Origin of the sequence: Psychrobacter immobilis (assembly GCF_904846065.1) — a bacterium.
Taxonomy (GTDB): Bacteria; Pseudomonadota; Gammaproteobacteria; order Pseudomonadales; family Moraxellaceae; genus Psychrobacter; species Psychrobacter immobilis_H.
This window is the reverse complement of record NZ_CAJGZV010000001.1, coordinates 1,960,832-2,018,502: the sequence shown is the minus strand read 5'-3', so window position 1 is coordinate 2,018,502 and position 57,671 is coordinate 1,960,832. Positions and strand designations below refer to the sequence as shown.

Genomic DNA, 57,671 nt, shown 5'->3' with positions numbered 1-57,671 from the left:
GCTCACTACCAGAAAAATGACCCTTAAAAGTTTCTTGTAATAGTTGGCCTGCTGTACTTCCTTGAACACGACCTGACTGCCCACGAGTACCTAAGTATAGGTGGGTTTCAGAACCATCACAATCTAAGAATATAAATACAGAAAAACCAGCCGCACCTAGTGCGTTATAAGCTGCTGTCATATTCTCTAAAACTGATTGCTTATTTTCAAGGACGATGCGCTCAACTTTAAAGATTCTAACGTCAGAGCTCAAGTTAATTTTGTGATCAAATCGTGGCGCAATATCGCAATAGCGTAATTCCGATAGATAGCTTTTATTGATAAGATTACTAGCATCTTGCAGGGCATTGAATGCTTGTTGTCGTATAAGTTTAGCTTCTGTTTTAGTGGCAAGTGCTATCTGGTTAGTCATGTTTTATCCTATCTTTATAGTTATCTTATCTTCGCTATTAAAGCCCGTATGTGTTCTAGAACAGCACCACCTATTTTCATAGCTGTCTTTATAAAGCCATCTTCCTGCTTTCTCTGAGACGACTGCCCGCTATTTGAGCGACTGCGATCTGAACTTGAGTTAGTGTGTTCTGAGCTATTACTAGAAGTATGATTAGGCTGAGCCCTTGTCTTAGGTTTTGGCTTAGCTTGAGTTTGAGGTGTCGGCTGAACCTTAATATGCTCAAAGCCTTCCACACCTTTTTTTGCTAAGTCATCACGCACGTTAATGAGATGTATTAATCTTTTTATAGCGAAGTTATGATTAAGATAGCTTTGCTGCAAAAGAAAATAATCTTTATTCCAATTACCACTATTTTCATCTATGGCAAGACAAAATTTATCTTCTTCATATTCAAAAAAGGCTTCCGGCATACTTTGACTTACAAACATAACTTCTTGAATAATATCTTCAATTAGTAACCGATTATTTTTCAAGTCAAACTTGATGATGTTTTGTACAGCTCTTATATCTTTTTTTGAGATTGCTAGCTGTAAACTTTCTTTGGGTTTATATTCTCTGAGAATATCCTTTGAGACATCAGCATCAGGATTTTTAGATAGTAGACTGACATCAACTTCTTGAGATTTATGATTACTTTTTAGTGCCGACTTGGAGGTTTCGGTGACTGTAGGGGTATGTTGCTCGTCAGTAATACCAAAACCTGCTACTTCTTGATATTGCAAATAATGTTTTACAGCTACGATATGCTCACAACGCTCTTTGGAGAATTCCTTATGTTTTATCAGGCTCAGCTCTTCTCGAAAATAGTCTTCACTCCACATACTTTTATTTTTTCTAATGGGATATATTTCATCATTAAATTCTACGAAATCAGTTAAGGGTATACTATCAAGAATATTCTGAGATTTTTTAGCTGGTATCGAACCATCAGCAGATAGTTCAATAAATTCATTTTTACTATGTTTTGTGTTCATAACGTGCCTTAGGATATATAGATATTAAATAATTAGAGTTTTACGGTGTATAAATATTAGTTAAATATAGAATATACTTCTATTTATACCTATAAAAGATAATCGCCTATAAAGCTAAAATACTGGTAATTTTAGTGTTAAACGTACTAATATGACTAAGTTCTGCTTTAGCCGTATTAATAGCCTTCTCACGTTCGTTTTTATCATTAATCTTATTTTCTAGATCCGCCATTAGACTATTAAAGCGTTCGCCAAACTCTTCATTCATAAAATCAATGTATATATCTATAGTTTTATTACTGTTATCTTTAACTTTCTTTACTGCTTCTGCAAAAAGATTTTCAAACATAGCATCTATTTCTGGACCTCGTGTCGCCCATAAATCATCAAGACTAACAAACTCTTCTTCTTGAATCTCATAAACAGCTTCTTCTTTTGTACTAAACCAACTAAAAGGATTGTACCATGTTGAATTACTAACAGTTCTAGTACCCGTTTGTACTGTATGATGCTTAACCTGTACCTCATCCTGCTCTAAAGACATATTAAAAGATGCTATTTGGTTCTTTAAGCCTTCTAACATTGGTAGTTCTAATTCTGATACATCATTAAATAAGCTGGTTATATATTTATTGTAATCTGCCGCTAATTCTGTCTGGATTTCTAGTTGATCAGCCTCAATAATTTTTTCTAAATTGATAATGAGTAAATTAAACTCGCTTTGTAAATCTTGAGTTAATTTTTTAATTTTCTCTTGAGCTTGTCTTTTAGAGGCTTCGCCTTGAAATTTGTTTCCAAAGTCAAAGGTAGTCTCTCTTAGGTTTTTTTCTTTCTGCATAAAGGCTTGTGTTGTCTCCTGTCTTAGTCCTTTTTGCTGTTTCTTTAATTTAGTAATATAACCATCTGTTTTGAATGCTTGTTTTTCTTTTTTACGTAATATATTAATAGTCTCTTGTAGACTATCAAGGGCCTGCTGGTCGGCTTCAAGAGACTTTTGCAGTTCGGCAGCATTAGTACATTGTTGTATTATCTGACTGAGTGCTTGGTTGGCTCGTGTTACACGGTTAGGAAGACTGTATTTTTCGATATAGTCGTCTATCATCATCTCAACTGCGGGTAGGCCACTACGATATAATGCTGTTGGATATTTCTTACTATTGATTTTTTCTTGAGTTTTTTTAGATAAAGGCATGTATTGAACCAAATCCATCAGTGGTTCTTCATTGAATAAGTTTTCCATTGCTACCAATTGATTACGCTCTGCACGTGTTAATAAGTCAATACTCAACTCTCGTTTACGAAATAGGGAGGTTAAGTTGGCAGATACTGGATATACCAAAGGATTATCGATACCGTTATTTTCTAGATATTGTTTAGCACGTGTAACAACATCTTCGACATATTCGCCTTTTTCTGGGTCAAATACATCTGCTTTATTAATAACAAAGATGAAACGATCTTTGCTTTGCTTGCCTCCTTTACTCATAACATCAGCAATTTGTTTTAGTAGACTTTGATCATCGTTAATGCCAAGTTGTTGTCCATTTAGAATGTATAGAACTAAGGGGTTACGATCAGAATCACCAATGTATCGCATAGTTGTCAGGTTGTGTTCAATATCTTGACTGTTATTAGGCCCTGGAGTGTCTGTCAGAACTAAGCGAACACTCTCCCGTTCTTCTATTGCAGGTATTTTTCCTTCTACATTAATCCGAAATATCTCAGGCGATTTATTCCACTCGCTCATTAACTGAGATGCCGAGTCCGCGCCTATTTTTGTCGTAAGATCTAATTTTTGTTCCTCATTGATTATATAGTCTTCATTATCTGTGCAGCTTACTGTAAAGTGACCTTGTGGCATATTGTCGTTATCAGTGATCTTAGCAATCGTAGCCGTGGTTGCTTCGTTTAATGCTGGCAATAAATCGCAACCTAACATAGCATTAATCAGGGTAGACTTACCAGACGACATGGTTGCCACTACATAGACATCAAAGTTTTTGTCAAACGCTGTATCAAACTTCTTCTGTATATCGGGAGTATCAACATACTGTTTAAATAACGGATCTTGCTTTGCCTCTAATACAAGCTGTTGAATGTCTTCTAGACGCTCTTCTGAACCTGGTACTATGTCACACGACATCTTAACATTTAGTCCGTCTTTATTAGCTTGTTTAACGGCCTCTTCCACATCAATACAGTCTGCTTCGACCCCTTTAAAGTGGATTCTATATTCTTTTTCACCATTAAATATGTCATATAACTTCTGAAAAAATCCTTCAATCCATAGCTGCAGACGTTGATTTTCATACTCAGCGAACTGAGAATTACTCTCAGGTTTTTGTTCATCGATAAGAAAGAAAGTTTCAACTGTAAAAGGGTTGTGTGTGATAGCTACGTTAATCATGAAATACTCCGTTAATGTTATAAACTGAATTTTTTAAAGTTGTGATTAATAATATTTTCTAACAGTGGTATCCCGCTAAAATAGATTAGACTTTCGATTTTGCTTTTGGGTATTTCTAATCCGTCTTTTATTGTAATTTGTATGTCTTGTTTATCTAGATTAGGTGGCGATATTTTTTTAAAACTATTAGATATATTGTAAGAGGCTTTTATAAGTCTAGCGTTATCTAGGTTATTCAAATTTTGCTGTAGCATATTACGTTCAAACCGAGTAAGAGACTGTTGGCTTAAAGCTTTTCTAGCATGTAATGCAGAGATTGCTGACACTGGTATAATAGTAGGTTTTATGAACCCAATACTTTCTAAATACGAAACTGTAGTTTCTACAAATTTTTCAATATTCTCACCTTTTTCTTCATCCAAAATATCTGCTTTATTAAGAATAAATATAATTTTTTTGCTTTTATTTGTTTTTACAACTTGATTTACTTGTGATAAAAATAGCTGGTCATCATTAATACCGATTTGAGTAGCGTTCAATACATAAATGATCATGTTGTAATGACCATTAGCTAATAAATCAAAAGTAAGGCTTTCATGATTGTTGTCTTGACTGTTATTGGGGCCAGGCGAATCATATAAAATAATATCTCCATTAATATTGTTAATAGAAGAGATGTTACCTACTAAATTGATATAGTTTATATTAATATCTGCATTCCATTCTTTTAGAGTATTGCTATCTATTATATTTTGATAGTCTACAAGAGATCTTAATCTTACCTTTTTGTTGTTTCTATTAGACTTGAGTCTATATGCAGAACCGCGAAAATTACGCTGTTTATCTTTATTGTGTATTCTTGTTATAGTCGCTGTTGTGGCCTCATTTGCACAGTGAAGCAATTCTTGTCCTAGCATTGAGTTGATTAATGTTGATTTTCCTGAACTCATTGTTGCTATGACAATAATTTCAAAAAAATTGACTACTGACTGACTTATTTTATTTTGTACCATCATTCAAATTTCCATTAAGTACTTGCTTATAGCGGATTCTAAATCTTTCTTAACAACACTCGGGCTAATTACCCGAATATGCGGTATCCAGTACTGCACGATAGGGATGACTTCTCTTGGATGGATATTTTTACATGCCAGTAGCAAATCGCCATTACCAAGCTTGCGTATCAACTCTTGATTGGGTAGTAGGTTACGACGTTCAAAGTAGCCAGCAACTTTAGCATCAACTTGCATGACGATTTCACTGATCTGATTTCCGAAAAACAGACTATCTGTAGCCATAATTTCTGTTTTGACGTCTTCACAGCATTCAAAGATCTCAGTATTCACTTGCAAATTACTAATTTGAGTAAAGCAAAAGGTCCGTGTTTGTCCATGATAGCGACCGACTACGTACCAAATGCCGTTTTTATTTAGTAAATGATAAGGTTCTAATAGGTAACGTTTACTATTATTGTTGGTGGCATAGTCAACTACCTTGCGGTAATCAAATTCGATATATTGGCAGCTATTAATGGCTTGGTCTATATTTCTAAAGTCGTCTGAACGCTCGCTTATATTTTCATAAGCGAAGCCTTTAACGAAAATGCTTTGGTTGAGTTTTTTTTGGAAAAACTGACGATCAATTTTCGGTAATAAGCCTTGTACGCTAGCAAAGCTAGCAAAGCGCTGAATATCTGCTATATCTAGATATCCAATATTACTAGGGTGCAAGCAATAAAACTGTGGACCTTCTTCATAGAGCTCTAATAAGGTCAAACGATCCTGAAAATCTCTCTTTAAAGTACGGATAGAGACTTTATAGGTATCTGCTAATTCAAAAATATTCAGACGCTCGCCGGCGTTGAGTCTAACGATAATGTCAGATAGTCGATACGCAAGTTTCTCATGCTTTCCCAGTTTCATAATTACTCAATTTGCAAGGTAACTCTGCTCTCAGTTGCATTGAGTTACTAAAAAATAACAAAAATGTAATTATGCACTATAATCGGTACTTATCAATTACTTTTGAACTTTCTTTTACTGTATCCGTAGCAAGTGATTGATAACATTATTAATATATTTTCAGGATAGGACGTTATTTACTGAAAAGTAGGTTAGATTTAAGAAGTTCAACAGTTCAACAGTTCAACAGTTCAATAGTTCAATAGTTCAATAGTTCAATAGTTCAATAGTTCAATAGTTCAATAGTTCAATAGTTCAATAGTTCAATAGTTCAATAGTTCAGTTGCTAAGCTATACTTTGTTTCTCGATGTATTGTACTAAAAACTAGTTTAGCCAAAGTAAGTGACAGGTTGTGTCATAGAGCTTAATATTTTTTTGGCTATCAAATAAATTTAGAAAAACCAGTTCATACGTTTTTTTTTAGATAAAAAGGAGAGGGTTTAATTGCTATTAAACTTAGATTAGCATTTATCAATCAAGTAGGTAAAAATATCAATTTTAGTTTATTATTATTCATAACTGATATATTAAATACTATTTGCACAAGGACAGATGATGAATTTTGTGGCTATCGACGTAGAAACTGCCAACTCAGACGTTGGCTCTATTTGTCAAATAGGTATGGCGAAATACATAAAAGGTAAGCTGATAGATACCTACTGTAGCTTTATAAGACCACAGTCTAGTTTTAGCCGAACGAATATAGATATTCATGGTATTGATAATAACCAAGTAAAAGATGCACCTTCCATATTTGATATCTATGGCAATATTATTCAATTTATCGGTAAGAATGTTGTGGTCAGTTATACCGATTTTGATCAAAGAGCAATAACGAAGTGTTTATTAGATCATGATTTGCCACTACCGTCTTGGCAATGGGCAGATGCCTCTGTCATGGTACGCGATACCTGCCAGCGGTTTAGTACTTCAGGATATAATCTTGCTAATGTATGTAAGGAATGGCGGTACGCGTTTGATCATCATGATGCTCTAGAAGACGCCAAAGCGTGTGGGTTTGTGACGACAACCATTCTTAGAGAAAATAATGCTTCAATCACGAAATGGTTAAATGCTCAGCCATCTCATCCAAGAAATAGCAATAATAGTACGCAGCGCTTCACTCAAAAACGATCTATAGAAGGTAATGAGCAAGGTAGGTTTTTCGGATTAAACATTTGCTTTACAGGCGAGCTATCTATAAAACGCGCAGAAATTGCTGATATCGCAGCGAGGCAAGGTTTTCATGTTAAAACCGGTGTATCTAAAAACCTCAATTATTTAGTTGTAGGTACACCAGATTTAACATTATTAAATGGACATGATAAAAGCAGTAAACAACGTAAGTCAGAGACACTAATTGCAGAAGGTGTCGACATCAATATTCTTACAGAACATGATTTTCTTAAAATGCTTAAGCTTTAATCTTGCTGTACAGCTCTTTTAGCTAATTCTCTTGGAATGGGTTTTATAGGTAATGAAAAACTTTATCGAAAATGTATTGGCGCTATTCAGAGAGAAGTATGATGCCAAAGAAGATGAGGCGAAAACTCATTTTATAGATTTGCCGCCTGATATAAAGCCGTCTGAAACTATTGTAGAGACCGGAGTTGATTCAAACGTTGCAAATCACAATAACTCTACTAATCCTAGAGCCCAAAATGTTTATGCGAGACAAAGCCAGACGAATAGGTATCGTGATGAGCATTTAGATGATGTGGGTGAGCTGGCAACCTTTGTTATCTCATCAAACAAGCAAAAGCATGATGCTACTTCATCGAATCGCAGACTTGGACGCTGGGTATCAAGGTATGAATCTCTAAACATACAGGGACGTATCATTGATAAGGGCTTTTTTTATTTTGGTGGTAAGCTTGAAACTTTGATTGGTTACGGCACTGAGCCATCGTTGATAAATGATAGCTTATCGGTCGGTTCGCCAAAGGTTATTTATAACACCTCAAATATCTATAGTGATGAGTCACTTGGCTACTGGCCAAGTTATGAAGCTCTATCACCCTCGTGCCGCGGGGTTTATTTAGATTGGTTGGCATCAGATCGGGCGAATCCCAATACACCGATTGGATATGTTTTCATTTACTTTGGTGGGTTTGAACGTAGAGTGATTGAAGGTATTAGTGACGATAGCGTGTCTGATAATGAGTTTGTCAGTATTTATAATGAGGTGTTACGGCTGCATGATATTTATGGCAAACAGTCCTCATTCAGTAACTACTCAGCGAATTTTTTAGAGTTTATGACGCTAGTGCGCTCGCCACTATTTGAAGAAAAAATACAAACAGCACAGCTTTTACCGTCGCCTGCCAGTAGTCAAAACCTAACCTTTAAAATGCAGTTAGCAAAAAGGGTAACCTTAAAGTTACCTATTACTGCCACATTAGCATGGGAATGGCTCATTTTTTCTAATGAATATAACTTCAAAACACCTGCAAGGCGCTGTGAATCAGAGTTTAGAGATCTGTTTGAGATTTTATACCAAAAAGCCTATCCAAATGGATTTATCATCCCTCCTAATAAAACCAAATTAAAAATTAGCTATCATGCTGCGAGCCAATCAATTGTGAGTGTCGACCTTACCCTTGATGATTTGCAAGACCCAAGCGCCTTAAAATCACCCATCAAAAAGCTGATTGCTATGGCCGAACAGTGTAACGAGGCTTTGGATGCTTACAGTCGTTATCTGGGGAGAGAGGGTAACTCTGCAACAGGCATAGACGCTATTATGTTACTGCCCAAAGCACTGATTCAGCAGCAAGCGTACCGAGAAAAATATACAGTCATACAAAACTTTAAGGCATGGGCAGAATCTGTTACTCAAAATGATGAAGGGCTGACAACGGTTAAAGAGCTATGGGGGTATTTAGTTGAGCCGTCATCTCAGTCGTCACATACTATGCCTAAGTCATTTGCTAAAAAACATGGTGAGATGATTACTAATTTAGCTGAGTTGGCTGGCTTCGGTGTTGTACCAGATCAGCGTTATTATCAGACCAGTCTTAAACCGGATGGATATGTGGTTTTATTTGATAGTGGTCATGGTCAAGACTTTGAGCCGAGTACGTCATTTTACCAAATCAGTTTGGCGCTTAGATTGGGTGCCATGGTGGCAACCATTAATGGCTATGTCGATAAAAGAGAAGTAGATACGCTACTGACGATTATTGAGCAAGACCCTCAGCTTACTGCTATTGAAAAGGCGTCGCTAAAGGCTTATCTGTTATGGCGCTTAAATAGCCCTTCTAATATGGCGGGTCTAAAGGCAAAGCTAGCAGTACTTAATGAGGAGAACATTAGCTTTATCAGTCGTTTTATCATCTCAGTTGCCTTAGCTAACGGTAATGTAGAGCCAAGTCAAATCAAACAAATTGAAAAGCTGTACCAGGCTTTAGGTCTTGATAAAAACTCAGTGGTTAGTGATATTCACCATTTAACCAGTGCTAAAAAGATCACGTCAACATTTAACGATGCGACACAGCAAAAGACGACCAATGACAATAGTATTGGAGTTAATGCTAATATCTCAGATCGTAATAGTAAGCCGTTTATTTTTAATACGGAATTATTAGCTGCGTATGAAAGTGAGACAGGCGACGCTAAAGCAATGCTGGCAAGTATATTTGCAGCAGATGATGACGATATGGAAGCGGATAATGAATCCCTATCAGATGAGCAAGTAAATAATAATGCTGAAGCTGATAGGACCAAAGAATCTGTTGCTAAAGGTCTAGATACTATTCATAGTAAGCTGTATCAGCAGCTTATTAGTAAAGAGGTATGGCAACGAGAGGAAGCTGAAGTGTTATGTGAGTCCTTAAATTTAATGATAAATGGGGCGATCGAGACTATCAATGATTGGTCGTATGATAATGTCGATGCACCAGTATTGGAAGCTGAAGATGAGATAGTGATCGACTTTGAGATTGTCGAAGAGTTAAAGGTATTGGACTAAATATAAGAATCAGTAAGGATGAATAATGACCAGTAAAAAAATTAGAGCAAAAGAGCGCGATGCTATTATTCAGTCATTGAAGGCGGGAGTCACGCCCAAGGTAGGTATTCAGCATATCCAAGTGGGGCGTATGAATGAGCTCAAAGCGCTCATAAGCGATATTGAGCGCGTCGCTGATGGCGGTTCGGCCTTTCGTCTTATTATTGGTGAATATGGTTCAGGCAAGACTTTCTTTTTAAGTGTGGTAAGGGCCATTGCGCTTGAGCGTAAACTGGTCACTGTTAATGCTGATTTATCGCCTGATAGGCGTATCCAAGCATCGTCAGGACAAGCAAGAAACTTATATTCTGAGCTCATGCGTAATTTGTCTACTCGTAATAAACCAGATGGTAATGGTTTGGCCAGTGTAGTAGAGCGCTTCATTACAGAAGCACGCAAACAAGCAGATAGTACTGATGAGGCTATTGGTGAGGTTATCCAGCACAAACTGGCTGAATTAACAGAGTTGGTTGGTGGCTATGATTTTGCCAAGGTCATTGAAGCTTATTGGCAAGGACATGAAGAAGGTAATGATGAGCTGAAGGTCAATGCGATTCGATGGTTACGTGCAGAGTACTCAACAAAGACTGATGCTAGACGTCATCTAGGCGTGCGTACTATCATATCTGATACCTCTTTTTATGACGCGCTTAAAATAATGAGTTTATTCGTACGGCAGGCAGGCTATCAAGGATTGCTAGTCAATCTTGATGAAATGGTCAACTTGTATAAGCTTAATAGTACACAAGCACGCCAAGCCAATTATGAGCAGATTCTACGTATTCTAAATGACTGCTTACAAGGTACCGCTGAGCATCTAGGGTTTTTATTGGGCGGTACGCCAGAGTTTTTACTTGATCCGCGCAAAGGGTTATATAGCTATGACGCCTTGCAAACGCGATTAGCAGATAATAGCTTTGCCAAGCGGGCAGGTGTTATTGACTATTCTTCACCTGCATTGCATTTGGCGAGCCTCACACCAGAAGAGTTATATATCTTACTTAAAAACCTGCGTCATGTTTATGCAGGTGGTGATGAAGCTGAATATCTGGTACCTGATGAATCCTTACAAGCTTTTTTACAGCATTGTAGTCAAACGATAGGTGATGCTTACTTTAGAACGCCTCGTAATACTATTAAAGCGTTTTTGGATATGTTAGCTGTCATTGACCAAAACCCAGACATTTCATGGGATCAACTTATTGAATCAGTAACTATCGACCCTGAAATGCCATCCGATATGGACATTGATATGAGTGGTATGGATGAAGAAGACGAGCTTACTGATTTTAGGCTATAGGTCACCAATAATATTAATAAAAAACATGAGAAACTACCTTTGAGAGACGCTCATCTCCAGCTCGACTTCCGTATACAGCGTTGGATATTTAACCAAGGTTGGAGCGGATTGCGCGAAGTGCAAGCTAAGGCGATCGCGCCAATTTTGTCTGGAAAAACCGACGTACTTATTAGTGCAGCGACTGCTGCTGGCAAGACTGAAGCGTTCTTTTTGCCAGCATGTAGTGCCCTTGTTAAGTCAGACGAGGGTCAGAATGTAGATAGATATGAGAAAGAGGCTCAGGGCAACGGAGTAGGCATTCTATATATAAGCCCACTAAAAGCGCTCATTAATGATCAATATCGAAGGCTTGAGAGTTTAGCAGACCTGCTTGATATGCAAGTGACGCCATGGCATGGTGATAGTCCACAGAGTAAAAAGAATAAGCAAAAGAAGTCGCCATCCGGAATTATTTTGATTACGCCTGAGTCGCTTGAATCTTTACTGGTTCGGGATGCAGGTTGGGTCAAACAAGCTTTTAGTAATCTAAAATATATTGTGATTGATGAGTTTCATGCGTTCTTAGGTAGCGAGCGTGGTCAGCATTTACTATCACTTTTGACTCGGCTTGAGCATGTCACTGAACGTTTAAATTCACCTATCCCGAGAGTTGCATTGAGTGCAACGTTGGGAGAACTTAAAAGCGTACCGCAGTCACTAAGACCTAATCAGTCATTGCCTTGTGTTATTATTGAAGATGATGAGGTAATAGCTAGCATTAAGGTGCAAATAAAAGGTTATATAGAGCCCAGTCAATTAGCGCTCAGATCAAATGATGAAAACGTTAATTTTGAAAGTTTTGGCTCTAAATATTCTCTCTCTAAAGATACTGACTCTGAAAATATGGGTATTCAGCATCCCTATACTGCCGAAGCACAAGTCTGTGCTGACTTATACCGTTTATGCCGTGGCGGTAGCCATCTGGTATTTGCTAATAGCCGCAAGCGTACAGAAATGATTGCTACAGAGCTGAGTGAGCTATGTGAGCGTAACATTGTGCCCAATGAGTTTTTCCCTCATCATGGTTCACTCTCAAAAGAGCTTAGGGAAACCTTAGAAGCACGACTACAAAAAGAAGCGCTGCCAACCACCGCCATATGTACCATGACCTTAGAGCTAGGAATTGATATTGGTAAGGTTGATACGGTAGTACAAGTGACAGCGCCGCATTCTGTAGCCAGTCTTCGGCAACGGCTCGGACGCTCAGGTAGGCGTGGTGGTTCAGCCGTACTTAGAATGCTCATTACCGAAAAAGAAATCAGTAAAGATACCAGTCTCATTGATGATCTACGTCTTGAGTTAATACAGTCACTCGCGATGATAAGACTGTTGATTGTCGATAAATGGTTTGAGCCGGCGGACACTTCGTTATATCACTTCTCAACGCTATTGCATCAAGTACTAGCGACTATTGGTCAATGGGGCGGTATTCGTGCTGACCAGCTTTATATGCTGTTATGCAAACAAGGACCTTTTCAAAAAATACAACCAATTCACTTTAAATCGCTGCTTAGCCAGATGGGAAGTGCTCAACTGCTTACCCAACTCGGTAATAATCAGTTGGTGCTAGGTGTTGTCGGTGAGCGTATTGTTGGTCATTACACTTTTTATGCCGTGTTCAAAACCCCAGAAGAATATCGTATTGTGGCAGGTAATAGGACGCTTGGAACGCTACCAATTGAGACTATGTTATTACCTGAGCAGTACATCATTTTTGGCGGTAGACGCTGGCAAGTTAAAGATGTTGATATAGATAAAAAAGTAGTGGATGTTATCTCTGTCAAAGGCGGTGGTAAGCCTCCAGCTTTTGGTGACAGTAGCATGTCTATACATGACCGAGTACGCCGAGAAATGTATGAGATATTGAACAACGGTGATTATCGTATTGCAGTTGGCGAGAAACATCTAGATTTCGCTGATACGGTGGCCAGACACTTATTTTTAGAAAGTATTGATACTTTTAACAGGTACGATTTAAGTAATCGACCGGTTATAGATAAAGATGGTCATAGCTACATATTCATGTGGCGTGGCGATAAGATAGTGAACACTTTGAAAATGCTGCTTATACGAGATGACTTTGTCGTTGAAGATTATGCAGGTGTCATCCGTATTCATAAAGTAGATTCGACTCAGGTTTCTCGATTTTTAAAAAGACTTTCCAATCAGACTTTGCCCACCGCCACTGAGCTTGCAGAAACTGTACCTAACAAAATGATCGAAAAATTCGATGAATACTTACCTGATGATTTGCTCAATATTGGTTACGGTGCCCAAATGTTTGATATCGTTGGATTGAAAGAGTGGTTGGAGCATTTTAAAAATAAACTCAGCTTTTCAGTATGACTCAGAGGTTAAGCTAAAAACTAATCATTTAAAAAATGTTTGTCCTGAAGGGTCGAAGTATGGATATAAAGACTATAGAAAAAAAGCTACAGAAGTTTTCTCATGAAAGAGAGTGGGATAAGTTCCATTCGCCAAAGAACATCTCAATGGCGATGTCAGTAGAGGTTGCTGAGTTGGTTGAAATATTCCAGTGGCTTAGTGAAGAAGAGTCACGTAATCTAGATAGTGATCAAATTCGATGCGTAAAGGAAGAGATAGCTGATATCTCTATATACATACTCACAATGTGTATAAAGCTGGATATAGACTTGGAGGAAGCTGTTTTGAGTAAAATACAGCTGAATGAAAAAAAGCATCCTGCCTTTGGTAATAAAAAAAAGCGAGCTGAATAAATGTTTGACCATGCAATGAAAGATTTCCCATTCTCTATCGAAGACTTTCCATTTGATTACAGTACCATCAGCTCAATACGAAAAAAAGCACCAGTCAGTTATGACTATCCTGTGGTCTATATCATTTACAGTAAAAAATCTAAAAAAGCTTATGTCGGTGAGACGACTAATATTACGAGTCGAATTAGTCAGCACTTAGCGAATGAAGAAAAAAGAGAGCTACAGAATATCAGGGTAGTATTTAGTGGTTATTTTAATAAGTCTACCGTATTAGATATTGAGTCCAATCTTATACAGTATATGCAAGCAGATAAGCAGTTCAAACTACTAAACGGCAATGCTGGCATCTCTAACCATAAATATTATCAAAAAGACTTATATCATGAGACCTTCAAAGGTATTTGGGATGAACTGAAAAGCGAAAAAATAGTAAAGAGTGATTTGCTGGATATTCAAAACTCTGATCTCTTTAAGTTTTCTCCATACAAATCTCTGTCTGAAGATCAAATGAATGCCATAGAGCAGTATCTGCATGTGCTAGGCAAAGAAGACATTCCTAACAGTACGGTCTTTGTTCAGGGTAGTGCTGGTACTGGCAAGACAATACTGGCCGTTTATCTTATAAAGCTGTTGTTATCACAAGTTAGTGCAGATGACTTATCAGAGTATGCTAACAACAAGCATTTGATTGACTTAGTAGGTAAAGTAAAGAGTAAGATTAAAACTACTGGCACTTCAAAGGTAGATATGAAGATAGCTTTGGTCGTGCCTATGACATCTCTCAGAGATACCTTAAAAAAGGTTTTTAGAAGCATACATGGTTTATCAGCGAATATGGTTATTGGCCCTAACGAAGCAGCAAAAAGCCACTTTGATTTGCTAATCATTGATGAAGCACATCGATTGAGAAGAAGGAAAAATATTTCTGGTTATGGTGCTTTTGATCAAACCTGTAGGGATCTCAAATTGGATATCGATAGTAACAATAGCGATGAGCTTGAGTGGATAATGCGCTCAAGTGATAATCAGCTGTTCTTTTACGATGAGCACCAGTCTGTTAGACCTTCTGATATTGAAAAAGATCGCTTTTCCTTGGTAAAAAGTACTGCTACCGTTCTTGAGCTTAAGTCGCAAATGAGAGTAGCGGGCGGCGATGATTATATTGATTTTGTTGACCGTTTATTGAAGGTAGATGAAAACTTGCAGCCTTGGAAGTCAAATAATTATGACTTAGAGGTTTTTGCAGATATGCCAGCCTTTATTAAGGCGCTTGAGATCAAGGAAAACAAGTTTGGTTTATGTAGAGTTATTTCAGGCTACTCATGGGAATGGGTGTCCAGAAAAGGCACTGAGCCTGATGCTGAAATCGATGGGGTAGAGTTATATTGGAATAGAACCAATAAAGACTGGGTTAATTCAACGACAGATATGACTGAAATGGGCTGCATTCACACCACGCAAGGCTATGATCTTAACTACGCAGGAATAATATTTGGAAGTGATATTATCTATAATAAAGAACTTCAAAAAATCGAAGTCGTTAAAGGTAATTATTACGATAGAAATGGTAGAGTAGGGATTACGGATGATCAACTACATGATTATATTATCAATATTTATAAAACTATTATGTATAGAGGGATAAAGGGAACCTATATTTACTGTTACGATGAAAATCTTCGGGAATACTTTCAGAGCTGTATTGGCTAGTATTGGAGTTTTATAGTTACAATTTTTATGTGATTGTGATTTTACTTGAAGAGACTATTATCTTGTCTAAAGCATAAGCCGTTAAGCAGGTAGCGGACAATGACGGCAATATCTCAACTACTGTTATGGACAAATGAGGGTCGACTATACTTAGCAGGTGTTAAAGATCTCTACACTAAAGAGCTGGTCGGCTGTGCCTTTAATAAACGCATTACCACTAATTTAGTATGCCGTGCACTCAATATGGCAATCAAGAGTAAACGACCAATAGTGCATTCTGATAGAGGTAGTCAGTACTGTAGTTACACGTAACATAAGATCCTCAAGCAGTATAAATTACAACCAGACTTGGATTCAAAAGGGTTTAGGCTATAAAACACCAAGACAGGTGTGGTTTGACTTTTATCGCCAGGCTGCGTAACTAAAATCTCTCAAGTTTGACTGTACGGATTTGACGGCAGGGATCAAGCTGATTATTTAGGTGTGCTTAAATCTACCATTTTTTATATAATTTTCGCACGTTTTCTTGATGTATAGATATTGATAAGCTTGCAAAAATTAGAATGATGACGACTGGAACTAACCAAGTACCAATAGATAAAATACTTAGGTTCTGCTCAACTAACACTTTAAGCATTTCATGACTATAAAAGCTTCTCACTCCTCTAATATATAAAAACTGAGCTAGTAAGGCTAATACGCTACCTAGTATGAATATATAAAGAGGTTTAGTTCGTCTCATAAGTATAGCTGAATGTAATTCTAACCAATCTTGAAATTTATATGTCATCTAACAAACACCTTTTAATATATTTAATTTATGATTATTAAAAACCCTACTAATCTTGACCAGCGTGAGTTTATAAAGAATTTGAAACATTCAAACAGTTCGGTTGTTTAAAGTTCTAAAATATTTTTTAAGTGGCGAACTAAATGAGATTAAACTGTTACTCTAATTAAAACACGATTCAACTTATGCCTGATCATATATTCAAAGATGATTACACCAGCTAACAGGGTCACCATGTATGCCATTCTGATAATTATCTTCTATCCACTTTATAAACTTAATCCTAAGAATTGGAGGTATTTTTTTATATTGCATATTACGACCCTTGTTACAAACCTTTATGAGTTCATCTGGTATCGCTGGTGCATTTTCACCAAAATAGTAAAACTCTTTAGAAACAAGGACGTACTTACCGCTGATATCAGTTTCCAAGTGTTTTGCATTTGGTTGTTTACTGGTCAAAGAGTGCGCTGAATTCTCTTGTATCCAATTTTTAGTACTAATATCCTGATGGTAAATATTGTCTCCGTACATTTTTACTAAGCTACCGTTAATTATAGGTTTTTTGCATTGAAATCTTGAATCATTCCAATATTTATTGAATGGTAGTTTTTCTTCCACTTTCATTGCGTAAATTAAGTGATTAGTATTCTCTAGGCTCTTGCTACCTGTACCTACCACCCAATCGCCAATCGATAAGTTATCGTTACCTCTAATTGATGGTTTGCAAATAGCTAGAGTACAGTAGTTATGAAAAGGATTAGGTGCTAGCCCATAATCGTGTTCAACTCTATAAGAAAATAAGTTCATCATGAGCAACTCACTCTTTTAATAGTATGTATAGAATCGCTTTCAGTCCCATCGGGTTTTTCTAGGAGTGCTGTTTTACCTGATATGACATCACCTAACTTCTCTAAAGAGTTCGAACCTAATATTGAACCACCATACTTTTTGAAATTATCAGGTAGCTTTACGTTATTTGTACAACCATGCTTATATATGCCAATAATCTGTTTACCTTTCAGATGAGCTTGCTTAATTTCATAGTCCACCCAAGGTCGAGTGTGCGTTTTCTCGCCAATAAGGCAAATAAAAGTTCCCGCCCAATGAATTCTTGCTCTCAGTAATCTTTCTACTACAGCATTACTAGGTGGCTTTCTATTATGATGTTTTGTGCTGTCGATAGAGCTATTGCGAATGTCATACCCAGCATTTTTTAACCGTTTTTTGAGACTTTGTACATTGTAATCATCTTTACCATAATGACTTATAAACACATTATTCTGACTTCCCATATTATTCCCTTAAAATATGACACCCATTGACTTGCATAGTCACTTTAACGTATAACCTTATAATCTTTCCGTCTCAATGTTCAGTAAATAAAAAAATACTGAGTAAAAACTCATAAATCTTATGTGGCATCAATTTTTTTAATCTCAAGCGGTTACAGCTCAATTAAGAATAAAAACTATCAAATTTTTAAAACACGAGAGCAAATATGAGCTTTTTAGGTGAAAAAGAATTAAAAGAAAAAATAAAGTCAATCATTCCTCAGTATAGGCCAAAGTATATAGACAGTAATAAATATGAGTTATGTCTGGGGTCTTCTTATTGTTCTTCTGATAGCAAGTTTCGAGTCCTACAAGCTGAAGATAAACAAATAGTAGTTAATCCTGGTGAGTTTTATTTTTTAGAAACTTATGAAACAGTCGAAATGCCTAACGATATGATGGGCTTTATTTCTATAAAGGCCAGTGTAAAATTTAAAGGTCTAGTAAATATATCAGGATTTCATGTAGACCCTCACTTTAAGGGAAAAATTGTATTTTCCGTACTCAATGCTGGTCCTAGTCCAATAAACCTTATGATAGAAGAGCCATTATTTCAGATATGGTTCGCCACATTGACTAGTACTTCTGAAAGTTATGACGGTAAGCATCAAGGTCAAACTGGTGTTACTGGAAAGCTACTTAATGACCACATGAGTGGAAGCGACAATGCATCTCTTGGCGACTTGCAAAGACAAATTAAAGATCTTGATAATAAGTATGAGAAAGTATTAGTATTAGCCGCTTTAATAGGAGCTGCTATACTTGGTGTAATGTTCAAAGCTTACCTTACTTAGACTATGTCAACCAAGACCAATAATCTATTAATTAAAATAGTGTCAATTCTCTTGTTGTAGCTGGTAAACACGGCTTATCTATATTCTGATTAATGTTCCATTTAGGAGGGAAGAAAAGTTCTAATGGTTTGGGCGTCTCTTTGTACTGTTGCTTGATACGCTTATTTTGCACTTGTAACTCAGGCATCTTTACTCTTAAAATCTTATCTGTTTCACAAAAGCAGTTTTGTATATCTATGAGGGTGGGAGCTCTCCCAAAAAGAGGCTTAAATTCATTAAAATCAAATTTTTTCTGATAATATTCGAAGTTTTCTTGCGTGAATCTAATAATGTCCTCATTGCTATACCTCGCTGACGAAGCATTACCAAAGCATTTTTTAATACCTCTTATAGCACCAATACCTGCTTTTACAAACGAGTCTTCACTAAAATTTATGACCGTCGAATAATTCATATCAATGGCATATTGATATGCTAAAAAATCGCCAATAAACGAGCAACCTCTAAGGTAATCAAAAGCATCAGACAAAGAGTTTGCATCGATAATTTTATCGATGACAGACTGCCCAATTAATTCATCTTTAACCATTTGGAGCCATTTTTCATGCTTAAAATCAAGATGGTTATATAGAGAGTGTGTGCCCGTCATCATATAAGCATTATTAAATATGGGCCCACTTTCCTTTCGTTTTAATAAAGCCTTATTAATATGCTTCAAATTGAAATTATCTATAGAAATTTTACCAACTTCGCTCTCAAGATACTCCCACGTTTCAGGCTTGTTAAATATTTTGAACACGATAATACGAAGTAAAACATCTTTGTTAGAAAAATTATCATCCGAATAGATAACATTCCTAATTAGATATTGACTAACTCTATCCATCGCTCTATAAACATTTGTAAATTTATAGGTCTGTAAGGTTAGATCTTGGGTCAAAGGGTAATTTTCTTCGTATTTATTCCAGAAGATATTCATTCTTTCTTGAGCGAAATAAAGATAGTATTTGAAAATATCGTCGTTTGGTTTAATCATTTCTGTTGCCATTTTATTATATTTATTTATCAAGTATAGTTGATACTGTTATTAGGTATAGAATAGATATCCTTTAATTTTCATCAAGTTTTTTAAACTCAAGCGTCCTTTTTTTACGACTTCCTATTATAACTCCACCTTCATTTTCAACGACCTGATTAAATACTCTATACCCTTGTGTAATTGCTTTCACCCACAGCTGTAATGGACACTCTTCAACCTCATACCCTCTGACAAAAACTTGAATAGTTTTCAGTAAATCATATGAGACGCTACTTTCCTTTGTAAAGTCAACACCCTTTTCTTTTGACATAGAGAATAACCAAGCACTCAAGCCTTCTTCAATGACAATTGGTCTACCACTGTCTTGTGTTTCATCAATGAAAGCAACACTTTTTCTCTTATGCTTGATTAGAGCTCTAAATGTAGGTGACCAATGTAATATGGCGACGAATGCTAGATGGAATACGTCATGATACTTATAGTTATCACCATCTTGATGGTTATCGTTCAAAGCACTACCAATATATACATCGTTCCATTTAAGATAGGCTTTGCCATTTGCTTTTCTAACAATATGTACTTCAAAGTCTACTGGTAACTGCTCATCCTTATTAAAATCGGCGTCGAATGATAATAATGGTAATTCAAGCTCCTCAATAGGTATAAACCTATTTCTTATCTTATATATATTTTTCTCAACGATTTCTAACAAATTGAGATTGAGAAAGCTCATAATCTCAAGGTAAGCATTTAGGAAATCTTTGCTGCTCTCTAGATTAGGCTCTTTGCTAATAGCGACTGTTCGACCTATTAGATTAACAAATAGCAGCTGTTTGTTCTCAGTTATGTTAGTACTACTAACTTCAACAAAGGGCTTATTATTAACCCCTGTTATAATAAGTTCACCTTGTTGCTTATTAGAAGAGTTAGCATCGCTAAATAATTCCCAAATTTTAATGTTTTCACTGATGATAATTAAGGTAAAATACCAAAATATGTCACCCATTTCTTCAATCACTTGTTCATCTGAATGATCATTTGAAGCACTACTTAGTAACTTCTTCTTTAGCAATGAGACTAAGCTACCTACTTCACTAAATAAGCCCATTTGGGCTCCGAAAAGCATTTTATCAGCAGCAAACTTATTGGTCTCTTCAACAAGCTTCATGTATTTATTTAGGGAGACGCTGTGATTTTTAATCATTGCTTATTCCAATCAGATGGTAGACCAACTACCATATTTTCAGCAGGTTCGTGATCGTAAGCCCATTCTATGAACTCATTAAGGACCGAATAATGTTCTTTAGGAAAGGTTTTATGCCCTGACTTTTCAATGCAAATATCTTCTCCATTACAATATCTAAATCTTTGTGGTATCACTTTCGAGTTTTGACCGTAATATACATAGTTAGAGGATATAAGTACATTTTTTCCACTCATATCTTTTGTCATATGTTCTTTAACTATAAAGCCTTCACTATCTGAATGTTTTGAATCTAATTGAATAATAGTTTCACCCTCGAAACGATAAATATTATCTCCAGCCTGTTTCAATTTGTTTCCACTCATATTAGGGATTTTATCAAAAAACCTTCTATCTTTTGAGTACTCTTCAATAGTAAGAATTTCCGTCACCTGCATAATATAAATAAGTTGACCTTGATCACCTCTGGGTAAAGAGCCCGTTCCTATGATAAAGTCACCAATTTTAGCGATTCTTCTTATTGCTGGTTTACAAGTAGCTAGTGTTAAAAGGTTCCCTGTTGTATTAGGAGCAAAACCATCATCATATTTCATTACATAAGAAAATAGTTTCATATTAGCATCCATGCCTGCTAGGAGTAGACTGTTTCAAAGAATTACCTTCTTTATCAATATATACTCCATCTAAATCGTCTAGTCTCTCAAGTGCATCAAGGGGTATTATAGAGTTAGAAAATTGCATAGCTTTTAAAAGTAAAGAAGCAGGTGCAAAGGAGTCTGCATAAACAAATATGATTTTAATATCATATTGGCGTGCTGAAGAAATGACTATAGAGTCCAAATATTTACACGTATCCAATTCATTGGTCATATAAATAAAAATAATATTCAGTTCTCGAAATTCAAATGGTAGTTGAAGTCGGCTCGATTCAAGAGACCATTCACATTTGATCTCCCTATCATAGAAATCAGGTTCATATTTATTATTAAGCCTGTTTTTAACAGAGTTAAAGTGATCTGATTTTGTATCAGCTGCATTGGTATAAGTAAATAGCACGTTCATTGTTCCAATTACTCCTCTAATAAGGTTAATTACTCATTTATCCTACGCCAAATAACACTGATAATCTAGCTACTTCCAAGATAATAATAATGAGTTATGATAGTCTTGAACGACATCAATGCTACCTTCGAGAGTAACCCCTTTTTTTAGTCAATTTTCAAGACTTGCATTCATTTGAATCAAAATTTTTAATATTGTAAGAGGAGCTACCGTATGGCAATAAATACGCCTAAGCACAAAGTATTTGTAAGCTTTCATCATGCTGATGATGATTATCGTTTGGAGTTTGAAAATGCGTTCTCAAATAACGTTGAAACATTCGTATCTCGTTCTGTGAAAGACGGTGATATAGATCAATATATTAAGACAGACACTGCTAGAAGACTTATCCGTGATAAGTTCATATCTGACAGTACTGTAACGATAGTTCTAATTGGCGAAAGTACTTGGAGAAGAAAACATGTTGACTGGGAGTTAGGATATAGCTTGAAATCCACAAGTCAAAATACTCGTTCAGGTCTGATCGGCATATTACTACCTAATTATAAAAAATGTTCTAATTATAGATGTGAAGTAAAAACAACACATGATGGGATTAGCTATACTCCTTGTAATATACCACCAAGACTTTATGATAATATTAGGAGTGGTTATGCAAAGATATATTCATGTCCCATTAACGCTAACAATTTGAAATCTTGGATTCACGAAGCTTTTGACAACCGAAAATTAATTAATCCAGACAATTCACGTACTTTATTTGCAAATAATAGAGAGAAGAATCAAACTCATTGGCAAAATTAAGTTGTTTAAAAATTGAAAAACTCACTTTAAAATAATCAAAAATTGATACTTGGGAATACCGTTAAATGAGCACATACAACATAAACCTTCCTCCACTTGCTGTTCATTTTGTATGGCATCCAAATGATAATGATAGTGTTTTTGACGTAATCAGTGAGTTCCGACGCTTCTTAACCCGTGATGTAGATAGGCCATTCTCACGGGAAATCAATATACCTACCTTTCTATATAGCTCTAGAAAACCTACTGAACCTCCTAAAGATATACCATCTAAAATTGCCGCTCAAAACGTCGTATTTCTTTTTACTAGCAAACATACTTTAGTCGAAAATCAATGGAAAGATTATCTTAATGACTTTCCCGTGAATGATAGCAAGTATTCTGTTGTTCCAATTTCAGTTGACAAATACGGTCAAAACCATAGCCTTTCAGGAAGTTTAAAAAACAAAAATTTCGTCCGAGCATACGATTGGCCAAGTGATACGCGTATAGAGAATGGAATTCTAGAGCTAGCACATGAGCTGTATCGATATAGTTTCCATGAAATGAAGTCTGAAAACAAAGGTATTGACTCGTCAATAAAATTATTTTTAAGTCATGCTAAAAAAGGAGGTACTGGGCTTAGTCATGCTCAGGCTATTAAGCATTTCATAGATAATAGTAATATGCGAAGGTTTTTTGATGCTAACGAGATATCACCAGGATTTAAGTTTGATAACGAGATTGAAAGTCATATCAAAGATTCAACTATGGTTGCTATTGTAAGCGATGCTTACTCCTCAAGATATTGGTGTCAGAGAGAAATTCTAACAGCTAAAACAGAACAGAGGCCTATTGTAGTGGCTAATAGTCTTGAGGAGTATGAAGATAGGATATTCCCAGCTGCTGGTAATGTACCTTGCGTCCATATCACTGCAGATTCTTTAAAACCGATAGATATATTACGCATTTTAATCGCAGCTTTATTAGAGACTATACGCTTTAAGTACTCTCATGCGCTTTTACGCTACTATCAAAAACAAAATTGGATTGATTCTAAGGCTATTATTCTAGCTCGTCCTCCTGAAATTCAACAAGTTATTGAATTTTTTGATAAAAGGGCTAATCCTGATGAGCATCCAGAAGATTTAACAATTTGTTATCCGGAGCCTCCTTTATACGCAGAGGAGACAGTATGGACTAATTATTTAAATGTAAAAATTTTAACTCCTTTATGGTCGAATACTGAACAAGAGAGCCGTTTATATAGAATAGGTATTTCTATTTCAGAATATCTAGAAGATGGTTATGAAGAACAACACCAACACCTCGATGAACTGCAAAGACTATCTCAAACCTTAGCTCGTCATTTATTGGCTCGTAAAAATACTTTAATATATGGTGGTGACTTACGAGACAATGGGTTTACACAGTTTATACTTGAAGAGGCTGCGGTTTTGAGAGATCGTCTACAAGTAGATGAATTATTTGTAGAGAATTACTTAGCTTGGCCACTACATTTAAATGAAGATAGTAAAGATTTTCTTGCTAAATATTATAAGCTACTAAAAATTGTGAAAAGTGACCTTCCTGACGACACTACAGAATTAGTATCTAATAAAGAAATTTTTCTTCCACCTTCTTGTCCTGAAAATAAATATATATGGTCCCGCTGTTTAACAAAAATGAGAGAAGATTCAATTGATAGTTCGGATATAAGAATATTTGCTGGTGGTAAGTTAGAAGGTTATTTAGGAAAGATGCCAGGGGTTCTAGAAGAGTTTATTATTGCTTTTGATTTACAAAAACCAATTTATCTTGTGGGAGGTTTAGGAGGATTAATTCAGAAGTTGAGTAACTCTATTTTAAATGAAAAAGTAGCTGAAGAGTTCACTGAAAAATGGCAGATAACTCATAATTCCGAGTATTCCCAATTACAACAGTTCGCTGGCGAAAAGTCTCATAGCGCAGATTATGACTATATTAGACAAATCATATCAGGAATGACTATAAAAAAGCTATCGAATAATACCGGTTTATCTGAGACGGACTATTTAAGTTTGATGACAACACCATTTGTAGAAGAAAGTGTCTATTTGATACTTAAAGGACTCAACAAATTATCGAATGACAAATAGTCAGTATTAAGACGTACTAAATATCTATCAAAATGCTATCTAAAAATTAATATACCTTTGCACCTTACTTTTTATTTATTTCCTAAGTTACCATTTTATGTATCACGGTGAGTACTTTTTTAATTGCTTAGTTTACCAAATTTAAATCTAATATTTTTAGTATAGCTTGCTCGCGTAAAAATTATAGCAAGTAGTAAACTTTCTTTAAGGGCCTTTTTTCTAGATTGAGCTACTGTATTTTTAAAGGATGGTTATAGTGCCTGCGGCAGAATTCCAGCTCAACTTTTTAAGACGTATTCAGTGGCTGCTTGAATCTAGCTCCTATACCTCGACCTATAAATTTGCCTTATTAATGGCAATGGTTAATCTGTCTATAGAGACTGGAATTAATGATGACAGTGAACACAGTATTTCTTATGAGCAGTTAGCAGAGCAATTTATACAGCTTTATTGGACACAAGCATTACCATACTCAGGTCAAAGTAGTGATTCTGTACTCAGACAAAGCAGTACAACAGGGCAGGCTAGTGTTATTAATAGCATTCTAGATTTGCAGCATAAAACTAAGACAACCAGTCTAGCTATAGCTCACACACAAAATATCAAACTATGGCAATCCACTATCAAAGATATTTCCTCGACTATCAAAAAGTACCCCGCAAGATATCTGCAAAGTGCGGAGGACAAAATTAACCGTGAGTTCTTATACGCTTATGACTCAAGATCCAAGGTAATAACTTTAAAGCCTGGTATTGCATACTGTTTTACACGCTTTAGTAAAATAATTAACAAGCTATGCCAACAGTATTGGACAGAGTTCATACGTAAGAACAGTCGCAACCAAATATATTTTAGCGATGACATTGATTTGCAGCAGTTCTTGTTTGATCAATCACGCCAAAGTCTAAAAATATTAATACCTATACTGCTTGATACTCAACAGGGACGATGCTTTTATTGCCATAAACCCTTAAGAACTAACATCGAAGTTGATCACTTTATTCCTTGGTCAAAATATCCTATTGATACGACTCATAACTTTGTACTCACTGACCATAAGTGTAATAACAGCAAACGTGACTATCTAGCTGAAGAGCTATTTTATGAAAAGTGGCTAGAACGCAATCAACAACACGGTCATACGATTGAAAAGGAAGCGAAAACTATTGGTTTTACGACCAATCAACTTCGCTCTGAAACAATCAGCCAGTGGGCTTATCAAATAGCGGTGGAACATGAAGATTTAGTCTGGTCACCAGAACCAAGTATCAAACTACGAATTATTAACCCTAGTTTACTGCCTAGGCTTAGGGGCTGATAAGTAAACTTATTATTATCTACTGGACTAAAATGAAGACTATAGAAGTTGTTGCCGCCATTGTTGTTAATGATGGGAAAATACTGTGCGCTCAACGTGGCAAAAATAAACTGGGTTATCTTTCTGAGAAATTTGAGTTCCCAGGAGGTAAGTTGGAAAGTGATGAAACGCTAGAACAAGCATTAGCTCGTGAGATAAGGGAAGAGCTTAATATGTCGATTAGCGTTGACCGTTTATTACTAACAGTTGAACATGTGTATCCAGACTTCAAAATTATTATGCACAGCTTCATTTGTTATACGCAAAGCCGTGCTTTGTTATTGAATGAACACTTACAAGTACTTTGGTTAGGGGTGAACGAGCTTGATTCGCTGGATTGGGCTGCTGCTGATCTTCCAATTGTAGACCAGCTAAAGGCTACTATGTAATGAGCAATAAAATTCAAGAGCTACAAAATGCGCTGATCTCTGGCTTTATAGATCATACGAGAGCTTCGAAGCATACTTTTAAACCAGAATTACTAGTGAATGATAGTCAAGGCAGAAAGGTTTTAACTTCAATTAATTCGTATTTGCAATTTTGCGATAAGTTCTGGTTCTCTGTTGCATTTGTCACCACCAGTGGTATCGCTTGTCTAAAGCAAGAGTTGATGGAACTCGAAAGAAAAGAGATTCCTGGACGTATACTTGTTTCGCAATACCTCAATTTCACCCAACCAGAAGCATTGCGTGAGCTACTGAAGTTTAAAAATTTAGATGTGCGAATTGCAACATATTCTAATTTCCATGCCAAAGGATACCTATTTAGTTCATCTGACATCCATCATTTAATTATTGGCAGTAGCAACCTAACAGCGAATGCTTTGACATCAAATAAAGAATGGAATTTGAAGGTAAGCTCTAGTAACTCTGGTTCTCTTTCTCAACAAGCTATACGTGAATTCACGCAAGAGTTTGACTCTGCATTGCCTGTAACATCCGACTTTATTGAGCGTTACGAACTACTATACCAACAAGCCAAAACGCTCTCTCAACAAATAAAACAAGAGCACAGTCAGGAGTCTGAAAACTCTATTGAACCGAATAAGATGCAGCAAGAAGCATTGGAAAATCTGGCTACTTTACGTGCAGAGGGTAAAAATAAAGCGTTACTGATTTCTGCTACTGGGACCGGGAAGACATACCTTTCTACCTTTGATGCACTGAATGTCAATCCTAAACGCTTATTGTTTATTGTTCATCGTGCCAATATAGCTAAAAAAGCTTTACAGACCTATCAAACCATTTTTAAAAATGACAAAACATTTGGTCTATATAGTGGTCAATCAATGGAATCTGAGAGTGATTATATATTCTCAACCATACAAACTCTCTCCAGAGAAAATCATTTGGCAAAGTTTTCTCCTGATGCATTTGATTATATTGTCATTGATGAAACTCATCGTGCTAGCGCATCATCGTATCGAAAAATATTAGATCACTTTACTCCTAAGTTTCTTTTAGGTATGACGGCAACCCCAGAGCGGACCGATGATAGCGATGTATTTAAGATTTTTGATCACAATATTGCCTATGAAATTCGCTTACAGAAAGCGCTAGAAATGGATATCTTAGCGCCGTTTCATTATTACGGTGTGACAGATTTGAGTGTTGATGGCGAATCTATAGACGACACCTCAATGCTCAATCTGCTTATCAGAGAAGATCGTGTTAAGCACATCCTTCACTATATCGATCGCTATGGTTGTGACAATGGTGATGTTCGCGGCCTTGTGTTCTGCTCTAATATCCAAGAGTGTAAGGCCTTGGCTGAGATCTTTAATAGGCACGGCTTACCATCCATTGCATTAACGGGGGAAAACTCAGAAGAACAACGTGACAGTGCAATAGAACGTTTAGAATCCTGTAATCCAGTAGATAAGCTTGATTATATTTTTTCTGTTGGTATTTTTAATGAAGGAATCGATATTCCCTGTATTAATCAGATTGTGATGCTGCGGCCAACAGAGTCGGCAATCATTTTCGTTCAGCAGCTAGGTCGAGGTCTAAGAAAGGCACAAGATAAAGACTATCTTACCGTCATCGACTTTATTGGTAACTATAAAAACAATTTCATGGTACCTATCGCTTTATACGGTGATGAATCCTATAACAAGGATACACTGCGTCGCTTATTAGCTAGAGAAAGTTGTTTCATTCCAGGCTCGTCCACAGTAAGTTTTGACAGAGTTGCAAAAGAGCGTATCTATCAAGCGATTGATACTGCAAACCTACAAACCAAAAAAGATCTATTGAAAGACTATAACTTACTTAAATATAAGTTAGGTTACGCACCTATGATGATGGACTTTATTCGTCATGGTTCCCGCGATCCTTTCTCGTATGTGGAGTATGCCAAATCCTTTTATCATTTTGCCAAGCAGCAAGAAAAAGATGCCTTACCGGCTCTAAATGATAACGAACTAAAACTAATTAGCACCTTCTCAAAAGATATTAATAACAGCAAGCGTATTGAAGAAAGTTTGGTGTTACGTGCTCTTCTTGCAGACGAAGTGATTACGGTTGATGCTTTGGCATTGATTATAAAAGAGCGATATGGTTATAAGATGAACTCTGAAGTTGTAGCGTCAGTGCTTAACAACCTCAACTTAGGTTTTGTGACCGAAAAACATGAAAAAGAATTAAAGCCTGTAGGTGAAATTTATGGTTTTAATGTTGTTCAATTAAAAGAGGGTAGGTTCTGTTGGCATCCTGACTTTTTAGTTTATTTAGGCAACGCCACTTTTGAGCTGTTTTTAATAGATAATACAGATTATGCTATTCATCAATACAGTAAGCAGTTCAAACTGTCTGACTTTCTCGATGGCTTTCAGTTATATCGCAAGTATTCACGTAAAGATGTTTTTAGGATTTTAAACAAGTCAGTTAACCCTCTCGCTCAGAACGTTGGTGGGTATATGGTTAGCCAAGATAAAACCAATTGCCCTATCTTTGTGAACTATCATAAATCTGAGGACATCGCTGACACTATAAAATATGAAGATGACTTCATTAATGAGTCTGTATTTAGTTGGATGTTTAAATCGAGACGAACGTTAAACAGTCCAGAAGTACAGTTATTCAAGGCGAATCATAGTGGATTTCGTATTCCTTTATTTATTAAGAAGCACAACGATGAAGGAAATGACTTTTATTATATGGGGGATATGTCACCAATAGATGAAAGCTTTGAGCAAACTACTATTTCTGGCGTTTCTGTAGTGAAAGTCGAGTTTGATATGCATACAGAAGTTCGAAGCGATATCTATAAGTACTTAGTTGATGAGTAGAAAAGTAAGCTTTATCGAGCCTTTCCTAAAAACTGTGTAACTGCTTTCGATTTTTGGTTCAAGAGTCAGTAGAAATAGGTAAAGAAGACCTGCTGATCGATAATAGCGTTTCCTGCGATCTTTTTTTCGCTTAGACTGTTTCCTCTACAATTTATTTAGTGCTCTCATACGGAGAATTTCCTTGTCTAGCCTTTCTTTTATCCTTGCTCTAATAGCTTTGGTCTGCTTAGCACTCCTTATTCGCAATGTAATTTACCCGATGATCATAGATTCTTACTTTAAAGGGGAACAATTCCTTGCTGTAAAAGCTAGAGTGGAACAACACATAGCTGAATGTAACGATCTTAATGAACATATTGAGCACTTGAAGCTATCTTACAATTATGCGGAAGCCACTGACTATGGAGGCGGTCAGTTATCTGATAACAGCCGTTACAATATGAAAAGGCGTCAATGGGCAACTGAGATGAATAACAAATCGACGTATCAGTGTTCAGCCTCTATTGTTAAGAATGCCCATAACCAACCGTATAAGTATTTATGTAAGTATTTCAATATAAGCCCTAACGAGGACACATTAGAGCAGTTCGAAGACGTTTTAAACGATTTTTCTGCCGTAGAGCAGGGAAAATATCTCTTAGCAAATGAGAGGGATGCTATTATTTCCAGTATAGGTACTTCTATCTCACCGTACATATTAAAAAATTATCGTGATAGAGTTACTAAAGAATTGGGTTTTAAGAAGATTGGTTTATCTGACTTATATTTTCCTGTTTATACCTTTCAGTATGTTTCAGCTGGGGGGAATAGTGCATCAAATTTTGACTTGGAGTTTAATTTAGAAGAGTTGGAGAGATTTATTGGCTATCTAGCCGATTTAGTTAAATTTAAGAGTAGCGTTGCAGGTCAAAGGGCGCTTATGACCTCAAAATTAAGAGAACAGATAAAAGTTAGAGACGGTTATACATGTCAAATCTGTAGTCTTTCCACAGCAGACGAAGCAAACCTCTTATTGGAAATTGATCATATTATTCCTCTTTCGAAAGGTGGGATAACTTCAGAAGATAATTTACAGACATTATGCTGGAAATGTAATCGAACAAAAGGTTCGAAAGTATATAATGCCGAGGTTGTACCCAGTTTAGCATCAACCAGTCCAGCAAAATCAGATACAACTTGGCCACCTAGAGCTAATACATCAACCAGTCCAGCAAAATCAGATACGACTTGGCCACCTAGAGCTAATGCATCAACCAGCCCAAAAAAAATAGATATGACTCGTCCACCTAGAGCTAATTCATCAACCAGTCCAGCAAAATCAGATACGACTTGGCCACCTAAAGCTAATGCATCAACCAGCCCAAAAAAAATAGATATGACTCGTCCATCTAGAGCTGATGCATCAACTATTCCAGCAAAATCAGATGTGACTTGGCCACCTAAAGCTAATGCATCAACCAGCCTAAAAAAAATAGATATGACTCGTCCATCTAGAGCTAGTGCATCAACTACCGTTCTGCAAAGTTCAATTTCTGAGGATGGTATAAATAGAAATGTAGTGACTAAACAGGTAGCTAATCTGACTAGACCACAAGCTAATGCTCTAAGATCTGCAAAAGACTATCTTGAATATTCAGGTTATTCACGTAAAGGTCTGATTGAACAGCTTCATGAGTGTGATAATTACGTTGTTTCTGATGCAACAGTCGCAGTAGATAGTCTAAACGTTGACTGGAAAGAGCAAGCTGTGAAGTCAGCAAAAGACTATCTTGAATATTCAGGTTATTCACGTAAAGGTCTGATTGAACAGCTTCATGAGTGTGATAATTACGTTGTTTCTGATGCAACAGTCGCAGTAGATAGTTTAAACGTTGATTGGAAAGAGCAAGCTGTGAAGTCAGCAAAAGATTATCTTGAGTACTCAGGTTATTCACGTAAAGGTCTGATTGAACAGCTTCATGAATGTGATGATTACACTGTAAGCGAAGCAACATACGGAGCAGAACAGGCAGGTGCTTGCTCATAGCAAATATCCCTATGTAATTATGGAGCGATAGTGGCTAATTTAGTCAGCCAGGATAGGCGAAAAATACCGCCTAATCTTGGCTAATACTCGATCTAAAAAAGACGTTAATTCTATGGATTTTGCACGACATAAAGTGTCATTGTTCGCATAATTTATCTTACGTTGAAGCAAAAGTTTGGTAGCAGCTCATAAATGAGAAAGGACACAACATAATTGTTGTGTCCTTTTTTCTGCCTATATATTTTAAATAAAGCCACTATTGTTGTGATAGGTTCAATCGCTTTTACTTGTTATTCAATATTTATCGATGTACGTTAAACTAAATAAATTTATATTTAAGCCTAGAAAATAAATTAGTAGGTTGTTCGCTATACTAGCCTCTATGATAAACATATAGGTTTGCCGTCATGACTGCTTCTCCTAATAATTGCTCTTCACAAAATACTCCCTCTATTGCACAAGCTTGTGCAATTACGTTTCAAGGTAATGCCAGTAATAACCTGCAGCAAGATGCTTTTTTCTTTTTAGATAATTGGTATCAAGAAGACTTAGGTGTGATGGCAGTGACACCAGTTGTAGCCCCATTTTGCTTAGCAGTATCTGATGGCGTGGCAAGCTCTAATCAATCACAGCACTGCTCAAAGGCAGTGGTAAAAGCAATTAGACGGTTATGGAGTAATCAGAAGAGTATCTGCTCAGATAATATTCATCAACTGATTAATCAAACCAAGCATTCATCTAAGCGTCATGGTGCAGCGGCCACCCTTGCGATGGTTGCCTGTGAGTTAAATGGTGATGGAAAAATAAAGGCAACGATAACGCATGTGGGTGACAGTCGTGTTTATCGGTTGCCTACAGGCGCGTCGCAATGGCAGTGCCTAACTCGCGACCATAATCTATTGAACGAACTTATTGACCAGCAGGCACAAGAGCAAGGTCGCCAAGCGGAGTTTGCAGACTATAACCGAGAGGGCATGGCGGGTAGTTTATATAGCATTACAGAGTGCTTTGCATTGACGGCTGATGACAGTTACTTAAGGGGTGAAGCACCAGAAGGTAGCTCTTGCAAGATTGATATTAATAGCGGCGATTGTATCGTGGTTTGTACGGATGGCATTCATGACTTAGTGCCGAGTCATGAATGGCAACTTGTCAGTGCGGCGACTGATTTACAAGATTGGCTAATTGCTCTCAAAAACAAAGTCTATGACTCAGAAGGTAATGCTTATGACAATGGCACAGCCATTTTGCTTCGTTTTGATTGAACATTTATGTTAATGATGAGTTGATTATTCCATCAGTCTAATAGAGAAGCTACTATGCCTACACATCCAATCGCCAGCTATACAAAGTCAGCACGTCTATTTGCTTTATATCAATGCCTGCCTCGTAGTGAAGCGGATGCTATATCACTGACAGAGTTGATGATCGCATATGGGGATAATCCTGATAATTATACGAATGAGCGTAAAAACTTAGAGAACGATTTGACTGGATTAAACCAAATCTTTAACGATATTTTCTATAGTGAGGCTTTGGTTAGAGTACCAGCGTGGGGGCAAAACATAAGCGGTAAGACGGCACGGTTTTATATTAAACCCAGCTTTAGCATCGATATTCTTAACGAGCAAACAGTGTTCTTTTGGGAGATGCTTGATAAATATACCGCAAACTATTTACCAGTGTCTTTTAAACAAGGGATCACAGACAAGCTCACTCAACTACGTCGGCAAGATAAAGACAGTTTCCATCAAAGTGCACTAGGACAATGGCAAGATCATCTCATCACTTTACCTAGTATCGTACAAGCCCCTACACTTAATAGTGACGTGCTTGGCAGTATTCATCAGGCGTTGCTACAAAATCGCCCCTTACAAATACGCTATCAAAATAAATGGGAAGGAAAACCAAGCCAAAGAGTGGTTTATCCTAAAGGGCTGATCTTTATTGACAATATAATCTATCTCACAGGTTTTAATCCTACTGATGATCATATCGATGATAAAGTGCTATTAAAAGCGCATCGCAACTTTGCCGTCAACCGCATTACCAAAGCCAAAGTAATAAATGAGTCCGTACCTGACTGGGTAGGGCGAGAGGCTTTTACATTAGAGCATTTGCATCAACTGGGCAAGCTAGAGCCAACTGATGATGTTCAAATTAAATTGGTGTTAAAAGTGCAAAAATATGCCTGTCAGCATTTATACGAGCGTCCATTGTCGACAGATCAGCAGATTACTGTCATTGACGATACTTGGAATCAGGTAAGGGCCACTGTTGCCAATACTAAGCGTCTGCAAGATTGGCTGGTCAGTATGTCTCAGCTGGCCGTGGTCGTAGAACCAAGTGAGCTTAAAGCGGTAATTTTTGAACGTTTAAAGAGTGGGTTAGAGCTTTATGAAAATCAGACTTAGTTATGAATCAATATAAGATGGTTTACTATAGAGACTGGGATATCTGATATCACTTAAGAAATACATGCAAATCAAAGGTTTAAATTTCTGAGGTAATACATAGGAGTAGCACTGTGAATGAGACTTTATTTAAAGATTTTATCCAAGCTCAAAATACTATTTATCCATCGGTTATTAGAGAATTAACCGAAGGGCAGAAGCGTACGCATTGGATGTGGTTTATCTTTCCGCAGGTTAAAGGGTTGGGGCATAGTGCCATGTCTCGGCGCTTCGGAATAGAGAGTCTAGAGCAAGCAAAAGCGTATTTGCAGCATGAGGTGCTTGGAGTACGATTAATAGAGTGCGCTGAATTACTATTATTGCACCCTGATAAAAGCGCTTTAGATATCTTTGGTTCACCAGATAATCTAAAGCTACAATCTTCACTAACGTTATTTGCCTTTGCAGCTGGTAGTGATTGTGTTTTTGAGCAGCTTTTGTCTCAGTTCTATGCAGGCAGTTACGATACAAATACTATCAAAATGCTAAAGCAATTGAGTGGCCAATAATAGCGCCAAGCATAATCGAACGATATTTAACTAGTGCCAAAATTTGTTACTTTTAACCACATCAAAAAACATTAATTATCAGTGAGTATAACTATGAAGTATCAGATTGATGACTCGCATGTAGATGATATATCTAGTGCGGTTCTATATCGACGAACCATGGGTCATTACTCTAAGTCTACTATTAGTTGTTTTATCATCAGTGATAACTGGAATGAGCAGGCGCTACTAGAGCTAAAAAATAAGTCGGAGGCTTGGTTTTTAGTAGGCTTGCAAACAGATAATAGTGAATTTGAGCATTTAAATATCATAGAGAGCATTATTAGATGTCAGCCTGATGAAGTAGGTGATGTCATTAAGCTCCTTAATGTAAATTCCGCAAGCACCATTATCGGTATAGATGTTGTAGATATCAAAAGTTTGTTTGAGTGTGGCAATTTATTCCAGTTCGTTCAAGCAAGTGCCACAGGTGACTCTGAATCAGATTTAGTAAAAGTAACAACACATAAGCTTGTGAATCAGCTTGCAAAAGCACGCAATATTAAAGGGTTGTTTATTGGAATGGAGAGCGTTCAAAGCTTACCAATGGAAGCTTTTGCTTACGTAGCAGATGCTGTCGAAGGATTGTTATCTAACATTGATGAATCTATATATTACCGCTCAAGTATGACTGATGAGCCTAACTCTTTTCATTTAAAAGCAATGTATGCTGAGGAGTAGGTAGAAGTTTAAAACAGGTGGATTGAATTTATTATATTTTAATATTTTTCAAAAAATGATAAGAATTCTAGTTATATATAATAGCTAACAACAACTAAAATCAGATAGGTATAAGTTCATGGCGGAAGAAAGTAGCATTAATGAAGCTTACAGTGTTTTAAGGATTTCAAGTTTTCTATCTACAAAAGAGGATTCAAATAAAAAACTATCTATACCTATCTATCAGCGACCTTACCGTTGGACAGAAAATAACGTTATCGATTTGCTAACAGACTTGTACTACCAGTGCAAAAGGCTAGATCATAACTTAGGTGATGTTTATAACCCGGATAATGCGTACCGTTTGGGTACTGTAGTTTTACATCAAAACACAGTTAAAGGTAAGACGCAGGTCGATTTAGTTGATGGTCAGCAGCGTACTTTGACATTGCTATTGATTATTAATGCCGCAGCCGATTCCAAAGTGCTTAAGAAGCAATTAGAGGGTTTCAATCCTATAGACATTCAACTCCCTGACTGTAGTGAAACTCAAAAAAACTTAAGTGTCAATTATGAGCTGGTTAAGCGTCATGTTAATAGCCCTGAATTTACCCCTGAAGTTTTGGATTTCTTACTTAATCATTGTGAAGTGGTGCAGGTGACCCTCCGCGATTTATCAGAGGCCTTCCAGTTTTTCGATTCACAAAATTCACGTGGTCTTGAATTGAGTCCTCATGATTTGCTAAAAGCATTTCACTTACGCGAGTTTGCTACGTCAGAGGATAGTATAAAAGAGTCTATTGTGAATAAGTGGGAGCAAAAAGATACAAAGGATCTGAAACTGTTGTTCTCAAATTATCTATATCCTATTCGTCAGTGGAGTCTTGGCAAGCCTAATCTTTACTTTTCAAAATCTGATATCCATGTATTTAAAGGAGTTAATTTGAATAGTGATTACTATCCACACTCATACCCCTTTCAACAAGGGCTAAAAGTCATCCATAACACAGTTGATAATTATAACCAGCACGCGCATCGAAATTTTGATCAGCAAATAATGGAATATCCGTTTCAGATTACCCAAACAGTAATTAATGGACGACGTTTTTTTGATTGGGTTACCTACTACCAAACGCTTTTGAGTCCGCTACTAAATAAGCCTATGAAAGAAAAAGATGATAATTGGCTAAAAGCTGTTTTATACCAGCAAGAAAAATTACAAGAACCAAAGCAAAGCAAAGTGTCTAAACCCACTGCGTTAACTATTATGCAGACTATCGATAATAAAAAAGAAGGTTATGAATATAGCCATTGGTGGCGTCAGGGTGACAGATACGTTCGCCGTATGTTTAATGCCCTTGTTCTCTGTTATTACGACCGTTTTGGTGCGTATGATTTAGCACGAGCAGTTGAGTACATATTTATTTGGGCTTATTCATTGCGCTTAAAAAATGCAAGTGTCTACTTGGAAAGTGTAGAAAAATACATTAGACGTGATAATTTATTTATGCGTTTGCAGCAATCACTGACCCCTGTTGATTTTTTAAATAAGCCACTGCCTCAGCTCAATAAGGAGAATGTAAAGATAAGAGATTTAGATACAGTAGCAGGTATCAAAACTATTTTTGAGGATCTTGGCTATATATCAGAGCAAGCAATGGAGACAATAAATGACCAATAGCAATCGAAATAGCTTTAACCTTAGACAACTACTTAGTGAAGAGCAATACAAGATACCAGTGTATCAACGCAACTACGACTGGGGTGAGTCTCAAATACAGCAACTTATAGACGATATTCAGGATTACGCAGAAAAGGATGATAAATCGATTTCTTATTATGTTGGTAGCTTAGTAGTACACCAAAAAACCGACTACTTTGAAATTCTTGATGGTCAGCAGCGCTTTACCACATTAAGCTTATTAGCTTGTTATTTAAAATATCGTATACCAGATGGTTTTGGATGGTATAAGAAGGTAAATCTTGGCTTTGAGAGCCGAAGCAAATCAGAATTTACAATCAATAAACTGTTTGACGTTTTTTGTTCAAGTGAAACATCTAAATACGATTCGCCGGGCAAGCTGTCTGAATTAGTAAACATAGTCAGCACCAATAAGACTAATGCTTCAATATTAGAGGGTTTTAAAGTCGTAGATCGAGTAATCACTAGCAATTTTGCTGAAAAAGGAGCTGATTCGCTAAATGAATTTGCTAATTACTTACTAGAAAAAGTAAAAATCTTACGCATCTGCGTACCTCAAAATACTGATGTTACACACTATTTCGAGGTGATGAATAATAGAGGGGAGCAGCTAGAGAAGCATGAAGTAGTCAAAGCAAACTTGCTTTCTGCTGTCCAAGAAGATATGCAAGCTACTGTCGTTATTCAGAAAGTATGGCTTGCCTGTGCAGACATGAGCCGTTATGTACAATTGGGATTTTCGGTAGATGAGCGCAAAGCTATATTCAGTGAACATTCTACAGGTTTTTTATTGGAAAGATTCGAGGATTTAACTAATAAGGTTATTATACAAAGCGACAGTTCAGGTTCAAAGAATAGATTGCTTTCTTTTGAGGGTGCACTCGAAGCTGGTAAGGAATTAAGAAAAGAAGGTGATAGAGGAGGTACAAGCGGTAATGATGATAGGGACGAAGGAAAAGCGGAGCGATTTACTAGCGTTATCGATTTTCCTAACTTTCTTATGCACGTATTGCGTATTTATATAAAGTCACAGTCTGATGAAGTCCTTCCTGCTTTAGATGATAAAGATTTAATTGATGCCTTCAAAAACTTTATAGATAAAGACATTGAGAAGGTAAAGGGTTTTATTTTTTCACTGCTAAAGCTACGTTATCTTTTTGATCAATATATTGTTAAGCGTGAGCGCGCAAGTGACAAAGAGGATTGGTCATTAAAACGGTATAAATTCGATAAAAATGGCTCAAGCTATGTGAATAGTTTTAGTATAGATGAAGGCGATAAATCTGGCGAAAATTTGTCTTGTATGATGTTACTTTCAGCCTTTCATGTGTCTTATCCGACTAACTCTCGTAAAAACTGGTTGTCTGCAGTGCTGTATTGGTTAAACGATAAAGAGAAATCAACTCCAATTAGGGCAGAAGAGTATCTAAAGTTTTTAGAAAGTCTTGCTCGAGCTTTTATGGTGAATCGTTATCTCACAACAACGCCTAAAGAGTTTAGAGATTTTATGTATATTGTAGACAGGAGCGTAAAATTTACAGTGTCTAATGAGGTTCTTAGTGAAAGCTTAAGGTATGGCCGGGTTAGAGTATTTGCGTTTAATTACCTAGATTATCTATTGTGGAAAGATACTGAGTTACTTCAAGAAATAAAATCTAAATTTAGGTTTAGTTTCAAAAGTTCTGTTGAGCACTTCTCACCTCAGACATCTAGAGTTAATGAGATATTACCTGAAACTGAATTACATGGGTTCGGAAACTTATGTTTAATGAGTATTAGTGAGAACTCGTCTCTGAGTAACGATATTCCTCAACAAAAAGCTAAGATATTAGAAAGTCAGCGCAATAAAATGGCTCCTTTAAGCTTGAAATTAGAGTTGATGATTGCAACCTTAGAAGATAAACCATGGAACTATGAAGCCATAAAAGTACATAAAAATAAAGTATTTGATATTTTAAAAGAGGATGTAGAGCTAGCGCTATGAGTTCTGAAAGTGACCCTATCTAATGGAAAGGTAACAAGGCCCGTAAGTATGCCTGTGGTAAACTAAATTTTTATAGTATTTAAAAATTATCATCATTAAAAAAGCCAGACAACTTAAGCTGTCTGGCTTTTGAGTATTAAAGCTCATCATTTATTAATATTATTTACCCGCCATAAAGCATGCTCACATATTGCGCATAACCAACTGTCTTTTGCGCGCATATAAGGAATATCAGCAGGTACTTCAATTGGACAAGCATAACCGCAGTATTCACATACAACATCGTCCAAGTAGGCATAACACTGGGAGATTGTCTCAAGAAGTACTTGAGGGCTAACCTCATACTTCTTGCAAAGTTTCTTCACATGCTCAACAAAGCCGCTTTTATTATCGTATGCCCAGTAATCCTCACATATTTTGATATCATATGTGCTTTGCGTCATGTTGGGTTGAAGTTTTACACTCATCATATTCTCCTCAGTAGCTGCCGTAGCTAGAGTGCGGTAGTAGCTCATAAAGCTCACTCTGAAGCTTACTGCTCATGTCTTCCACAAAGTACTCATCCTGAGCATCCAAGCGCTTCTGTACCCATACACGCATCGCCATATCGTTATTAAAGCACCACTTTACCCCCAAGAAGCGAGCTAAGTTATGACCCGATGAAACGTACAACTCACGCATCAATGCATTAGCGATAACATTCGCATCCTCACTGATCGCACCATCCGGTTTAAACTCAGCAAACAGCTCTTCATAATTGATGATTTTCATTGTGACGTCTCCTTGTCAGTTTGTGCGCTCGTAACTGCTGCTACAGCTTCAGAGCTATTCGATGCGTTGGTTAACTTCTCCTTGCTTGCTAAGAGCAAGTTATCCATTGCAGAGCCATCTTGACGGGTGATGTCAGGCACATAACGGCTGTACACACGAAACAGCATCTCCGTACTACTGTGACCCATCTGCCGCGCTATCCACTCAGGGTTTTCACCAGCAGCGAGCCAAAGCGTCGCTGCCGTGTGCCGAGTCTGATAAGCACGCCTATGTTTCAGGCCGAGTAGAGCAAGGGTTGGTTTCCATACACGCCGATTCACATTGCGATACTCCATCGGATTGCCTTGTGAATTACAGAAGATAAACTCTGACTTACCATACGTGCGTGCCTTCTGCTCTAGCAAAGCGTCATACACTAGCTGCGACATTGCAATATCACGTTGTGAGCCTAGTGTCTTCGTTGGACCCATCTCCCCATTGACTAACGCGCCGCGAATACTGATCTCGCGCCGATCAAAGTTAATACAGTCCCACTTAAGCCCATCAATCTCACTGGTACGCATTCCTGTAAAGAAGCGAATAGTGTAGTAGTGCCTATAATCAGCTCGAACGTGCTTTAAAAACAGCCATACCTCAGCCAGGGTAAAAGGATTTACATCTGGACGAGCTTGCTTGAGATTCTTAATATTTTTATAAGGCATCTCAAACTCATGGCGATCTGATGCTTCTTCTAGTATCATACGAAGAAGTATCATGATCTGATTGATTCGTGCTACTGACAGACTTGACTGACCATCTTTACCGTAACAAACTTTGGCGAGGGAGCTACGGAAGGTCAGCAAGTCTGGTTTTTTTATGGCATGTACTGCTTTGCCACCAAACTCAGGTAATAAGTACTTATCTAAAATAATCTGTATCTTTTGCCGATAGCTCGGCCGCCATTCAATCTTTTTCTCCTCATACCAAATATCGACAAACTGCCTAAAGGTCGGATTGCGACTGATACAAGCTTCTGCTCTATCAGCCAGTGCCACCATTTCCTGTGCTCGTTCACTCTTTGGAAAGTAAGCGGCATAGTCGAAAATACCTAGAGTGATTTCAGCTTCCATTTTTTTCATGACTTGCGCTAATTTTTTACGATTAGCTGGATTGTCTTCTAAACTGGTCTTTTCTCGACAGCGCTTACCTAAGTAGCGGAAGTCAACGACCAGTTTGCCAAACCGTCCTCTCATAGTAGCCATAGTAAATCTCCTTATTTTTATTGAAGTGCCATTCCATTGATAGCGCTCATGACTGGCTTACACATATCTTCTTCGATACGCTCCCATACATATAAAATCTTGCGACCGCCAAAAGGACGGATGTAATGGATGTTCTCAATCAAGACAGTGTCTTTCATTTGATTGCGGATAGTACGTGCGTCGTACTTTATGCGTTCAGCTAGCTCATCAGTTGTTAAATAAGTATTGCTCATGATATTTACCTCTTTTCAGTTATTAAGTCATCGCATTAAGTGATAGAATAAAAATTATTTTATCAACCTGTAAAAATGCATCTTGAAGTATCAGCTATAATTTACCCGCTTAAAGGTAATTAGTAACCGATTTGTGTACTATATTATCTTTTTACCTCAATGTAAAGCATTTTTACCCGAAAAGAGGTATTAATTATGATTATGTCTAAACTTCCTGTGATTTTGGCAGAGAAAAAGTTGCGTGTAGCAGATGTCGTAAGAGCAACAGGCATGAGTAAATCAACCCTTCATAAACTATATAATGAAGAGTCATCAAGAATTGATTTCAATACTATTGACCAGCTATGTGAGTTTTTAGACGTGCAGGTGGGTGACTTGTTTATCTATCAGCCAAATAAAGATGTTGGTGACCAGTCCTGAAGACCTATAAAACTAGAAATATATGCGTAGAAGAAAGCGGTATAGCTTTATATGTAAGGCGCTTCAAAGTATAAAATTAAGGTTGGGGTTATTTTGAATATTTACTTTTTCATGATTTGGTCACGTTTTGGTCACGCTATGAGCTCAATATACAAAAGCAGTAAAAAAAGAGAAGCGATGTTAAAGAAATATTTCTTAGCATCACTTTTTATAAATATAAGAATAATAAGTTGGGGTCAATTACGAAATCAGTGTTTATAGCATGGGCACGAAATGGTCACGTTTTGGTCACGGTGCTGATTTTTGAGCTTTTAATATATTAGATAAACTTAGCAATTAGACTGAATAGCCAATACTGGAAAACTCTGTAGCCCTTAAAAATCGGACAAAAAAAAGCCTCACTGTTAAGTGAGGCTTTTTAGATATTTGGAGCGGGAAAAGAGATTCGAACTCTCGACCCCAACCTTGGCAAGGTTATGCTCTACCACTGAGCTATTCCCGCTAATTATCAATTAACTATCGTCAGTTGATGAAGGCGTATTATACGCAGTTTTTTGAACGTGTCAACAGTTAGTATGAAAAAAAGTAAAAGATAGTAAATTGGCATATTATCCTAGCCTTCATCTGTGATATAACAGATTGTTGTAATCTATATTCCAAAAGCTTTGCTTTCTATAAATAGGCTGGAATACAGTTTTATAATGACTTTAACCATATTAATCATTTTCATGATTTATAAAAATAACACTTAAGGATAAGTACTATGAGTCAACAATATACCATCGCTGATTATTTGTTTGATCGTGTCGCAGAAGCAGGCGCATCAGAGATATTTGGCGTACCTGGTGATTTCAACTTAACTTTTTTAGACAATATTATTGCCTCTGATAAGCTGCGCTGGGTGGGTAACACCAATGAGTTAAATGCAGGTTACGCAGCTGACGGCTATGCACGTGAGCGCGGCTTTGCGGCGATGGTGACGACCTTTGGGGTGGGAGAATTGTCAGCGATTAACGCGACCGCAGGCTCTTTTGCTGAGTATGCACCAGTGCTTCATATCGTGGGCGCGCCAAGTACGGCTCTACAAGATTCAAAGCGCCGCATCCATCACTCACTTGGTGATGGCGTGTTCAATCATTTTATTAAAATGGTAGAGCCGGTCACGGTAGCACGAGCGCAGCTTACCCCTGAAAATGCTGCCTCAGAAATCGACCGTGTGATTCGTTTAATTCTTAAAAAACATCGCCCAGGCTACCTGTTACTATCGCCTGACGTTGCTCGTCAACCTATTTATCCACCGACTACAAAGCTTGTTGATAGCCAAGAAGACATCACCAGTCAAGCAGCATTGGCAGATTTCAAACAAGCGCTCATAGAGTTTCTGCCAAACAAAACCACGACGCTGATGGCAGATTTGATGGTGCATCGTTTAGGGCTGCAAAATCAGCTTAAGGCATTGATTGCCGATACGGATATTCCTTATACGACGTTGTCATGGGGCAAAACTTTGCTTGACGAAAATAGTGAGCGCTGGGCAGGGACGTATGCTGGCGTGGCATCACGTCCTGTGGTCAAGGATGCAGTCGAAAACTGTGAGTGCTTAATAAAAATCGGTGTGCAATATACCGATACTACGACGGCAGGTTTTAGCCAAGATATTGATGAAAATACAGTGGTTGATTTGCATTATGAGCGCGCGAGCATTGCTGGAAAAAATTTTGCACCTATTGCCCTAAAAGACGCCCTAAAAACGCTACATGAAGTCTTGACTTCAGATATTAATATTGTGCCAAAGCAGTTCTGTAAAGAAGTCAAGCCGCATGAGCAGCAGGGTAAGGACAGCGAGGCTATTCTTCAAGATGATCTATGGCATATCATTGCCGATCATCTAGACCATAATAATTTGGTGTTTGCAGAACAGGGAACGGCGTATTTTGGCATCAGTGATGTGCGTTTACCAGAAGGCGTGACTTGTTATGGACAACCAATGTGGGGTTCGATTGGTTATACGCTACCGGCAAGTTTGGGTGCGGCTATTGCATCGCCAAACAAGCGCAGTGTTTTATTAATTGGTGATGGCTCAGCTTTGTTGACCATTCAAGAAATCGCGGTGATGATTCAAGAGCATATCAATCCAGTGATTGTACTGATTAATAATGATGGCTATACCGTGGAGCGGGCGATTCATGGTGAAAACCAGCGCTATAATGACATTCCTAAGTGTAACTGGCAGATGATGCCAAAAGCTTTTGGTGCTACCGATGATAATAGTCTGCTGCTAAAAGTAGAAACAGCAGGCGAGTTAAAAGCGGCTCTTACGCAAGCAGCGGCTGTAAAAGACAAGTTGGTTATGTTGGAGGTCATCGCTGATAAGCATGATATCCCGCCACTACTCGCCGATATCAGTGCCGCACTGAAGCCAAAAAACGATTGAGTGAGTAATAAAAAACTCGCTTCATAAAAATGAATAGCCCCATTTAGCACCATTGCTAGATGGGGCTTTTTGCACTTTTTTATCATATAGATTAATTAATCAGCTATTACTCTTATGTCGGTTTGCAGACTTTAGTATCATGGTGGATTGGGCTATTTCCAGCCCTTATCATTCCATAGGAGATGACCCCGTCGTGATTTGGTTAAAAATGCTTATTGGTGCTCTAATGGTATTGGCGATTCAATTATTCGCGCAAACCAGATTTTTTTATTTGGCAGCACTCGCGCCATTGTTCCCCACATTTACATTAATCAGTCACTTTATTGTGGGTACTGAGCGTAGCCCCGCCGATTTAAAAGTCGCATTAATATTTAGTATGCTCGGTGTCATACCGCACCTTATTTATACCTTTGTGGTATTTTTTAGCATCGGTTACGTCAGCTTATATAAGGCATTACTGTTCGGCGTTGTCGCTTGGACAATAGCCGCAGCGATTTTGGTCCTTACATGGCAGTACATTCAGGCTTAGTTGTGGTTAGAAAAAAACGTAAACTCTGTCAAAGGGCAATATATCAACGGCATATATAAAATTCGGTACATATTTCTACAGATAATTTTTATAGATTCGGTCGTAGATGTTATTCTTAAGAGCGATTTTATGGTGTGACCTGTAGCAAACTAAAACTAAAATTATCGCGATAACTCCATTCATTACAATTTATAAAAATAGGGCTTAAAAAAAGATGGATACCTTAAATATCATCTATCTCGTAGGGGCATTGTTAATTTTCGCCAGTATTATGGCAAGTACGTTATCGGCGCGCTTGGGCGTTCCTTTATTGTTGTTGTTTTTGATCGTAGGGATGTTGGCTGGCGAAGATGGTATTTTAGGTATCGAGTTCGCCCAATACGGGCTTGCTAATTTCGTTGGGCAGGCGGCTCTTGCTTGTATCTTGTTAGATGGTGGGCTACGCACGTCTTTTAAGTCATTTCGAGTGGGTCTCAAGCCTGCTATTACCTTAGCCACTTGGGGCGTACTTGCGACGGTAATGATACTGGGTATATTCGTCACTTGGCTACTCGATGTCGATTGGCGTCTTGGTTTATTGATGGCGGCCATTGTTGGTTCAACCGATGCAGCAGCGGTGTTTTCGCTATTGCGTAATGGCGGCGTCAAACTTAACGATCGTGTACAGGCTACATTGGAGCTAGAATCGGGCGCGAACGATCCTTTGGCTATTTTGCTGGTGACAGGATTAATCGCTTTAAATGTTGATCCCGCTGGACAGACAATACTGGGCTTTTTAGGGTTGTTATTACAGCAGCTTGGCTTTGGTTTGGGCATGGGCTTACTGTTTGGTTATTTATTGGCAAGGCTGTTACCAAAAATACACTTGGCAGAAGGTATGTATGCCATTTTGATTATGTCTGCTGGCTTGGCAGTCTTTGCCGCAACCAATCTGATTGGCGGCAGTGGATTTTTGGCAATTTATCTCACTGGTGTGCTAATTGGTAACCATAAAGTGCGCTCAACTGAGCATGTGATGCGGGTGATGGATAGCTTTGCGTGGTTGTCACAAGCGGTATTGTTTGTGGTACTAGGGTTATTGGTGACGCCATCGCATGTGATTGATGTTTGGTATTACTCCGTCGCGATTGCAGCTTTTATGATTTTTATTGCTCGCCCTATTGCGGTCTATACCAGTGTGAAACCCTTTAAATTTAAAGACAGAGAAATCGGCTTTATTTCTTGGGTAGGTCTGCGCGGCGCGGTTCCTATTACGCTTGCCATATTACCGGTGATGGCGGGAATAGACGGCGCTTTTATGCTGTTTGATATTGCTTTTGGCGTGGTGGTTTTGTCTTTGATTTTACAGGGAACGACCATTCCTTTTATGGCAAATTTATTCAAAGTGCGTATTCCTAGTAATAAAGATCCAGAAGAAGAGCATGAGGTTTGGGTATCTGACAAAGCAAGCATTACTTTATATGAGTTTGAAGTAAAGTCAGGGGCATTTGCGATTGATCGTCATCCAATGGCCATCTCTAAGCGCATAAACCCTGATGAAATCAGTGTCTTTGCCTTGGTACGCAGGCAGCATATTATCGTTGTTGATGAAAATACCAAGCTCAAATGCGGTGATAGGGTGTGGTATGCGATGACAGGAAACCACGCCACCCAAATTGCTAAGATTTTCAACGATACGACCCTTGACCATAAAGCCATGGATGACTTTTATGGCGATTGGCTGCTATCCCCAAGCGTGAAGCTTGGAGATTTACCATTTTTTACCGGTATTATGGCGTCTGAGTCGCTTGTCGATAAACTCAAATCCAAGTCTGAGGACAGCGCCAAAAGTATGTGGGATCAAACGGTCGCTGAATATATTAATGATAGCTTAGAGATAAAGCCAGTATCGGGTGATACGGTCGACATCAATGACGAATGGTCGTTGGTCATAAAAGAAGTGGATGATAAAGGAAAGCTTAGAACGATTGGTTTAAAGCATCTAGAGTGATTAACAGCAGGGTAGCTATGTAGCTATTTGCCGTCATTATTCACAAAAGACGCGTCATTTGACTTAAAAACTCGGCGACTTGTTTGTGTAAGTTTTCTCGATAAGCCCAATGATGCTTGACCTCGTAACTGGCCTCATTGGGCAATAGTATTTTCATCAGCCCCATTTCTTCATAACGCTTGGCTAAATCATTAGGCAAGTAACCAACATGATGACCCGCCAGAATGAGCTGCGCAGTTGCCTCCATATGATAAGTGGTGGCACTCAAGGTTTTTGGGCGGACATGATTGATACTCAAATCGGTAATATAGCCTCGTTTTATCCATGGATAGTTTTGTTCCAAATCCTCAAAAGTTAACCCTTCTGACTCATAAAACAATCGATGCTCGCGTCCACAGCAGACCACCTGCTTTTCAATAAATGCTGGCTGAAAAGTGAGTAGTGGTGGAAAACTGCCAAAATATCCCACACCAATATCACTCTCGTTGCTTAGCAGCTTCTCTAGCATGCTTTCAGGGCTTTGCACATCGATAGAAAAGTGGATAAGGGGATTGTCACGATAGCTAGCAGCCAAGCATTGGCGCAAGGCGTCATAAAAAAACGTCGGCATCTGGTCAATGAGACACAGTCGGATATGACCGCCACGCACCGAATCTAATTGGCGAATATAGTGCAGTTGATGCTGAAAACTGGCAACCGCTTCGGTAAAACTCAAACAGGCTTCATAAACCGCTGCGCCATCTTCTGTCAGCTTAAAACCTGCGCGTCCGCGATGACAAAGCGTCATACCTAAGCGATCTTCTAAATGGGTCAAATGACCACTAATGACAGAGGTCGTCACATTTAAGCGAGACTGTGCGGCTGTCACGCCCTGACACTCTACAATCGCCATAAAGCTACGCAAGGTTTTGATGTCTATTTTTATCAATTCATCTAGCATCGGTCATTATTCCTCAGTAGCTATGATGTCTATCAAAATGAATCTTCTATTTATCACTTTTCTAACATCAAATTTATATCAAACTTCTGATAATAACGGTTAAATCTAAATTACTACGAAAAACCAGAAGTTTACTTCTAAATTTTACCATGGTCTGACTTCAAATATTTAGGTATTGTCAAAGCATATAAAAAATTGCCTATTTTAAACAAACTGAAACAAGGATGTGATTTATGAAATTCAATCAACCATTAAGCGGCAACGATATGCCAAGATTTGGCGGCTTTGCTTCTATGATGCGCTTGCCAACTCAAGCTGATGCAGAAGGGTTAGATGTGGCGTTTGTGGGTGTGCCTTTAGATATTGGTGCGTCAAACCGTAGCGGTGCGAGATTGGGTCCACGACAAATTCGTGATGAATCACGCATGATTCGTCCCTATAATGTCGCCACTCGTGCAGCGCCTTTTGAGTCTTTACAAGTTGCTGATATCGGCGACGTGCCTATCAATACTTTCAACTTGCTAAAAAGCATTGATATCATCGAAAAATTCTATACTGATAAAATTGTGAATCATGGGGCTATCCCATTGACGTTGGGCGGCGATCATACCATTGCCTTGCCTATCTTACGTGCGCTTGCCAAAAAACACGGCCCTGTCGGCATGGTGCATATCGATGCGCATGCAGATATCAACGATGAGATGTTTGGCGAAAAGATTGCTCATGGTACACCGTTCCGCCGCGCTGTCGAAGAGAACTTAATCGATGGCAACCGTGTGGTACAGATTGGCTTACGTGGTACAGGCTATAGCGCCGAAGAGTTTGATTGGTCAACCCAGCAAGGCTTTCGTGTGGTGCCTGCCGAGGAATGCTGGTACAAGTCGCTGACACCATTAATGGCAGAAGTACGCGAAAAGCTCGGTGATGGTCCGGTTTATTTGAGTTTCGATATCGATGGTATTGATCCTGCGTTTGCACCGGGTACGGGCACTGCTGAAATCGGTGGCTTGACCTCAACGCAAGCGATAGAAATCATTCGCGGTATGCGCGGACTTGATGTGGTAGGTGGCGATTTAGTAGAAGTGTCACCGCCGTATGATCCATTTGGTAACACCTCAGTACTGGCGGCAAACTTACTGTTTGAGATGTTATGTATCTTACCGGGTGTGCGCTATGACGATAAGGTAAAGGCGGTATATTAAGAATAATTTGTAATCGCAAACTGCTTTTATTAAGCTGCTTTTTATAAGGGATTAAAGAGCAGCTTGGGTTTTATACTGAACAACTTATTTAAATGCGATTGAACTTTTTAGGATGATTAACTCATGACGCAAACGCTTCAAACATCTTCTTCAGCGCCCGCCACGCCGTCTCTGACATGTGGTGAGCTGCTTGTACAGTGGCTAGAGTATTATGGGGTAGAGACCGTATTTGGTATTCCGGGTGTGCATACGGTCGAGCTATATCGTGGTCTGCCAAACACCAACATCCGCCACGTGACGCCGCGTCATGAACAAGGTGCGGGGTTTATGGCTGATGGCTATTACCGCGCGTCTGGTAAAGTGGGGGTTTGCTTTATTATTACAGGTCCGGGTATGACAAACATCATGACGGCCATGGCACAAGCATTGGCTGACTCCATTCCGATGCTAGTGATTTCTAGTGTTAATAAAGTGGCAGATACGGGCAGCGGTGAAGGGCACTTGCATGAATTGCACGATCAGCAAGGCATGGTCAGTAAGGTAGCGCTCACGAGCAAAACTATTTGGCAGCCTGAATCGTTACCCAAGGTCATCGCTGAAGCATTTGCATTATTTAATGGCGCACGTCCAGGGCCAGTGCATATCCAGTTGCCCATTGATGTGATTACCGCAGATGCCAGTCATGTCGCAAAGCCCTCTGATTTAACTCCTTATTTAAATAAATTTGTAAAAAATTCGACTGATGCACATGGTTTAACGTTACCTCAAGTAATGAGACCGCTGCCCAATCCTACGCAATTAGATTTTATCGTTGAATCTCTAAAAGCGGCAAAAAATCCAGTGATACTTTATGGTGGTGGCTGCGTCGATGTCGATCATGACGCGCAAACCCTAGCAGAGCTTATCGATGCACCGACGTTTTTAACCATCAATGCCAAAGGTTTGCTGCCACCTAGCCACCCATTAAGTTTGGGTAGCAATCAGTCATTAGAGGCAGGTCGTGCCGTTATTGCTGAGGCTGATTGGGTGTTGGCGATTGGTACTGAGCTGGGTGAGACTGATTATGATGTGTTCTTTAATGGTGGATTCAAAATCAACGGTATGTTGATTCGTATCGATTGCGATGCCCAGCAATTACAGCGTCCTTTTAGAGCAGATATCGCAGTATTGTCCGATGCGCAAATGGCGGTAAGTGGTCTATGTAGTCGTTTAAAGGGTCAGGCGTTAAATCATCAAGCGGCATCACGAGTAAATGAGGCAAAACAAGCACTATTAGCAGGAATGACACCAGATTTTGCTGGGCAAAATGCGCTACTTCAATTGATTCGAGATGAAGTAAAAGACGTCATCTTCGTTGGTGATTCAACGCAGCCTGTCTATAGCGGCAATCTTGGTTTTGAGGCATTGGCGACGCGTCGATGGTTTAACTCGTCAACAGGGTTTGGCACGTTAGGTTATGGTTTGCCTGCTGCCATTGGTGCCATGATTGGTTCCAACAGTCCAGTGGTCAGCTTGATTGGCGACGGCGGTATTCAGTTTACGATTGCAGAACTTATCTGCGCCGCCGAGCTTGAGCTGCCATTGATTGTGCTGCTGTGGAACAACCAAGGCTATGGCGAGATTCGTCGTTATATGGAAGAGGGCGGATTGCCACTAATCGGGGTCAATATTAAGACGCCGAACTTTGAGCCGCTGGCAGCAGGATTTGGTGCAGGTTATCGCAGAATCACAGCCAAACAGCAATTGCTCGACGCTTTAAAAGAAGATATCAAGGGCAAGCAACCCATCATTTATGAAGTTGATGAAGCCGATGACTTTTTGATTGAAATGGGTATGACGTTTACCTGCTTTAGCTAACAATATAGTTAATCCTATATAAATCAGATACGGTGTCAGGCTCGCTTAGTCTACTATTTGTAGTACTTTCACTCGCCTTCCTTGTATCTAAATTATATTGAACCAACTATACCAACACTAAGCATAATAAAGGCTGGTCGCTCAAGGAAGAACGTCTATGATGCCACATGCTAACCGCTCGTCTGGTCGCTTGAGTACCTCGCTGGCAAGCTTATTAACGGATTTATCCGCCGTTGTTGGCGCGACCAATGTATTGACCAAACCCAGCCAGCAGCAGTCGTATACACAAGGGGCGATTGCTTCTATCACCGATGCTGTGGCGGCAGTTGTGATACCAGACTCTCTTGTGGCACTATGGCGCGTCATTAATCTCTGTGCGGCGGCTGATGCGATTATTATTGTACAGGCTGCTAACACAGGGTTGACCGGAGGCTCGACACCGTACGGAGAGTACGATCGAGCAGTCGTCGTGATTTCTATGCAACGATTGGGCGGTGTTCATCTGCTCAATGATGCAGCAGAGCTTGTTGCCTTGCCAGCGGCTAGCCTCCAGCAGTTGGAGTCTCAGCTTGCGCCGTTAGGGCGTGAGCCGCATTCAGTGCTGGGCTCAAGTTGTGTTGGTGCTTCGGTGATTGGCGGTATTTGCAACAGCTCTGGCGGTATGTTGGTGCAGCGTGGTCCAGCGTATACCGAGATGTCACTATTTGCCAAACGTAATGCCATGGGTGAGTTTGAATTAATCAATCACTTAGGCATTGATTTAGGCGCAGCTCCAGAAGAGATGCTTGGAAACCTACAAGCTGGCACGTTCAATAAAAATCCAGATAGTGCCAACAGCAAGTCCTGTACAAACCATCATTATCAACATAAGGTGCGTGATTGCGAGGCAGACACACCTGCTAGATTTAATAATGACCCTAACGGATTATATGAAGCCTCTGGTTCAGCAGGCAAAGTCATCGTCTTTGCGGTTCGAGTCGCGACATTTGCCAAACCGACGCAAGAGCAAACGTTTTATATCTCGACCAATGACGCCGATACTTTGACCACACTCAGGCAACAGTGGTTAAAAAGCGAGCTAAACCTGCCTATTTTGGCAGAATATATGCATCAAGATTACAACGATATTACCATGCGCTATGGCCGCGATACTTGCTTAAGTATGCGAAAACTGCCAGCCAGTAAGATAGGAGCATTGTATCGGTTACAAGCCAAGATTGGCTATTATTTGGATAAATGGCGACTGCCTCAGACTTTACCAGATCGTATGCTACAAATAGCTAGTACTTTTATGCCGCCGTCATTACCCAATTCTTTGGCTGAGCAGGCGTGCTCCTATCGTTATCATTTAATCATTAAAGTTGCGGATGGCAATAGTACGGACGATGATAATAGCAATGATAACGGCAGTCATGGTCATATTGCCGCCGCTCAAGTATTTCTACAGTCCCATATGCAGCATCATCAAGGCGTCGTACATCTTTGTACAGCAGCAGAATCCCAAGCATTATTGGTGTTTCGTAGTGCGGCAACCGCTGCCATGTTTCGTTATCACAATCTTAACCACACAAGATTTGGCGAGCTGTTGTCTACCGACATTGCCTTACCAAGGAATGCCGTAGATTGGAATGAAGTGCTACCTATTAACTTACAAAAGCAAGTCAGTAAAACCTTTTATTTGGGACATTTTTTTTGCCATGTCATGCATCAAGATTATCTGCTACACCCCGAGGTGGATGCAAAAAAATTCAAGAATGAGCTATTGGCGTTTTATGATCGCCGCCGTATAGAGTACCCTGCTGAACACAACGTGGGTCATGTCTATACCGCAAAACCTGCACTACATACTTTTTATAAAAAACTAGATCCGACCAATTCGCTAAATCCAGGCATTGGTCAGACAGCAAAATGGAAAAATTGGCGATCGTCGCCCATCAAGGAGGAATTAAATGACGAATTATCTCGATAAGTCGCAGCAACCGATATTAGGAAATGATGTTGTCGATTCAGAAACGCCGCAAGGAGAGCAGTGGCGTGCGTCAATGTGGAAGTTTTTATTGTTTTCAGCATTGGGCATTGCACTATTTATAATACCGTTTCAATGGGACGGAAAGGTTACGATTTTATTGGGTGTGTTAACGGACGCTTTGCAAGCTTTGTTGGGTGGTTCTGTCGTTTATGTAGCAATGGCAATCGTGACGACATCCTTTCTTGGGGCATTGGCTGTGAAGGTGTTAAAGCCCAACCTACATGAAGACGCTATAGTCAAAAAACTCTTCGATGTTGATTGGTTTTGGCTCACTGCCCGATTGTTAGGGATGGTGTTTGTCTGGATGATTTATCTGCAAGTCGGTCCTGAGTTTATTATTAATCGTAATACCGGCGGCGTCATTTTCGAAGATTTGATTCCAATTTTGATTCCTTTGTTTTTCTTCGCCATTTTATCGTTACCGTTTTTGACAGATTTTGGTTTGATGGAGTTTTTGGGCACACTGGCGAGCAAAATATTTGTCAAGCTGTTTAAGTTGCCAGGACGCTCAGCGGTAGATGCCATGTCCTCTTGGTTTGGCGCAGCTTCTATCGGTCTACTGGTCACTATGCAGGAGTATGATAAAAGCTACTATAGCCAGCGTGAAGCGGCGATTATCGCGACGACTTTTTCGGTGACTTCGATCGCTTTTACTTATGTCGTCGCCAAAACCATCGGCGTGGACGATAACTTTGTTTATTTTTATCTGACCATTGCTTTGACGGGCTTTATCGCCGCGATTATTATGCCACGTATACCGCCACTTTCCTTAAAGTCTGATACCTATCATTCTGGCAAAAGTATGCTCGATGAAGGGATTCCTGCTCAGTACACGACCTACCAATGGGCGGTCAATCGTGCTGTGACGCGCGCGCACTCAATGCCAAGTCTGGGTCAAGTGTTCAAACGTAGTGTAAAGAATCTATTCGATATCTATTTTGGGCTAATCCCCGTGATTTTCGCAATTGGTACGATTGGTCTGGGCTTAGCCGAATATACGCCTGTGTTTAAATGGTTGTCTACACCGTTGGTACCGCTGCTTGATTTGTTACAAATTCCAGAGGCAGCAGAGGCGGCTCCAGCGATGATTATGGGCTTTGCGGATATGTATTTGCCAGCCTTGGTCGGTAAAAGTATTGAGAGTGAGATGACAAGATTTATCGTTGGTGCATGTTCTATTACTCAGATTATTTATATGTCTGAAGTGGGCGCGCTGATTTTGAAATCAAACATCAAGCTTAATGTGTTAGAGCTGTTCATGATTTTTATTCTTCGTACGCTGATCAGTTTGGTTGTGATTACGTCAGTGGCGCATTTACTTTATTAGCTATGTAGCCAATATCAACCCATCCTCTAGCATAACGATAATGTGCCAAATAACCGGTTTATTCTTTAGTTAGATAAACCGATTACTTAGCCAATGATTGACAGAGACACTTATAAATACAATAGGCATAAAAACAATTATATCAAACCATATAAGGTGATTGACCATCATGGAAATGACGAATGCTAACAGTTTAACGAGAGAAAGCGCCATCCAAACGGTTCAAGATGAAGTGATGTTAAATGCAGCCTATATAGATGGCAAATGGATGACTATTGAAGCACCTGCTACCGATACTGCTGATGCTGATAACTATGATTCTAATTATGATTCGAATCATGATTCAAGTTATGATTTATATGATTCAAATTCGGGAACAATCATCGCTACCACTCGATTGTGTACCAAGGCACAGGTAGAAATGGCAGTTAATGCGGCTTCTATGGCGTATCCATCTTGGTCGCAAACCGACGTAAGCGTGCGTGCATCGTATCTCAATGCCATTGCCGAGACGATGGAGCAGCAGTTTGACAAATTGGTTGGATTGTCTGTGTTAAATAATGGTAAGCCCATTGAAGAGGCAAAAATAGACGTGAGCGATGCCATTGCCTGCTATCGCTATTATGCCAATATCATCACAGAACAAGCGACTTGGTTGGAGGTACCCACCAGCGAGTCAGGCATACGCTTGCTAAAAACGTATGCGCCTGTTGGTATTTGCGCCCTTATTGTCCCGTGGAATTTTCCAATGGTCACTACTGCTTGGAAGTTAGCCCCTGCATTGGCTGCAGGCTGTACGGTGCTATTAAAGCCCTCCGAGGTGACATTATTGCCAGAGTTGATGCTGGGCAATATATTGTCTGCTATCAAACTACCGAAAGGAGTCGTTAATATTTTACCGGGTGCAGCTGAAGTGGGCGCTGCCATGACCTGCCATCCATTAATCGACAAAATTTCTTTTACTGGTAGCAACGCCGTTGGTGAAAAGGTAATGAGCCAAGCGGCAAAAGGTATCAAGGATATTAGTTTAGAGCTGGGCGGTAAGTCAGCCATCGTCGTATGTGCAGATGCTGATATCGACCACGCTTGTGATTTAATCATCGGTGGTATATTTACCAATGCTGGTCAGATCTGTTCAGCCACCTCAAGACTGCTCGTTCATGAAAGCATTGCTCAGTCGTTGTTCGACACATTAAAAGTTAAGGCAGAAAGTTTGCAAATTGGTGATGGCTTTGACACTGACACGCAAGTAGGCCCAATGGTTAGTGAGCAGCAGCTGAATCAAGTAAAAAAATATTTCGACCTTGCTACGGCCGAAAATCTGACTTGTCTCACAGGTGGTGAGGTCTTAGATCGACAAGGGTATTTTGCGATGCCGACCATTTATACTGACGTTCCTGTGACCAGCCAATTGTGGACGGAAGAAATTTTTGGACCGGTCTTAGTCAGTAAAACCTTCAAAGACGACGCAGAGGCGATTAGCTTGGCGAACGATAGTAAGTATGCGTTAGCGGCAACCATTGTCAGCGCTGATGAAACGGCGGCAGTAGAGATGGCGCTACAGATTCAAGCAGGTCATATCTGGATCAATGAACAGCAAATTATACTGCCAGAATCAGGATGGGGCGGGTTTAAGCAAAGCGGTATCGGTCGTGAGCTGGGTGTAGATGGCTTGTCTGCGTATCAAAAAAGTAAGCATGTGCTGTTGAGTCATTAAACGTTGGGTGCTTTCATATCTTATTTAGCCAGTGACATTGTTACCAATGGCTAAATAAGATATTTGCTTTGTAAATTAACTTTACTGGACTAAGAATGCCATTCGATATAAAATTGAGCAATCATTCAAATTTTATCGCTGTGCTTATTTTTATATGAGATTACGGCTTTTGAGATGGAAAAACTATGTCACGTACCGCACTTTATAACCGTCAGGATGCCTTAGAACGCGCGTTACAGCTTTTTTGGCAAAAAGGCTTTCATGCTACTTCGTTAAAAGACATAGAAGAGGCGCTCGATATGCGTCCAGGAAGCATTTATGCTGCGTTTGGCAGTAAAGATGGATTATTTCAAGAAGCGTTAGACTACTATGCTCGCCTAGGTTTGAGTGAGCTTGAGCGGGTAATGGGCGCTTATCAATCGCCGCTGTTGGGGTTAGCCGCTTTCGTGCGTCAGCTGGGCGGTATTCGTGATAAAGGGCTGCCAAGTCAGGCTTGCATGTTGGTCAAAAGTTTACTGGAGCTTGGTGCTCGTGAGCAGACAGCGCTACAAAAAGTTGAAATGCTGCTGGCAGGTATGGAGCTGCGTTTCATAAATTACTTTACCGAAGCACAGCGGCTGGGTGAATTGGATACTGAGCTCGACGCGACTAGGCTTGGACGACGACTACAGGCGGAAATCATGGGGCTGCGTGCTTTTGCGCAGCGTGATGTCGAGAGTGCAGCGGTGCAAGCGTTGGCTGAAGATATGGCGCTCTCTATAGAAGCGCTGCGTATTGATAAGCCTGTTGGCGTGTAGTTCATGTTGACTATTTGCAAATAAGCACTGCTAAAGGGTTATTGCCGATTAAGTAAGGCTGATTGCTAAGATATTTTTGGTATGAAAAAAGGGTTTTAGAGTTACTGTATAGTCTCGGGCTATACAGTAACTCTAAAACCCTTAGCTTTTCTAAAACTCTTAGTCTTGAAAACTCAACCATCAACAGATAATTTAGTCTGGCATATCAGCCAACTGCTGCAATATGCTTTTATAATTTTCAACACCTTGAGCACCGCTAATTAAATGACGCTCATTGAAAACCATAGATGGCACACTTTGAATGTCTGGTTGCTGCCAATGCTGCTTTTCTTTTTCTACGGCTGCAGCAAATCGCTGGTCTGCTAAGACCGCTAACGCTTCGTCACGATTCAAGCCAACTTCTGCCGCAACATCGGCAAGCACACTATGATCTGATATATTTTGATTATTGACGAAGTGTGAGACGAACAATGCTTGCTTTAGCTCGTGCATACGCCCTTGTTGATCGGCCCAATGCAGCAACTGATGCGCATTAAAAGTATTGTAAGTACGAAAGTCATCGGTAAACTGAAAATTAAATCCAGCTTCAGCACCTACTTCGGTCATTCTAGCTCGGTTCTCTTGAATGTCTTCAGCAGTCGTACCGTACTTCTCCATGATATGCTCACGATAGTTTCGTCCTTCGTGCGGCGTATTAGGATTTAACTCAAATGGATGCCAGTGAATCTCGTGTGGAGTGTTGGTTTGTTTTAATGCCTCGGCTAGTTGACTATAGCCGATAGCGCACCAAGGGCAGACCACGTCCGACACGATATCTATTCGTAATGGCTTTTTTAAATTACTCATAGTGGCTCCTTATGTGGTTCTTATATAATTAGACAGCTTTATGCCATTCAAACTTTTGGAAAGGCTTGTCGATTGGCGTGTTGGCCAAATGGTTAGTGTAGTTACTCATCACTTTTTGAGCCGCTGCAAGAACCACTTCCAAAATCTGACGTTTAGTAAAGCCTGCATCTAAGAATGCTTGCACTGCGTCATCATTTACATTACCACGATCACGAACGACCGATAGCGTAAAGTCGCGTAATGCTTCTAGTTTTGCAGTTGGTAGAGGTGTCTCATTACGTAATGCATCAGTGATTGCGTCGTCTACTTTCATGCTTTTTGCGATACCAGTATGAGCGGGTACACAGTAATGGCACTCATGTTCGACGTTGATGGTTTGCCATACGACGGTGACTTCCTCATCATCAAAACTGCTGTCTAAAAACAACTGATGCAGACGTTGATAGCCTTCGAGCAAGCCAGGCGCTTCAGCCATGACGGCATGTAGATTAGGTACCATACCAAACGCTTTGATAGAAACGTCAAGTAAGTCTTTGCTTGCTGCTGGGGCTGTGTCTTTGTCGTGTAGGGTAAATTCAGTCA

Annotated in this window: 47 protein-coding genes, 1 tRNA gene and 1 pseudogene (2 of these 49 running past the window's edge); 30 read left to right on the top strand and 19 right to left on the bottom strand. The window is 38.9% G+C overall.

Going from position 1 to position 57,671, the window contains the following annotated elements:
• The 5 genes from JMW64_RS08315 to JMW64_RS08295 all read right to left on the bottom strand — a co-directional run.
• Nucleotides 1–412: the start of a helicase HerA domain-containing protein gene (locus JMW64_RS08315; protein ID WP_201554112.1), read on the bottom strand. The gene continues 2,849 nt to the left of window position 1, outside the view; the window shows 412 of its 3,261 coding nt (coding positions 1–412); its start codon is at nucleotides 410–412; the stop codon falls past the left edge of the window.
• 20 nt (nucleotides 413–432) lie between these two features.
• Entirely contained in the window at nucleotides 433–1,428 is a 996-nt protein-coding gene (locus JMW64_RS08310) for a hypothetical protein (RefSeq protein WP_201554110.1), read from the bottom strand.
• 106 nt (nucleotides 1,429–1,534) lie between these two features.
• Nucleotides 1,535–3,835, bottom strand: coding sequence for a dynamin family protein (locus JMW64_RS08305; RefSeq protein ID WP_201554109.1), 2,301 nt, complete (start codon nucleotides 3,833–3,835; stop codon nucleotides 1,535–1,537).
• A gap of 17 nt (nucleotides 3,836–3,852) precedes the next feature.
• Nucleotides 3,853–4,851, bottom strand: a complete 999-nt coding sequence (locus JMW64_RS08300; RefSeq protein ID WP_201554107.1) for a dynamin family protein — start codon at nucleotides 4,849–4,851, stop codon at nucleotides 3,853–3,855.
• Entirely contained in the window at nucleotides 4,852–5,757 is a 906-nt protein-coding gene (locus JMW64_RS08295; RefSeq protein WP_201554106.1) for a helix-turn-helix transcriptional regulator, read from the bottom strand. It lies immediately after the preceding gene.
• Nucleotides 5,758–6,349: 592 nt separating this feature from the next.
• Between JMW64_RS08295 and JMW64_RS08290 the strand changes: the two genes are divergently transcribed.
• The 7 genes and pseudogenes from JMW64_RS08290 to JMW64_RS14270 all read left to right on the top strand — a co-directional run.
• A complete protein-coding gene (locus tag JMW64_RS08290; RefSeq protein ID WP_201554104.1) occupies nucleotides 6,350–7,222 on the top strand; it encodes an exonuclease domain-containing protein in 873 nt (290 codons plus the stop codon).
• A gap of 52 nt (nucleotides 7,223–7,274) precedes the next feature.
• A complete protein-coding gene (locus tag JMW64_RS08285) occupies nucleotides 7,275–9,767 on the top strand; it encodes a tellurite resistance TerB family protein (protein ID WP_201554103.1) in 2,493 nt (830 codons plus the stop codon).
• A gap of 25 nt (nucleotides 9,768–9,792) precedes the next feature.
• Complete coding sequence (locus JMW64_RS08280) at nucleotides 9,793–11,106, top strand: ATP-binding protein (protein WP_201554097.1); 1,314 nt, start codon at nucleotides 9,793–9,795, stop codon at nucleotides 11,104–11,106.
• Nucleotides 11,107–11,145: 39 nt separating this feature from the next.
• Entirely contained in the window at nucleotides 11,146–13,491 is a 2,346-nt protein-coding gene (locus JMW64_RS08275) for a DEAD/DEAH box helicase (RefSeq protein ID WP_201554095.1), read from the top strand.
• A 59-nt stretch (nucleotides 13,492–13,550) separates the two neighbouring features.
• Nucleotides 13,551–13,883 carry a nucleotide pyrophosphohydrolase gene (locus JMW64_RS08270; protein WP_201554093.1) on the top strand — a complete coding sequence of 111 codons (333 nt, stop codon included), beginning with the start codon at nucleotides 13,551–13,553 and terminating at the stop codon, nucleotides 13,881–13,883.
• Nucleotides 13,884–15,593: a DUF2075 domain-containing protein gene (locus JMW64_RS08265; RefSeq protein WP_201554092.1), complete on the top strand. Its 1,710-nt coding sequence runs from the start codon at nucleotides 13,884–13,886 to the stop codon at nucleotides 15,591–15,593. It begins immediately after the preceding gene.
• 123 nt (nucleotides 15,594–15,716) lie between these two features.
• Nucleotides 15,717–15,887, top strand: a pseudogene (locus JMW64_RS14270) (DDE-type integrase/transposase/recombinase); the annotation flags it as partial.
• Nucleotides 15,888–16,584: 697 nt separating this feature from the next.
• Here JMW64_RS14270 and JMW64_RS08255 read toward each other — a convergent pair.
• Nucleotides 16,585–17,196 (bottom strand): Nmad2 family putative nucleotide modification protein, encoded by a 612-nt coding sequence (locus tag JMW64_RS08255; protein WP_201554091.1) that lies wholly within the window; start codon nucleotides 17,194–17,196, stop codon nucleotides 16,585–16,587.
• Nucleotides 17,193–17,678, bottom strand: a complete 486-nt coding sequence (locus JMW64_RS08250; protein ID WP_201554090.1) for a TIR domain-containing protein — start codon at nucleotides 17,676–17,678, stop codon at nucleotides 17,193–17,195. The genes JMW64_RS08255 and JMW64_RS08250 overlap by 4 nt, the downstream gene beginning before the upstream one ends.
• A 206-nt stretch (nucleotides 17,679–17,884) precedes the next feature.
• On the opposite strand from JMW64_RS08250, the gene JMW64_RS08245 reads away from it, so the two are divergent.
• The gene (locus JMW64_RS08245; protein ID WP_201554089.1) at nucleotides 17,885–18,511 is read left to right on the top strand and encodes a dCTP deaminase domain-containing protein; all 627 of its coding nucleotides are present in this window, start codon (nucleotides 17,885–17,887) and stop codon (nucleotides 18,509–18,511) included.
• Between the two features lie 31 nt (nucleotides 18,512–18,542).
• On the opposite strand, the gene JMW64_RS08240 is transcribed toward JMW64_RS08245, so the two are convergent.
• The 4 genes from JMW64_RS08240 to JMW64_RS08225 form a co-directional block, all read right to left on the bottom strand.
• Entirely contained in the window at nucleotides 18,543–19,559 is a 1,017-nt protein-coding gene (locus tag JMW64_RS08240; RefSeq protein WP_201554088.1) for a nucleotide kinase domain-containing protein, read from the bottom strand.
• A gap of 61 nt (nucleotides 19,560–19,620) precedes the next feature.
• Nucleotides 19,621–20,754, bottom strand: coding sequence for a pyrophosphatase (locus tag JMW64_RS08235; RefSeq protein WP_201554087.1), 1,134 nt, complete (start codon nucleotides 20,752–20,754; stop codon nucleotides 19,621–19,623).
• Nucleotides 20,751–21,368 (bottom strand): Nmad2 family putative nucleotide modification protein, encoded by a 618-nt coding sequence (locus JMW64_RS08230; protein WP_201554086.1) that lies wholly within the window; start codon nucleotides 21,366–21,368, stop codon nucleotides 20,751–20,753. Before JMW64_RS08230 ends, JMW64_RS08235 begins: the two co-directional genes overlap by 4 nt.
• Before the next feature lies 1 nt (nucleotide 21,369).
• Nucleotides 21,370–21,816, bottom strand: a complete 447-nt coding sequence (locus tag JMW64_RS08225; RefSeq protein WP_201554084.1) for a hypothetical protein — start codon at nucleotides 21,814–21,816, stop codon at nucleotides 21,370–21,372.
• A 213-nt stretch (nucleotides 21,817–22,029) separates the two neighbouring features.
• On the opposite strand from JMW64_RS08225, the gene JMW64_RS08220 reads away from it, so the two are divergent.
• The 12 genes from JMW64_RS08220 (at nucleotide 22,030) to JMW64_RS08165 (ending at nucleotide 38,756) form a co-directional block, all read left to right on the top strand.
• Nucleotides 22,030–22,620, top strand: coding sequence for a TIR domain-containing protein (locus tag JMW64_RS08220; protein ID WP_201554082.1), 591 nt, complete (start codon nucleotides 22,030–22,032; stop codon nucleotides 22,618–22,620).
• Nucleotides 22,621–22,685: 65 nt separating this feature from the next.
• Entirely contained in the window at nucleotides 22,686–24,737 is a 2,052-nt protein-coding gene (locus JMW64_RS08215; RefSeq protein WP_201554080.1) for a TIR domain-containing protein, read from the top strand.
• 256 nt (nucleotides 24,738–24,993) lie between these two features.
• The gene (locus JMW64_RS08210) at nucleotides 24,994–26,055 is read left to right on the top strand and encodes an HNH endonuclease (RefSeq protein ID WP_201554078.1); all 1,062 of its coding nucleotides are present in this window, start codon (nucleotides 24,994–24,996) and stop codon (nucleotides 26,053–26,055) included.
• Nucleotides 26,056–26,087: 32 nt separating this feature from the next.
• Nucleotides 26,088–26,483, top strand: coding sequence for a (deoxy)nucleoside triphosphate pyrophosphohydrolase (locus tag JMW64_RS08205; RefSeq protein WP_201554076.1), 396 nt, complete (start codon nucleotides 26,088–26,090; stop codon nucleotides 26,481–26,483).
• The gene (locus JMW64_RS08200) at nucleotides 26,483–29,383 is read left to right on the top strand and encodes a DUF3427 domain-containing protein (RefSeq protein ID WP_201554074.1); all 2,901 of its coding nucleotides are present in this window, start codon (nucleotides 26,483–26,485) and stop codon (nucleotides 29,381–29,383) included. Before JMW64_RS08205 ends, JMW64_RS08200 begins: the two co-directional genes overlap by 1 nt.
• 181 nt (nucleotides 29,384–29,564) lie before the next feature.
• Nucleotides 29,565–31,409 carry an Ltp family lipoprotein gene (locus tag JMW64_RS08195; RefSeq protein ID WP_201554072.1) on the top strand — a complete coding sequence of 615 codons (1,845 nt, stop codon included), beginning with the start codon at nucleotides 29,565–29,567 and terminating at the stop codon, nucleotides 31,407–31,409.
• A 407-nt stretch (nucleotides 31,410–31,816) separates the two neighbouring features.
• Nucleotides 31,817–32,674 carry a PP2C family protein-serine/threonine phosphatase gene (locus JMW64_RS08190; RefSeq protein WP_201554070.1) on the top strand — a complete coding sequence of 286 codons (858 nt, stop codon included), beginning with the start codon at nucleotides 31,817–31,819 and terminating at the stop codon, nucleotides 32,672–32,674.
• Nucleotides 32,675–32,728: 54 nt separating this feature from the next.
• Complete coding sequence (locus JMW64_RS08185) at nucleotides 32,729–33,823, top strand: helix-turn-helix transcriptional regulator (RefSeq protein WP_201554069.1); 1,095 nt, start codon at nucleotides 32,729–32,731, stop codon at nucleotides 33,821–33,823.
• Between the two features lie 113 nt (nucleotides 33,824–33,936).
• The gene (locus JMW64_RS08180) at nucleotides 33,937–34,371 is read left to right on the top strand and encodes a DUF1810 domain-containing protein (protein WP_227694138.1); all 435 of its coding nucleotides are present in this window, start codon (nucleotides 33,937–33,939) and stop codon (nucleotides 34,369–34,371) included.
• Nucleotides 34,372–34,464: 93 nt separating this feature from the next.
• Nucleotides 34,465–35,091 (top strand): hypothetical protein, encoded by a 627-nt coding sequence (locus JMW64_RS08175; protein ID WP_201554068.1) that lies wholly within the window; start codon nucleotides 34,465–34,467, stop codon nucleotides 35,089–35,091.
• A 118-nt stretch (nucleotides 35,092–35,209) separates the two neighbouring features.
• Entirely contained in the window at nucleotides 35,210–36,751 is a 1,542-nt protein-coding gene (locus JMW64_RS08170) for a DUF262 domain-containing protein (protein ID WP_201554067.1), read from the top strand.
• Nucleotides 36,741–38,756, top strand: a complete 2,016-nt coding sequence (locus tag JMW64_RS08165) for a GmrSD restriction endonuclease domain-containing protein (protein WP_201554066.1) — start codon at nucleotides 36,741–36,743, stop codon at nucleotides 38,754–38,756. Before JMW64_RS08170 ends, JMW64_RS08165 begins: the two co-directional genes overlap by 11 nt.
• 146 nt (nucleotides 38,757–38,902) lie before the next feature.
• On the opposite strand, the gene JMW64_RS08160 is transcribed toward JMW64_RS08165, so the two are convergent.
• From JMW64_RS08160 to JMW64_RS08145, 4 genes are read right to left on the bottom strand one after another with little or no spacing between them, the layout of a single operon-like run.
• The gene (locus tag JMW64_RS08160; RefSeq protein WP_227694136.1) at nucleotides 38,903–39,226 is read right to left on the bottom strand and encodes a hypothetical protein; all 324 of its coding nucleotides are present in this window, start codon (nucleotides 39,224–39,226) and stop codon (nucleotides 38,903–38,905) included.
• Between the two features lie 7 nt (nucleotides 39,227–39,233).
• Nucleotides 39,234–39,527 (bottom strand): hypothetical protein, encoded by a 294-nt coding sequence (locus JMW64_RS08155; protein ID WP_201554065.1) that lies wholly within the window; start codon nucleotides 39,525–39,527, stop codon nucleotides 39,234–39,236.
• Nucleotides 39,524–40,768: a site-specific integrase gene (locus JMW64_RS08150; protein ID WP_201554064.1), complete on the bottom strand. Its 1,245-nt coding sequence runs from the start codon at nucleotides 40,766–40,768 to the stop codon at nucleotides 39,524–39,526. Before JMW64_RS08150 ends, JMW64_RS08155 begins: the two co-directional genes overlap by 4 nt.
• A gap of 17 nt (nucleotides 40,769–40,785) precedes the next feature.
• A complete protein-coding gene (locus JMW64_RS08145) occupies nucleotides 40,786–41,001 on the bottom strand; it encodes a hypothetical protein (RefSeq protein ID WP_011513303.1) in 216 nt (71 codons plus the stop codon).
• Nucleotides 41,002–41,196: 195 nt separating this feature from the next.
• On the opposite strand from JMW64_RS08145, the gene JMW64_RS08140 reads away from it, so the two are divergent.
• Nucleotides 41,197–41,421, top strand: coding sequence for a helix-turn-helix domain-containing protein (locus JMW64_RS08140; RefSeq protein ID WP_201554063.1), 225 nt, complete (start codon nucleotides 41,197–41,199; stop codon nucleotides 41,419–41,421).
• A gap of 427 nt (nucleotides 41,422–41,848) precedes the next feature.
• On the opposite strand, the gene JMW64_RS08135 is transcribed toward JMW64_RS08140, so the two are convergent.
• Nucleotides 41,849–41,923: transfer RNA gene (locus JMW64_RS08135), tRNA-Gly, on the bottom strand.
• 261 nt (nucleotides 41,924–42,184) lie between these two features.
• Here JMW64_RS08135 and JMW64_RS08130 point away from each other — a divergent pair.
• From JMW64_RS08130 to JMW64_RS08120, 3 genes are all read left to right on the top strand, one after another.
• Nucleotides 42,185–43,855 carry an alpha-keto acid decarboxylase family protein gene (locus JMW64_RS08130; RefSeq protein WP_201554062.1) on the top strand — a complete coding sequence of 557 codons (1,671 nt, stop codon included), beginning with the start codon at nucleotides 42,185–42,187 and terminating at the stop codon, nucleotides 43,853–43,855.
• Nucleotides 43,856–44,048: 193 nt separating this feature from the next.
• On the top strand, nucleotides 44,049–44,384 hold the full coding sequence (locus JMW64_RS08125) for a GlpM family protein (protein WP_227676529.1): 336 nt from the start codon (nucleotides 44,049–44,051) through the stop codon (nucleotides 44,382–44,384).
• 214 nt (nucleotides 44,385–44,598) lie between these two features.
• On the top strand, nucleotides 44,599–46,374 hold the full coding sequence (locus tag JMW64_RS08120; protein ID WP_087814202.1) for a potassium/proton antiporter: 1,776 nt from the start codon (nucleotides 44,599–44,601) through the stop codon (nucleotides 46,372–46,374).
• Nucleotides 46,375–46,414: 40 nt separating this feature from the next.
• Here JMW64_RS08120 and JMW64_RS08115 read toward each other — a convergent pair whose 3' ends face one another.
• Nucleotides 46,415–47,314, bottom strand: a complete 900-nt coding sequence (locus JMW64_RS08115; RefSeq protein WP_060491318.1) for a LysR family transcriptional regulator — start codon at nucleotides 47,312–47,314, stop codon at nucleotides 46,415–46,417.
• 233 nt (nucleotides 47,315–47,547) lie between these two features.
• Between JMW64_RS08115 and speB the strand changes: the two genes are divergently transcribed.
• The 6 genes from speB to JMW64_RS08085 all read left to right on the top strand — a co-directional run bounded on the left by speB (nucleotide 47,548) and on the right by JMW64_RS08085 (nucleotide 56,243).
• A complete protein-coding gene (gene speB / locus JMW64_RS08110; RefSeq protein ID WP_055125012.1) occupies nucleotides 47,548–48,516 on the top strand; it encodes an agmatinase in 969 nt (322 codons plus the stop codon).
• A 123-nt stretch (nucleotides 48,517–48,639) separates the two neighbouring features.
• Nucleotides 48,640–50,373 (top strand): 5-guanidino-2-oxopentanoate decarboxylase, encoded by a 1,734-nt coding sequence (locus JMW64_RS08105; protein ID WP_201554060.1) that lies wholly within the window; start codon nucleotides 48,640–48,642, stop codon nucleotides 50,371–50,373.
• Between the two features lie 157 nt (nucleotides 50,374–50,530).
• Nucleotides 50,531–52,342, top strand: a complete 1,812-nt coding sequence (dld, locus tag JMW64_RS08100) for a D-lactate dehydrogenase (protein ID WP_201554058.1) — start codon at nucleotides 50,531–50,533, stop codon at nucleotides 52,340–52,342.
• The gene (locus JMW64_RS08095; RefSeq protein WP_201554056.1) at nucleotides 52,323–53,729 is read left to right on the top strand and encodes a YjiH family protein; all 1,407 of its coding nucleotides are present in this window, start codon (nucleotides 52,323–52,325) and stop codon (nucleotides 53,727–53,729) included. The genes dld and JMW64_RS08095 overlap by 20 nt, the downstream gene beginning before the upstream one ends.
• A gap of 169 nt (nucleotides 53,730–53,898) precedes the next feature.
• Entirely contained in the window at nucleotides 53,899–55,446 is a 1,548-nt protein-coding gene (locus JMW64_RS08090; RefSeq protein ID WP_201554054.1) for an aldehyde dehydrogenase family protein, read from the top strand.
• Between the two features lie 185 nt (nucleotides 55,447–55,631).
• Nucleotides 55,632–56,243 carry a TetR/AcrR family transcriptional regulator gene (locus JMW64_RS08085; protein WP_201554052.1) on the top strand — a complete coding sequence of 204 codons (612 nt, stop codon included), beginning with the start codon at nucleotides 55,632–55,634 and terminating at the stop codon, nucleotides 56,241–56,243.
• Between the two features lie 192 nt (nucleotides 56,244–56,435).
• On the opposite strand, the gene JMW64_RS08080 is transcribed toward JMW64_RS08085, so the two are convergent.
• Entirely contained in the window at nucleotides 56,436–57,089 is a 654-nt protein-coding gene (locus tag JMW64_RS08080; protein ID WP_201554050.1) for a DsbA family oxidoreductase, read from the bottom strand.
• A gap of 28 nt (nucleotides 57,090–57,117) precedes the next feature.
• Nucleotides 57,118–57,671, bottom strand: the 3' portion of a protein-coding gene (locus JMW64_RS08075) for a carboxymuconolactone decarboxylase family protein (protein ID WP_201554048.1). The gene runs 1 nt beyond the window's last position; only the last 554 of its 555 coding nucleotides appear in the window; only part of the start codon is in view: it crosses the right edge, with 2 bases visible at nucleotides 57,670–57,671; the stop codon is at nucleotides 57,118–57,120.

Bases quoted from the DNA above. Each gene is read 5' to 3' on its own strand.
- JMW64_RS08295 (WP_201554106.1), bottom strand. From the start codon at position 5,757: ATGAAACTGGGAAAGCATGAGAAACTTGCGTATCGACTATCTGACATT.
- JMW64_RS08115 (WP_060491318.1), bottom strand. From the start codon at position 47,314: ATGCTAGATGAATTGATAAAAATAGACATCAAAACCTTGCGTAGCTTT.
- JMW64_RS08305 (WP_201554109.1), bottom strand. From the start codon at position 3,835: ATGATTAACGTAGCTATCACACACAACCCTTTTACAGTTGAAACTTTC.
- JMW64_RS08265 (WP_201554092.1), top strand. From the start codon at position 13,884: ATGTTTGACCATGCAATGAAAGATTTCCCATTCTCTATCGAAGACTTT.
- JMW64_RS08130 (WP_201554062.1), top strand. From the start codon at position 42,185: ATGAGTCAACAATATACCATCGCTGATTATTTGTTTGATCGTGTCGCA.
- JMW64_RS08105 (WP_201554060.1), top strand. From the start codon at position 48,640: ATGACGCAAACGCTTCAAACATCTTCTTCAGCGCCCGCCACGCCGTCT.
- JMW64_RS08300 (WP_201554107.1), bottom strand. From the start codon at position 4,851: ATGATGGTACAAAATAAAATAAGTCAGTCAGTAGTCAATTTTTTTGAA.
- JMW64_RS08215 (WP_201554080.1), top strand. From the start codon at position 22,686: ATGAGCACATACAACATAAACCTTCCTCCACTTGCTGTTCATTTTGTA.
- JMW64_RS08280 (WP_201554097.1), top strand. From the start codon at position 9,793: ATGACCAGTAAAAAAATTAGAGCAAAAGAGCGCGATGCTATTATTCAG.
- JMW64_RS08310 (WP_201554110.1), bottom strand. From the start codon at position 1,428: ATGAACACAAAACATAGTAAAAATGAATTTATTGAACTATCTGCTGAT.
- JMW64_RS08245 (WP_201554089.1), top strand. From the start codon at position 17,885: ATGAGCTTTTTAGGTGAAAAAGAATTAAAAGAAAAAATAAAGTCAATC.
- dld (WP_201554058.1), top strand. From the start codon at position 50,531: ATGATGCCACATGCTAACCGCTCGTCTGGTCGCTTGAGTACCTCGCTG.
- JMW64_RS08160 (WP_227694136.1), bottom strand. From the start codon at position 39,226: ATGATGAGTGTAAAACTTCAACCCAACATGACGCAAAGCACATATGAT.
- JMW64_RS08220 (WP_201554082.1), top strand. From the start codon at position 22,030: ATGGCAATAAATACGCCTAAGCACAAAGTATTTGTAAGCTTTCATCAT.
- JMW64_RS08090 (WP_201554054.1), top strand. From the start codon at position 53,899: ATGGAAATGACGAATGCTAACAGTTTAACGAGAGAAAGCGCCATCCAA.
- JMW64_RS08230 (WP_201554086.1), bottom strand. From the start codon at position 21,368: ATGAAACTATTTTCTTATGTAATGAAATATGATGATGGTTTTGCTCCT.
- JMW64_RS08175 (WP_201554068.1), top strand. From the start codon at position 34,465: ATGAAGTATCAGATTGATGACTCGCATGTAGATGATATATCTAGTGCG.
- JMW64_RS08190 (WP_201554070.1), top strand. From the start codon at position 31,817: ATGACTGCTTCTCCTAATAATTGCTCTTCACAAAATACTCCCTCTATT.
- JMW64_RS08165 (WP_201554066.1), top strand. From the start codon at position 36,741: ATGACCAATAGCAATCGAAATAGCTTTAACCTTAGACAACTACTTAGT.
- JMW64_RS08200 (WP_201554074.1), top strand. From the start codon at position 26,483: ATGAGCAATAAAATTCAAGAGCTACAAAATGCGCTGATCTCTGGCTTT.
- JMW64_RS08080 (WP_201554050.1), bottom strand. From the start codon at position 57,089: ATGAGTAATTTAAAAAAGCCATTACGAATAGATATCGTGTCGGACGTG.
- JMW64_RS08240 (WP_201554088.1), bottom strand. From the start codon at position 19,559: ATGGCAACAGAAATGATTAAACCAAACGACGATATTTTCAAATACTAT.
- JMW64_RS08095 (WP_201554056.1), top strand. From the start codon at position 52,323: ATGACGAATTATCTCGATAAGTCGCAGCAACCGATATTAGGAAATGAT.
- JMW64_RS08085 (WP_201554052.1), top strand. From the start codon at position 55,632: ATGTCACGTACCGCACTTTATAACCGTCAGGATGCCTTAGAACGCGCG.
- JMW64_RS08120 (WP_087814202.1), top strand. From the start codon at position 44,599: ATGGATACCTTAAATATCATCTATCTCGTAGGGGCATTGTTAATTTTC.
- speB (WP_055125012.1), top strand. From the start codon at position 47,548: ATGAAATTCAATCAACCATTAAGCGGCAACGATATGCCAAGATTTGGC.
- JMW64_RS08145 (WP_011513303.1), bottom strand. From the start codon at position 41,001: ATGAGCAATACTTATTTAACAACTGATGAGCTAGCTGAACGCATAAAG.
- JMW64_RS08225 (WP_201554084.1), bottom strand. From the start codon at position 21,816: ATGAACGTGCTATTTACTTATACCAATGCAGCTGATACAAAATCAGAT.
- JMW64_RS08270 (WP_201554093.1), top strand. From the start codon at position 13,551: ATGGATATAAAGACTATAGAAAAAAAGCTACAGAAGTTTTCTCATGAA.
- JMW64_RS08285 (WP_201554103.1), top strand. From the start codon at position 7,275: ATGAAAAACTTTATCGAAAATGTATTGGCGCTATTCAGAGAGAAGTAT.
- JMW64_RS08170 (WP_201554067.1), top strand. From the start codon at position 35,210: ATGGCGGAAGAAAGTAGCATTAATGAAGCTTACAGTGTTTTAAGGATT.
- JMW64_RS08155 (WP_201554065.1), bottom strand. From the start codon at position 39,527: ATGAAAATCATCAATTATGAAGAGCTGTTTGCTGAGTTTAAACCGGAT.
- JMW64_RS08150 (WP_201554064.1), bottom strand. From the start codon at position 40,768: ATGGCTACTATGAGAGGACGGTTTGGCAAACTGGTCGTTGACTTCCGC.
- JMW64_RS08255 (WP_201554091.1), bottom strand. From the start codon at position 17,196: ATGATGAACTTATTTTCTTATAGAGTTGAACACGATTATGGGCTAGCA.
- JMW64_RS08290 (WP_201554104.1), top strand. From the start codon at position 6,350: ATGATGAATTTTGTGGCTATCGACGTAGAAACTGCCAACTCAGACGTT.
- JMW64_RS08205 (WP_201554076.1), top strand. From the start codon at position 26,088: ATGAAGACTATAGAAGTTGTTGCCGCCATTGTTGTTAATGATGGGAAA.
- JMW64_RS08185 (WP_201554069.1), top strand. From the start codon at position 32,729: ATGCCTACACATCCAATCGCCAGCTATACAAAGTCAGCACGTCTATTT.
- JMW64_RS08140 (WP_201554063.1), top strand. From the start codon at position 41,197: ATGATTATGTCTAAACTTCCTGTGATTTTGGCAGAGAAAAAGTTGCGT.
- JMW64_RS08235 (WP_201554087.1), bottom strand. From the start codon at position 20,754: ATGATTAAAAATCACAGCGTCTCCCTAAATAAATACATGAAGCTTGTT.
- JMW64_RS08250 (WP_201554090.1), bottom strand. From the start codon at position 17,678: ATGGGAAGTCAGAATAATGTGTTTATAAGTCATTATGGTAAAGATGAT.